The organism is Mycobacterium sp. (assembly GCF_039583785.1).
In the GTDB taxonomy this organism is placed as follows: domain Bacteria; phylum Actinomycetota; class Actinomycetes; order Mycobacteriales; family Mycobacteriaceae; genus Mycobacterium.
Window position 1 is genome coordinate 1 of sequence record NZ_JAVKSG010000027.1, and the last position, 45,932, is coordinate 45,932.

Below are 45,932 nucleotides of genomic sequence, written 5' to 3' on the forward strand. Positions count from 1 at the left end.
CCTAGAATACTCCGCAGTAGTACGCCATTACATGTCTCGAGGGGAAACACACAGGTGGCAGGTCGCTTCAACAGGTTTCAGCATGGCGGCCGCCGGTGGCTTGCCGTGCTGATGGTGCTGCTCGCCGGGCTCGGCGTGGCGGCCTGCAGCGGCAACGGTGCGCATTCGGAACCCAAAGCCATCATGGACAAGGCCACGCCGTTCAGCGACCTGATGGTCCCCAAACTCACCGCATCGGTCACCGACGGCACGGTCGGCGTCGCGGTCGACAGCCCGGTGACGGTGACCGCGGACGACGGCGTGCTCGCGTCGGTCGAGATGGTCAACGAAAACGGTGCGACGGTCGACGGTCAGCTCAGCCCCGACGGCGTGCACTGGTCGACCACCGAGCGGTTGGGGTACAACCGGCTCTACACGCTGACTGCCAAGGCACGCGGGCTGGGCGGCGTGGCCACTCGCCAGCTGTCATTTCACACGCATTCGCCGCACAACCTGACAATGCCGTACAGCACGCCGCGCGACGGCGAGGTGGTGGGTGTCGGCGAGCCGGTGGCGATCCAGTTCGACGAGAGCATCGCAGACCGCACAGCCGCCGAGAAGGCCATCGAGGTGACCGCCGATCCGCCCGTCGAGGGTGCGTTCTACTGGCTGAACAACCGCGAAGTGCGTTGGCGCCCGGAGCATTTCTGGAAACCAGGGACCAACGTCAACATCGCCGTCAACACCTACGGCGTCGACCTCGGTGACGGGGTGTTCGGCCAGGATAACGTGCGCTCGCACTTCACCATCGGTGACGAGGTCATTGCGACGGCCGACGACAACACGAAAATGCTCACGGTCCGGGTCAACGGTGAGGTTGTCAAAACCATGCCGACGTCGATGGGTAAGGACAGCACGCCCACGGCCAGCGGGACCTACATTCTCGGTGTGCGATTCGCGCACATGATCATGGACTCGTCGACCTACGGCGTTCCGGTCAACTCGCCCAATGGATATCGCACCGAGGTGGATTTCGCCACCCAGATGTCCTACAGCGGTGTCTTCGTGCACTCGGCCCCGTGGTCGGTGGGCGCACAGGGACATACCGACACCAGCCACGGCTGCCTCAACGTGAGCCCGAGCAATGCGCAATGGTTCTTCGAACACACCAAGCGCGGCGACGTCGTCCAGGTGCTCAACACCATCGGGCCGCCGCTGTCGGGCACCGAAGGTCTCGGCGACTGGAACATTCCGTGGGATCAGTGGCACGCCGGCAACGCCAAGGCGTGACACCGATTCGCAACATCACATTTGTTGTTCAGCAACCGAAGTGGTCGCGATCATGGCGGAAGTGACCGACCTCGTCACCCTTGGATCGTGTGCGACGGGCCGTGGGTCTGGCCGCAAGGGTGTAAGGGTTCGGCGAAAATGAAAAAAAGGTCAGAGGGCAAAAATGCCCTCTGACCTGCCGGGTGAGTGACGGGACTCGAACCCGCGACATTCAGGATCACAACCTGACGCTCTACCAGCTGAACTACACCCACCATTGCTGCCGGCCGCCGAGGCGACGCACAGCGCCGTCGATACTAACTGCTCGAGCCCTCCGCGGGCGAATCCATTTCCTGCGACGCGGGCGAGTCGACCTCCAACTCGTCCGCGACAGCGGCGATCTGGCTGGTCGTGGGCCCAGGCGGCGGCACGAACGCGGTGCCCCGGTAGTACTTCAACTCGCGGATGGATTCGTGAATGTCGGCCAGCGCGCGATGCGCCAGGCCCTTGGCCGGCTGGCCGTAGTAGATCCTCGGATACCACCGGCGGCAGAGCTCTTTGATCGAGCTCACATCGATCATCCGGTAGTGCAGAAACGAGTCCAGAGCCGGCATGTCGCGGGCGATGAAGCCGCGGTCGGTGCCGATCGAGTTGCCGGCCAGCGGCGCCGTTCTCGCCTGTTTGACGTGTTGACGGACGTAGGCGAGCGCTGCGGCCTCGGCGGTCGCCAGGTCCACGGTGGACGCGCGCACCTCATCGATGAGCCCAGAGCGGGTGTGCATCGCGGTGACCACATCGATCATCGAGTTCAACGCCGCGTCCTCGGCGTGGATGACCATGTCGAGGCCGTCGCCGAGAATATTCAGGTCACCGTCGGTGACCAGGACGGCGATCTCGATCAACTTGTCCGAGCCCAGGTCAAGACCGGTCATCTCGCAGTCGATCCACACCAATTCGTCCCGCACAGCATTCACAGTAGGCAAAGTTAGCTGGTGGCCCTGCAGCCACCCCGTCTGAGCGCGACAGCCAGTAAGGTCGTGCGTGATCTTCGACCACGGCACCAGGGCAGAGGCAAGGGTCTTATGAGCACGGAATCGACAGCGACCCCCGCACAGCAGATCGCGGCCGGCTACGCCGTCGGAGGGCAGGCACTGCAGCTGGGCACCGTCGTCGTCGACGGCAAGGCGGACCCGACCGCGCAGATCCGCATCCCGCTGGCCACCGTCAACCGGCACGGCCTGGTGGCCGGCGCGACCGGTACCGGTAAGACCAAGACGCTGCAGGTGATTGCCGAGCAGCTTTCGGCGGCGGGCGTTCCGGTGCTGATGGCCGACGTGAAAGGCGACCTGTCCGGTTTGTCACGCCCCGGCGAGGGCAGCGACAAGCTCGCCGAGCGTTGCAAGGAGACCGGCGACGACTGGCAACCAACCGCCTACCCGGTGGACTATCTGTCGTTGGGGACCAAGGGCACCGGCGTTCCGGTGCGGGCCACGATCGCCAGCTTCGGGCCGATTCTGCTATCAAAGGTATTGGGGCTCAACGCTACTCAGGAATCGACCCTGGGGTTGATCTTCCACTACGCCGAGCAGAACAACTACGAGCTGCTGGACCTGAAAGACCTGCGTGCGGTGATCGCCAAGCTCACCGGCGACGAGGGCAAGGCCGATTTGAAGTCGCTGGGCGGGGTTTCCGCGCAGACGGCCGGGGTCATTCTGCGCGCTTTGGTCAACTTGGAAGCCGAAGGCGCCGATACGTTCTTCGGGGAGCCGGAACTGAAGCCCAAGGACCTGCTTCGGTTCGACGACAAGGGCCGCGGCGTGATCTCGTTGCTGGAGCTCGGCGCTCAAGCGGCACGACCGGTGCTGTTCTCCACCTTCCTGATGTGGGTGCTGTCCGATCTTTTCCGGACCCTGCCCGAGATCGGTGACGTCGACAAACCCAAGCTGGTGTTCGTCTTCGACGAGGCCCACCTGCTGTTCAGCGAAGCGTCCAAGGCGTTCCTGGCGCAGGTCGAGCAGACGGTCAAGCTGATCCGTTCTCGCGGCGTCGGGGTGTTCTTCTGCACGCAGCTTCCCACCGACGTGCCAAACGAGGTGCTCTCCCAGTTGGGCGCGCGCATCCAGCACGCTCTGCGTGCGTTCACTCCCGACGACCAGAAGGCGCTGACGAAGACCGTCCGCACCTACCCGAAAACCGATGTCTACGACCTTGCTTCGGTGTTGACGGCACTGGGCATCGGGGAGGCGGTGGTCACCGTGCTCTCCGAACGCGGTGCCCCGACCCCCGTCGCATGGACCAGGTTGCGCTCGCCGCGGTCGTTGATGGCCGCCATCGGTGATGAGGCAATCAGCGCCGCCGCCAAGGGCAGCCCACTGCAGGCGGCCTACGGCGACACCAGAGACCGCGAATCCGCCTACGAGAAGATCGAAGCCGAAAAGGCCAAGGCTCAAGCCGAACAACCCGTGCCGGCACCCGGGAGATCCAAGAAGGCGCCGGCGGCCGCCAAAAAACCTGGCTGGTTCAGCCGATTCGTGAACAGCCGCGGCTTCCAGACCTTCCTCAGGGCGGTGGGCACCGAGCTGATCCGCAACATGATCCGCGGCGGCAGCAAACGCCGTCGGTAGCTCAGCCGCCGCCCATCTTCTTGTAGAAGCGCCCGACGATCGGCGCGACGATCGCGCGTGGTGAATATTGGCTTGCTGTCGACATCGCCTTGGACGTCACGCCGGGTACGATGCGCATCTTGTTGCGAGCCAACGCATCCAGCGATTTCTTCGCGGTGTACTCGGTCGAGATCCATAAGAAATTCGGCACCAGCTTCTCGACGATCGACGCGTCGGCCGGGCCCGGCAGTTCGGTGCGCACCGGGCCGGGGGCCAAAACGGTCACGTGCACACCGGTGGCGCGCAGTTCGCCGCGCAGTGACTCGCCGAAGGTGTTGGCGAACGCCTTGGTCGCCGCGTAAGTCGCGTTGTAGGGGATCGGCGAATTGCCCGCGGCCGAACCGGAAATCAAAATACCGCCGGCTTTGCGCGAGATCATGCCCGGCAGCACCGCCAGCACCATGTCGTGCACCGCGACCGCATTCAGCTGTACCTGGGCCCGCTCGACGTCGGGGTCGAGCGTGGCGACCGGCCCGAAGGTGGCGGTGCCGGCGTTCGCGCACAGGATCGAGATGTCGCGGGTGGCCAACTCGTCGACCAGTTTCGCGCGATCGGCGGTGTCGGCGAGATCGGCGGGGCGCACTTCGACAGTGACGCCATACTTTTCACTCAGGCTGCCGGCCAACGCGTCGAGCAGATCTTCGCGCCGCGCCGTAATGATCAGACTGTGGCCGCGAGCGGCCAACTCGGTGGCCAGCGCTGCGCCAATGTTCTGTGAAGCTCCGGTTACGACTGCGCGAGCGTCGGGACTGGGGGCGGGTACCGGCATGCGCCAATGGTAGACAGGCCCACGATGTCTGAATCCAGCAGTCAGGTTTCGCGGGGCGCCAAGCGGTCGCAAGCGGTGGTGTGGGCGCTGTGGGACACCGGTTCCGCGGGCGTCAGCGCAGTTGTGGTGACGTTCGTGTTCTCGGTGTATCTGACCGGCGCCGTCGGCAAAGGCCTGCAAGGTGGGGTCACGCCGGCGAGCTGGCTGGGCCGCGCACTGGCGATCGCCGGGCTGAGCATCGCTGTGCTGGCACCGGTGATCGGTGTCTGGGTCGAGAACCCGCGGCGGCGGAGCCTCACCCTGACGGCGTTGACCGGCCTGGTGGTCGCGTTGGTCAGCGCGATGAGCCTGATCCGCGAGCGACCGGACTACCTGTGGGCAGGGTTGACACTGCTCGCGCTGGGTGCGGCGTGCGGCGACCTGGCCAGCGTCCCGTACAACGCGATGCTGCGCCAGCTCACGACGCCGCAGAACTCCGGGCGGATTTCCGGCTTCGGCCTGGCCGCCGCGTTCGTCGGCAGCGTCGGTCTGCTGCTGCTGGTCTACTTCGGTTGCATCGACGGCAAAGGCTCGCACCGCGGATTCCTGCACCTGCCGGTCGGCGACGGGATGAACGTCCGCATCGCAATGCTGGTGGCCGCCGGATGGTTCGTGACGTTCGCGACGCCGCTGTTGCTGACCGCGCACAAGTTGCCGTCGTCGAACGAAGCCGGCCGCACGCACAGCGCGCTGGGTGGCTATCGCAAGCTCTGGCGGGAGCTGGTCGGCGAGTGGCACCGCGACCGCAACCTGGTCTATTACCTGTTGGCCGCGGCGGTTTTTCGAGACGGCCTGGCCGGTGTGTTCACCTTCGGCGGGGTGCTCGGCGTCAACGCCTACGGGATCGCGCCGGACGATGTGCTGATCTTCGGGGTGGCCGCCAGCGTGGTGGCTGCGCTGGGTGCCGTCTTCGGCGGATTCCTGGACGACTGGATCGGCTCCAAGCCGGTGATCATCGGATCACTGGCCTGCATTATCGCCGCCGGATTGACCATGATGGCGCTGTCGGGTCCGCGGGCGTTCTGGGCCACCGGGCTGCTGCTGTGCCTGTTCATCGGGCCGGCGCAGGCGTCGGCGCGGACGCTGCTGCTGAGGATGTCCAGCGACGGCAAAGAGGGCGTGGCCTTCGGCCTCTACACGATGACTGGGCGGGCCGTGTCGTTCGTGGGGCCGTGGCTGTTCTCGGTGTTCGTCGATCTGTTCGGCGCGGTGCGCGCCGGAATGGGTGGGCTGTGCCTGGTCATGGTCGTCGGGCTGCTGGGTCTGGTGATGGTGCGGACCCCCCGCCGGATCGCGGTGGCCGACTGAGCGTCAGCCGTTGCCGTTGCAGATCGTCAGCCCGGCGCCGCTGTGCGAATTGATCTCCACCCCGTCCACGGTGAGCGTGCACGTGACGTCGTGGCCGATGTTGACGATCGTGACGCTGGGTGTCCTGCTGCCGGACTCGGGCAGGCTGACTTCTTTGGTCCACGGCAACGCGACGTTGAACTCGGTCTGCATCATCGCGTCGTTGTCCACGTAGGTGATGCTGATCGCACGGCCGTCGCCGGTGACGCTGTAGACCACGGTCTGCATTGCGCCCGGCTCGGTGGGCTGACCGGGTGCGGTGGGGGCCGGTGCGGGTGCCTGGGCTGAATGCGAGGGTGAGTTCGGCACCGCCGGGGCGGGCCGCTGCGAGCTCGGCGTCGACGGCAGCGCCGGCACCGCGGTTTGCTTTCTGGCTGTGCCGTTGGCGACCACCAAGGCGATGACCAACGCGGTCACCAACAGCACAGCCGCGATCGCGACGACCCACAGCCAGCGCGGTGCCCCGGGTTTGGAGGGCTCGGGCTCCTGCGCTTGGTTCGGTGGCGGCTGACCCTGCAGCCAATACTGCGGCAGCGTGCCGGTGGGATTTGCCGCGGCGGGATCATCCGACCCGCCGGGATAGTACGACGGCGGATAAGACGGCTGGCCGCTGTGGGCCGGGTCGGTGTAAGTCCGGTACGGCTGGCTCAGTCGTTGGGTTTGCTCGGTCCGCTCTTGGGTTGACCGGTTGTATCCGGGACGACGTCGATCGCTCATGCCCACCTCATTTTTGCAGGGTACCTGCCGCACACCTACCGGTGCCGAAACGTCGAATCGCCAGTGAAAATGCTGGTCAAATCGGCGCGGCGGCCACGCTCAACGCGGCGACCGTCATCGCCCGCATCACCGCCCGCGACCGTGCGGCCCGGCTGTCGGCCGGTTTGAGGCTGTGCGGGGTGGAGTTCAGCAAACCGAACGCGGCGTGCGCCATCAGCCGAGCGTCGGTTTCGGCGAGTCGGGGCTCGAGTTCGCGCAGCACACCCACCCACACCTCGACGTATTGACGCTGCGCGCGTCGCACCTGGCGTTCCGCGGCGGCCGGCAGATAGCCGAGGTCGCGGTCCTGGATTCGGATCAGGTCTGGCTCGGCCAGCGCGAAGTCGAGGTGGAAGTCGATCAGGCCGTCCAGCGCCGCGGCCGCGTCGGCCTCGCGCGACTGGACTTCTCGTGCGCCGCCGAGCAGCCGGGTGCTGATTCCGACGAGCAACTCGACCAGCAGCGACTCTTTGTTGGGAAAGTGCCGGTAGATCGCGGGTCCGCTGACTCCGGCTGCGGCGCCGATGTCTTCGAGCCGCACCGCGAGAAAGCCGCGCTCGGCGAACAGCCGCTCGGCGGCGGCCAGCAGTTGCAGGCGACGGTCCGATTTACGGCGACTGCGTGGGTTTGGCGCCGGGGTGGGATCACCATGGTCGGCCGGAGCGGTCGCTGCCATCCCGCCTCCCTGGACAGTTTGGTTAATCACCACTAACATATCATGAGTTAGTGACCATTAACCGAAATTGGCGTGTAACCGATGACCTCACCGGCGGAGAACCGCGCCGCGCACACCACGCTTGTCGAGCAGCTGCGCGGCAAGCTTGCGACGGCTGCGCTGGGTGGTTCGCAACGGTCCCGCGCCCGTCATGTCGATCGCGGCAAGCTGTTACCACGCGACCGCGTCGACGGGTTGCTTGATCCCGGTAGCCCACTGCTCGAAATCGCGCCGCTGGCCGCCGACGGCATGTACGACGACGAGTGCCCCGGCGCCGGCATCATCACCGGAATCGGCCGGATCTCCGGCCGCGCATGCATGATCGTGGCCAACGATGCGACGGTCAAAGGTGGTACCTACTACCCGATTACGGTCAAAAAGCACCTGCGCGCCCAAGAGATCGCGGCGCAGAACCGGCTGCCCTGCATCTATCTGGTCGACTCCGGCGGCGCGTTCCTGCCGCGGCAGGACGAGGTGTTCCCAGACCGCGAGCACTTCGGCCGAATCTTCTACAACCAGGCCAATCTTAGCGCGCAGGGTATCCCGCAGATTGCCGCGGTATTGGGCTCGTGCACAGCGGGTGGGGCGTACGTCCCGGCGATGAGCGACGAAGCGGTGATCGTCCGCAACCAGGGCACCATCTTTCTGGGTGGGCCGCCGCTGGTGAAGGCGGCCACCGGCGAAGTCGTGTCGGCCGAGGATCTCGGTGGCGGAGAACTGCATTCGAGGACCTCGGGCGTCACCGACCATCTCGCCCAGGACGACCGCGACGCGTTGCGGATCGTCCGTCGCATCGTGTCGACACTGGGGCCGCGCGAACGGCCGATCTGGGACGTGCTGCCCGCGGTGGATCCGATCGCTGATCAGTCCGAGTTGTACGACGTGGTCCCCGTCGACCCCCGGATTCCCTACGACGTGCACAACGTCATCAATCGGCTCGTCGACGGCGGCGAATTCCTAGAGTTCAAGGCCGAATACGGAACCACGCTGGTCACCGGATTTGCCCACATCCACGGCCACCCGGTCGGCATCGTGGCCAACAACGGGGTGCTGTTCTCCGAATCCGCGGTCAAGGGAGCACATTTCATCGAGCTGTGCGACAAGCGGATGGTTCCGCTGCTGTTCTTGCAGAATATCTCCGGATTCATGGTCGGCCGCGAATACGAAGCGGGCGGTATTGCCAAACACGGCGCGAAGATGGTGACCGCGGTGGCCTGCGCACGGGTGCCCAAGCTCACCGTGGTGATCGGTGGGTCCTACGGCGCGGGCAACTATTCGATGTGCGGGCGGGCGTATTCGCCGCGCTTTCTGTGGATGTGGCCGAACGCGCGGATCTCCGTCATGGGCGGTGAGCAGGCGGCCTCGGTGCTGGCGACGGTGCGCGGGGAGATGACCGCCGAGGAGGAAGAAGCGTTGAAGGCCCCGATCCGCGCCCAATACGAACACCAGGGCAACCCGTACTACTCGACGGCCCGGCTCTGGGATGACGGTGTGATCGATCCCGCTGACACCAGAACGGTTGTCGGGCTTGCGCTTTCCGTGACATCGACGACACCGGTCGACCCGGTCTCCTACGGTGTCTTCCGGATGTGAGCGCGATGGGATTCCACACAGTTCTGGTTGCCAACCGCGGCGAGATCGCCGTCCGGGTGATCCGCACGCTCAAGGCGATGGGCATCCGGTCGGTCGCCGTGTACAGCGACGCCGACACCAACGCCCGGCACGTCGCCGAGGCGGATGTGGCGATCGCAATCGGCTCGGCAGCGGCGCGAGACAGCTATCTCAACATCGCCGCGATCGTCGACGCGGCGGTGCGCGCGGGCGCTGCGGCTGTGCACCCCGGGTATGGCTTCCTCTCGGAGAACGCCGATTTCGCAGCCGCGCTGGAGAAGGTCGGAATCGCGTTCATCGGGCCGCCGGTGGGTGCCATCCAGACCATGGGCGACAAGATCGCGGCCAAGTCCAGGGTGTCGGCGTTCGGGGTGCCGGTGGTTCCCGGTATTGCGCGGCCGGGACTCGGTGACGACGATTTGATCGCCGCTGCCGACGAGATCGGCTATCCGGTTCTGGTCAAACCGTCCGCCGGTGGCGGTGGTAAGGGCATGCGGATGGTCGAGCGGCCGGCCGACCTGCCGGCCGCGTTGGTCAGCGCTCGCCGCGAGTCGGCCGCCGCATTCGGCGACGACACACTGTTCCTGGAGCGATTTATGCTGCGCCCCAGGCACATCGAAGTTCAGGTGCTGGCCGACGCGCACGGCAACGTGGTGCACTTCGGCGAGCGGGAGTGCAGCCTGCAACGCCGGCACCAAAAGGTCATCGAGGAGGCGCCGTCACCGCTGCTCGATGCGCAGACCCGCGCCCGGATCGGCGCCGCGGCGTGTGACACCGCCCGCAGCGTGGATTACACCGGCGCGGGCACGGTGGAATTCATCGTCTCCGCCGATCGACCGGACGAGTTCTTCTTCATGGAGATGAACACCCGGCTGCAGGTCGAGCACCCGGTCACCGAGTTGGTGACCGGCTGGGATCTGGTCGAGTGGCAGGTCCGGATCGCGGCAGGGGAGCGGCTCACCGCCGACCAGGCCGATATTGCGTTGCAGGGACACGCGATTGAAGCACGGGTCTACGCTGAGGATCCGGCACATGGCTTCCTGCCCACCGGCGGCGACGTGCTGGCGGTGACGGAACCCGCTGCGGCCGGTGTGCGTGTCGACTCGGGCCTGTCCGCCGGCATGGTGATCGGCAGTGACTACGACCCGATGCTGGCGAAAATCATTGCCTACGGCCCGGATCGGGCCGCGGCGCTGCGAACGCTGGACCGGGCGTTGGCCGACACCGCGGTGCTCGGCGTCGTCACCAACATCGAGTTCGCCCGCTTCCTGCTGGCTGACCCCGACGTTGTCGCCGGTCGGCTCGACACCGGGTTGCTGGATCGCCGTGCCGGCGACTTTGTGGCAGCCGAGCCCTCCGATGCACAGTTCGTCGCCGCGGCGGCCTTTCGATGGTTGCGACGCTTTCCCGCGCCGGGCGCCGATCTGTGGGCCGTGCCGTCCGGCTGGCGCGTCGGGCGTCGGGCATCGGTGAGCATCCGGCTGCGATCCGGCGAGCGCACCGACCACGTTCACATCGGCGGCAGCCCGGACGCCGCCGAAGTACGCATCGAGGATGGCGAATCTGGGTTGTTGCAATCGGATTTGACGGGTGACCAGCTGACGGTGACGCTCGACGGGCTGCGCGTCACCTACACGGTCGCCGCGCAGGACAGCAAGATCTGGCTGGCCGGTGGCGGGGGTGTCGCGGTGCTCGAGGAGGTACGCGAAGCACCGGTGCGCGAAGACGAGGAGCGCAGCGGCGACGCCGAGTTGACCAGCCCGATGCCCGGCGCGGTGGTCGCGGTCGGCGTCGACGACGGCGCGGAGGTCGAGGCGGGCACGGTAGTGGTGACCGTCGAGGCGATGAAGATGGAGCATGCGTTGACGGCGCCCGTCGACGGGGTGGTCGAACTTCTCGTCGCGGCCGGCGATCAAGTCAAGGTGGGCCAGCCGCTGGCCCGCATCGTGACGAAAATGGAGAAAGATGCCTGAGTTCCTGTCGACCGGGACGCTGCCGGACGAATACCAACAGCTGGCCAAGACGGTCCGCGACTTCGCCCAGGGCGTGGTGGCGCCGGTGGCTGCGCGGCACGACGCCGAGCACTCCTTCCCCTACGAAGTGGTGGCCGGCATGGCCGAGATGGGCCTGTTCGGTTTGCCGTTCCCCGAAGAGTGGGGCGGCATGGGCGGCGACTACTTCGCCCTGTGCCTGGCCTTGGAGGAACTGGGCAAGGTCGATCAGAGTGTGGCGATTACGCTCGAGGCCGGCGTCTCGCTGGGCGCCATGCCCGTCTATCGGTTCGGTACCGACGCCCAGAAGCGGGAATGGCTGCCGCAGTTGGCAAGTGGCCGCGCCCTGGGCGCGTTCGGTCTGACCGAGCCCGGCGGCGGTACCGATGCCGGCGCGACCAAGACCACTGCGCATCTCGACGACGGCCAGTGGGTGATCAACGGGTCCAAGCAGTTCATCACCAACTCCGGCACCGACATCACCAAGCTGGTGACCGTCACCGCGGTGACCGGCGCGCGGGACGGCAAGAAGGAAATCTCGTCGATCCTGGTTCCGACGCCCACCGCGGGCTTCACCGCCGAGCCGGCCTACAACAAAGTGGGCTGGAACGCCTCCGACACCCACCCGTTGAGCTTCGACGACGTGCGGGTGCCCGAGGAGAACCTGCTCGGGGAACGCGGCCGCGGCTACGCCAACTTCCTGCGCATTCTCGACGAGGGGCGCATCGCGATCGCCGCGCTGGCATGCGGCGCCGCGCAGGGCTGCGTCGACGAGAGCGTCAAGTACGCGAAGGAACGGGAGGCGTTCGGCCAAGCGATCGGCCGATACCAGTCCATCGCGTTCACCATCGCCCGGATGGAAGCGCGCGCGCACACCGCGCGCACGGCGTACTACGACGCCGCGGCGCTGATGCTGGCCGGTAAGCCGTTCAAGAAGCAGGCGGCGATCGCCAAACTGGTCGCCAGCGAGGCCGCGATGGACAACGCCCGGGACGCCACCCAGATTCACGGTGGCTACGGGTTTATGAATGAATTCACGGTGGCTCGGCATTACCGGGACAGCAAGATTCTCGAGATCGGCGAGGGGACCTCTGAAGTGCAGCTGATGTTGATCGCCCGCGAGGTTGGCCTGTGAGTGAAGGCGACGAATTTCGCGAGGTCGTTCAGCGGGGCCTGTGGTTCGAGGAATTCGAAACCGGCGTGCGCTATCTGCACCGCCCGGGCCGGACCATCACCGAGGCCGACAACGTGTTGTTCACGACGTTGACGATGAATACCCAAGCGCTACATCTTGATGCCGCGTTCTCTGACGCGCTGCCGCCGTTCAATCAGCGGCTGGTGAACTCGATGCTCACCCTGTCGACGCTGGTCGGGTTATCCGTTGCCCAACTGACCCAGGGCACCATCGTCGGCAATCTCGGCTTCTCCGAAATCGCCTTTCCCAAGCCGCTTTTCCACGGTGACACGCTGTACGCCGAGTCGGTCATCGTCGAGAAGCGGGCATCCAAGAGCCGGCCGGGTGAGGGCATCGTGACGTTCGCGCACACCGGCCGCAACCAGCACGGCGACGTGGTCGCCACCGCCAACCGCAAGACCCTGGTACGCATGCAAGCCGCGGAGGCGGCGAAAGGGCAGCTCTGATGGGCTTGAGCAACCCCGGCCCGGCGTGGCTGTTCTGCCCGGCCGACCGCCACGAGCGTTACCACAAAGCCGCGGCCGCAGCCGATGTCGTGATCCTCGATCTCGAGGACGGCTGCGCGGCCGCCGACCGGCCCGCCGCGCGCAGATCGCTCATTGAGGTCCCGCTCGACCCGACCCGCACCGTGGTACGCGTCAACCAATTCGGCACCGAAGACCAGGAACTCGACCTGCAGGCTCTCGAGAACACGCCGTATGACACCGTGATGTTGCCGAAATGCGAAGCGGTCGAGCATGTCAGCGCGCTGGTGCCGCTGAACGTCATCGTGCTGGTCGAATCCCCGCTGGGCGCGCTGGCCGTCACCGAGACCGTTCAGGTCGACAACGCGATCGCGGTGATGTGGGGCGCCGAAGACCTGTTCGCGGTCCTGGGCGGCACCGCCAACCGCTACCCGGACGGGACATACCGCGAGGTGGCCCGCCATGTCCGCGCGCAGTCGCTGCTGGCGGCCAAGGCGCACGGACGTCTCGCGTTGGATTCGGTCTACCTCGACATCAAGAACCTCGACGGGCTACGCGGTGAGGTCGACGACGCGGTCGCGGTCGGATTCGACGCGAAGGTTGCTATCCACCCCAGCCAGGTGCCCGTCATCCGGGCCGGCTACGCCCCGTCGGCCGACCAGGTCGAGTGGGCCCGACACGTTCTCGCGGCCGCCGTCGATGAACGCGGCGTCTTCGCATTTGAGGGCATAATGGTGGATGCGCCCGTGTTGCGGCGAGCCGAGCGGATCGTGCACCTGGCAGGTGAAGCCGGCTCGTAGCAGCCTCGGTATCGGGGTTTGCTCTGACGTGCCGCACGCCAGCGCATAGGAGGCGGCATGGCCGAGGTTTCGCACCCGCCAATGACTGTCGACATGCAGCCGGTGCAACTCATCGGCCCGGATGGCACGCCGACGGCGGAATCGCGTTACAGCCGCGAACTTCCCGCCGAGACACTGTGCTGGCTCTACGAGATGATGCTGGTCACGCGCGACGTGGACGCCGAATTCGTCAACCTGCAGCGCCAGGGTGAGCTCGCGCTGTTCGCGTCGTGCTGCGGACAAGAAGCGGCTCAGGTCGGTGCCGCCGGGTGCCTGCGCAAGACCGACTGGCTGTTCCCGCAATACCGCGAACTGGGGGTCTACCTCGTCCGCGGTATCGCGCCCGCCCAAGTCGGCGCGGCCTGGCGCGGAACATGGCACGGCGGACTGGATTTCACCGCAAAGCACTGCGCGCCGATCTCGGTGCCGATCGGCACCCAGACGCTGCACGCCGTCGGCGCCGCGATGGCCGCCCAGCGGCTCTGCGAGGACTCGATCACGGTGGCGTTTCTCGGCGACGGCGCCACCAGCGAGGGCGACGTCCACGAGGCGCTGAACTTCGCGGCCGTCTTCAAGACGCCATGCGTGTTCTACGTGCAGAACAACCAGTGGGCGATATCGGTGCCGCTGCACAGTCAGACGGTCGCACCGTCTATCGCGCACAAGGCAATCGGATACGGCATGCCCGGCATCCGAGTGGACGGCAACGACGTGCTGGCGTGCTACGCGGTAATGGCCGAGGCCGCGGTGCGCGCCAGGGCCGGTGCCGGGCCCACGCTGATCGAGGCGATCACGTATCGGCTCGGTCCGCACACCACCTCCGACGACCCGACCCGCTACCGCAGCCAAGACGAGCTGGACCACTGGCAGGCACTGGATCCGATTCCGCGCTACCGGGCCTACCTGAAACGCCGAGGACTGTGGACGCAGCGGCTGGAGGACCGGATCGCCGCACGCTCTCAACGGCTGCGCGCCGAGTTGCGCGACGCGGTGTTCGCCGCGCCCGACATCGACATCGACGAGGTGTTCACCGCGGTGTACGCGGAGATGACTCCGGGTCTCGAGGTCCAGCGTCAGCAGTTGCGCGACGAAATATGCAGGGAGGCATGATGACTCAGATCGCCGAACCGCCCACCTTCGAAGACGAAGCGCCGGGACCCACGTCGATGGTCACCGCCTCGCCGCTGACCATGGTCCAGGCGCTCAACCGGGCCTTGCACGATGCGATGGCCGCCGACGACCGCGTGCTGGTCTTCGGCGAAGACGTCGCCACGTTGGGCGGCGTCTTCCGGGTCACCGAAGGCCTGCAGGCGACGTTCGGATCGCAACGCTGCTTCGACACCCCATTGGCCGAGTCCGCGGTGATCGGCATCGCGGTCGGACTGGCGCTACGCGGATTCGTGCCCGTGCCGGAGATCCAGTTCGACGGGTTCTGCTATCCCGCTTTCGATCAGGTGGTCAGTCACTTGGCGAAGTATCGGACCCGCACCCGTGGCCAGGTCAACATGGGAGTCACGGTGCGGATCCCGTCCTTCGGCGGCATCGGGGCCGTCGAGCATCACTCGGAATCGACCGAGTCGTACTGGGCGCACACCGCAGGGCTGAAAGTCGTTGTGCCGTCCACACCGTCGGATGCCTACTGGCTGCTGCGGCACTCGATCGCGTGCCCCGATCCGGTGATGTTCCTCGAACCCAAGCGGCGGTACTGGGGCCGCGAAGCCGTCGACACCACCCGGGCCGCGCCGGGCATCGGGGAAGCCGTCGTGCGCCGCGCCGGCACCGACGTCACCGTGCTCACGTACGGCGGCCTGGTCGGAACGGCGCTGTCCGCCGCTGACATGGCTGCGCAGCAACATGGTTGGAGCCTGGAAGTGGTCGACCTGCGCTCGCTGGTACCTCTGGACTTCGAGACCGTGGCCGGGTCGATCCGCCGGACCGGCCGCTGCGTGGTGCTGCACGAGGGTCCGCGAAGCCTGGGCTATGGAGCCGGCCTGGCGGCCCGCATCCAAGAAGAGATGTTCTACGAACTCGAGGCGCCGGTGTTGCGCGCCTGCGGTTTCGACACCCCGTATCCGCCGGCGCGACTGGAAAAGCTGTGGCTGCCCGGACCGGACCGGCTGCTGGACTGCGTCGAACGCTCCTTGGGACAACCATGACCGATGACCGCATCAAGGTATTCGTCGTCCCCGATCTCGGCGAGGGCCTGGCAGAGGTCACCCTGACGTCCTGGCAGGTCGGCGTCGGCGACGACGTCGAACTCAACCAACCGTTGTGCTCGGTGGAGACCGCGAAGGCCGAAGTCGAGATCCCCAGCCCATATGCGGGCCGCATCGTCGAATTACGCGGGGCCGAAGGCGACGTGCTGCCGGTTGGGTCGCTGCTGGCCCGCATCGACGCCGAACCATCGGCAACCAACGGCCGGTCGCCGACGCGCACGCCGGTATTGGTCGGCTATGGCGCCGACGACGAGCTGGACAGCAGCCGCCGACGCCCCAAAGCCAAGCCCAGCGTCCGGAAGCTGGCCGCCGATCTCCTGGTGGACCTCCGCGACGTGCCCCCGGGCGCGGACGGGCTGGTCAGCCGCGACGCGGTGCTGGCCGCCGCGGGAGTCGGCGCCGAACGACCCGGGGTCGGCTACGACGTGCTTCCGGTCCGCGGCCTCCACGCGGATATGGCTGAGCGCATGGCATTGTCGCGCCGCGATATTCCCGATGCGCACGCCAGCGTGCAGGTCGATGGGACGGCCCTGCAGCGGCTTGGCGACGAGCTCTTCTCACCGTTCGTGCTCATCCTGCGGCTACTCGTCATCGCGTTGACGCACAGCAAGATTCTGAACTCCACCTGGGTAGCCGGCTCCGACGGCGCGCAGGTGCACTCGCACCACGCCATCCACCTGGGTTTCGCGGTCGCGACCCCGCGCGGGCTGCTGGTCCCGGTGATCGACAACGCGCAGCATAAGACCACCCGCCAGCTTGCCGAATGCGTGGCCCGGCTGATCCACGACGCCCGAGCCGGCACGCTCAAACCGGCTGAGCTGACCGGCTCGACGTTCACCGTGTCGAACTTCGGCGCCCTCGGGCTCGACGACGGCGTGCCGGTGATCAACTATCCCGAAGCCGCGATCCTCGGCATCGGATCGCTAAAGCCGCGGCCGGTGGCGGTAGAGGATGCCGTCGTCATCCGCCCGCAGATGACCTTGACGTGTGCCTTCGATCATCGAATTGCCGACGGCGCCAAGGTGGCCCAGTTCCTCTGCGAGCTCCGGGGATTGATCGAGTCTCCGGAGACGGCGCTGCTCGATCTGTAGCGGCTACCTGCGTTGGGCGGCGGCCAGTCGTGCCGCGAACTCCGGTGACTGAATCGAGTGGGCCTGGGGGCCGAGTTCGGTGTCCTTGGCCTGCTCGTGCAATTCGACGTCGAGCGAGCCCGGGCTGGCGGTCGCGCCCATGGTGGCTTTGGTCGCAAGCACCACCTCGCGCGGCGCGGCGGCCGGGCCGGCAGCCAACTCCAACGCGGCGGCAACCGGATCGTCGGCGACGCTGAGCGCAAGGCCGTGTTGTACAGCGGATTCGGCGTCAAAGCGGATCCCGAACAGCAACGCCGCGCGGGCCACCTGCGGGCCGACCCCGCGGTGCAGCATCCACGTCGCGCCGCCGCCCGGGTGAATCCCCAACTTCTGAAAACGGGCGTCGAACAACGCGTTTGGCCCCGCGATGCGCACATCGGCAGCCAGCGCCAGGTTCAGGCCCGCGCCCACAGCCGGGCCGTTGACCGCGGCGACCGTCGGTAGCGTGCACCTGCCCACGGCCATGAACCCGTCGTACAGCCGCCGCAATCCCTCTTCGGCCGCGCTGCCCAGCGCGCTCAGATCCGCTCCGGCGCAGAATGCCTTACCGGCGCCGGTCAGCACGACGGCGTGTACTTCGGAGTCGGCTTCCGCGCGCTCCACCGCTGCGCGCAACTGCGTCGACATGTCGCTGGTGACGGCGTTACGGCGATCCGGGTCGTTGACAGTGATCAGCGCGACGTGGTTGTCGGCGCGGTACAGAACCAGGGACATCGGGCACCTCCAGAGACTCGCGTTCCGGCTGAGAACATGCGCCACATGCATCCCATCGGCCACAGTGGCACCTGCAACGTGTGCCCCCGGCAGGATTCGAACCTGCGACCACAAGATTAGAAGTCATGTGCTCTATCCAGCTGAGCTACGGGGGCTGACGACTCCAAGCCCAGGTCAGTGTAGCCAACTCGCAAAGTGGGTACAGGCGTTGCGCGACGCAGTGCGAAATGTTGTTGGTAATGCCTCTGATTGGGTTACTGTGAGGCCCGCCACACACGTCCGCTACCGACGCCCATTGCGCGCAAGGCGAGCGGCGTGTGCTCAACGACGAGGGGTGGCAACGGCATGACCATGGCCTTTGATGTCAGAGTGCGATACCAGCGTGCGTGCGCCGAAATGCTGCGCCACGGATTGCAACTGGCGTCCGGGCCGATGGGCGCATACCGCACCGGTTCGCTGCTGCTCCGTGGCTCGCCAACGGTCGCAAGCTTCCTCGCCGGGTGGATCACTGCCGAATTTCCCCCGCACGTCGTCACCGGGCACGCGCTGTCCGGGGTGGCACCGCTGTCGAAGGTCGCCACGAGTTGGGCGGCTCAGCGCGCCGACCGGATCCTCACTGACGCGCTGCATGACGCGTTCGGGGACGAGTACCGCGATGTGGTGAGTCATCCGATCAGCGACCGGCCGGAGCGTCGCGGCGGGCTGCTGCACTCCGCCGGTGGCCACCGCCGTTACGCGGCCCAGACCTCGGACATCGTGTACGGCCCGGACGCCCGCGACAACATGCTCGACATCTGGCGTCATCGAGACATCAAGCCCGGTGACCGGGCGCCGGTGCTGCTGCAGATCCCGGGCGGCGCATGGACAGTCAACGGCAGGCGGCCCCAGGGCTACCCGTTGATGGGCCGGATGGCCGAACTCGGCTGGGTCTGCGTCTCCATCGACTATTGCAAGAGCCCTCGCAACGCCTGGCCGGCGCACATCGTCGACGTCAAGCGTGCGTTGGCCTGGGTTCGCGAAAACATCGCCGACTACGGTGGTGATCCCGATTTCATCGCGGTCACGGGCGGCTCGGCGGGCGGTCACCTGGCCTCGCTGGTCGCGCTCACCGCCAACGACCCGCGACTCCAGCCAGGTTTCGAGGACGCCGACACGACTATCCAAGCCGCAGCGCCCTATTACGGCGTCTACGACTTGACCGATCCCACGAAAATGCACGAGATGATGATGCAATTCCTCGAGCTGTTCGTGATAAAGCAGCGGTACGCGGACAATCCTGAACTTTTCGAACTCGCCTCCCCGATTTCGCATGTCCACCGCGATGCGCCACCATTTTTCGTGCTGCACGGCGAGAGCGACTCGGTGATCCCGAGTGTGCAGGCACGGGCGTTCTGCGGGGCGCTTCGCGAGGCCGGCGCCCCGACCGTCGGTTATGCCGAATTACCCAATGCGCACCACGCTTTCGACTTGTTCGCCACCGTCCGGTCGCGATTGGTCGCGGATACGGTCGCTGACTTTCTGGGTGTCGTCCGCGGCCGCCATCTGCGGTCGCGATCGAGGGCAGCGCGTAAGCGCGCCGTGCCGGCCGTCTAGGTCAGCACACCGCGCAAACATTTGACGGCTCGAATTCGGCGGAGCGCCAGGCTGATTCGCAGGGCGCCCAAGCCGTGTTCGATCTCGCACCCTGATCCGGACAATCGGCTACCACCGCCGCGTCAACCGGACTACCTTGGAGTTGCCCGCAGCGTCCCGGCCAGGGGTGCGCAGCCGATTCGAAACGGGAGGTCTGGGTGGCGATAGCGGCATTGACGCGGGGGGCTGTCAATGGCTGAGCAGGTCGACGCGGCCGGGTTGCCCACGGCGCTGGGGCCGGTCGATTACCTGCTGCATCGCGGCGAGGCCAATCCTCGGACGCGCTCGGGAATCACAGCCCTGGAAATCCTGGACCGTACACCCGATTGGGAGCGGTTTCGCGCCCGCTTCGAGAACGCATCCCGGCGAGTGCTGCGGCTGCGGCAAAAGGTAGTCGTCCCGACGTTGCCGACGGCCGCGCCGCGGTGGGTGGTCGATCCGGACTTCAACCTGGATTTCCACGTCCGCAGGATCCGGGTCGCCGAACCCGGATCACTGCGAGAGGTCTTCGACCTTGCCGAGGTGATGGTGCAGTCGCCGCTGGACATCGCCCGACCGCTGTGGACGGCCACGCTGATCGAGGGTCTTCCCGACGGCAAGGCGGCGACGTTGCTGCACCTGTCCCACGCCGTCACCGACGGTGTGGGCAGTGTCGAGATGTTCGCCCACATCTATGACCTTGAGCGCGATCCGCCGGCGCAGCCGACCCCGGACCAGCCCATCCCGCAGGACCTATCGGCCAACGACTTGATGCGCGAAGGGCTGAACAACCTGGCCGTCAACGTGGTGAAGGGGGCCGGTGGCGCGCTGTGGGGTGCGGCGTCGGTGGTCGGACGGACGGTCTCGCGCCCGGGCGCCACGCTGTCGGGGGTGCTGGGCTACGCGCGATCCGGTGCCCGGGTGGTCAGCCGGGCGGCTGAACCGTCTCCGCTGCTTCGTCGCCGCAGCCTGGCCACCCGCAGCGAGGCCATCGACATCCCGCTGTCCGATCTGCATCGGGCCGCGAAAGCCGGTGGCGGCTCGATCAACGACGCCTACCTGGCCGGCCTGTGCGGCGCCCTGGGGCGCTACCACGAGGCCCTCGGGGTGCCGATCGCGACGTTGCCGATGGCGGTGCCGGTCAGCCTGCGGGCCGAATCCGACGCGGCCGGCGGTAACCGGTTCACCGGTGTCAACCTGGCGGCCCCGATCGCCACCCTGGACCCGGTCACTCGCATGCAGAAGATCCGCTTGCAGATGACCCAGCGACGCGACGAGCCCGCGATGGACATCATCGGTTCGATCGCGCCGGTGCTCAGCGTGTTGCCGGGCCCGCTGCTGGAGTCGATGACGAGCTCGGTCGTCGCCTCCGACGTGCAGGCCAGCAACGTACCGGTCTATCCGGGTGACACCTTCCTTGTCGGAGCGAAAGTGTTGCGGCAGTACGGCTTTGGCCCATTGCCCGGGGTGGCGATGATGGTCGTGCTGATCTCCCGCGGCGGCTACTGCACCATCACCGCGCGTTACGACCGCGCCGCCATCCGCGACGAGACGTTGTTCGCCCAGTGTCTGCTGGACGGGTTCAACGAAATCCTGGCGCTGGCAGGTGATCCCGCTTTGCAGGCGGTACCGGCCTCGTTCGATGCGTCCGACACGTCGAAGCGATCGGTGGCGGATTCATGACGAGCGACCAGCTGAAGAAAGCGGCGCGCGATCTCCGGTTGCCCGGGTCGGTCGCCGAAATCATGGCCAGCCCGCCCGGACCGAAGATCGGCGCGTTCTTCGACCTGGACGGAACCCTGGTGGCCGGCTTCACCGCCGTCATCCTCACCCAGGAACGCTTGCGGCGCCGCGACATGGGAGTCGGCGAGCTCATCAGCATGGTCACCGCCGGACTGAATCATCAACTCGGACGCATCGAGTTCGAAGAACTCATCGGCAAGGCTTCCGGGGCGCTGCGCGGTCGCATACTGAGCGATCTGGAGGAGATCGGCGAGCGACTGTTCGCGCAGCGCATCGAGTCCCGGATCTACCCGGAGATGCGGGAATTGGTGCGTGCACACCTGGCCCGAGGGCATACCGTGGTGCTCAGTTCGTCGGCGCTGACCATCCAGGTGGCACCGGTGGCGCGCTTCCTCGGCATCCTGAACACGCTCACCAACAAGTTCGAGACCGACGACGACGGGGTGCTCACCGGCGGTGTCGTCGCGCCGATTCTGTGGGGGCCGGGTAAGGCCGCCGCGGTGCAGAAGTTCGCCGGCGAGAACGGGATTGACCTCAAAGACAGCTACTTCTACGCCGACGGCGACGAGGACGTCGCGTTGATGTATCTGGTCGGAAATCCGCGCCCGACCAACCCCGAAGGCAAGATGGCCGCGGTCGCCAAGCGGCGCGGCTGGCCGATTCTGCGGTTCACCAGCCGCAGCGGCGGAGGCATCACCGCGCAACTGCGCGCGCTGGCCGGGGTCGGCTCGGTGCTGCCGGTCGCGGCCGGCGCTCTGGGGATCGGATTGTTGACCCGCAGCAGGCGCCGCGGGGTTAACTTCTTCACGGCGACGTGGTCGCAGATGTTGTTGACCGCCAGCGGTGTTGAGCTCAACATCCTCGGCGAGGAGAACCTGACCGCTGAGCGTCCTGCGGTGTTCATCTTCAACCACCGCAACCAGGCCGACCCTGTCATCGTCGGAGCGTTGATCCGCGACAATTGGGTCGCCGTGGGCAAGAAAGAACTCAAGGGCGACCCGATCATGGGCACGCTCGGCAAGGTGCTCGACTCTGTCTTCATCGACCGGGACAACCCGGCCGCGGCGGTCGAGTCGCTGCATCAGGTCGAAGAACGCGCGCGGCAAGGGTTGTCGATCATGATCGCCCCGGAGGGCACCAGACTGGACACCACCAGCGTCGGCCCGTTCAAGAAGGGGCCGTTCCGGATGGCGATGGCGGTGGGGATACCGATCGTGCCGATCGTGATCCGCAATGCCGAGATGATCGCCGCCCGCAACTCGACCACGATGAACCCCGGAACGGTGGATGTGGCTGTGTTCCCGCCGATTTCGGTCGCCGACTGGACGGTGGAAACGTTGGCGGACCGGATCGCCGAGGTGCGGCAACTGTATGTGGACGCGTTGGCCGATTGGCCGGAAGACGAACTACCCGACCACGACGTGTACCGAAAGAAGCCGTCGCCGCGAAAGGCCGCGCCCGCGAAAAAGGCCGTGCCTGCGAAGAAAGCGGCAGCGAACAAGACCGCCGCCAAAGCGGCTCCGGACACAACGACCGAGGCCCAACCGAGTACGCCGCGGCCAAAGGGTCGACCATGACCACCGCGTCCGCCGACACAGGTTCACTCGGCACCAGCAACGACATGTTGGTGTTGGCGGCGTCGTCGTCACCGATTGAATCAGAGCTGCTTGCCGCGTGGCTGGCTCAGCAACGTGCCCGCCACCCGGAGACCAAACTCGAAGTGCTAGCGCTGCCCGGGCAGAATCCGACGCCGGGCGCCCTCGCACAACTCGTCGAGCAACTCGAGTTGGACGAAGACCGGTCGATCGTGCCGGTGCGCGTCTTCTGGATGCCGCCGGCCGATGCGACAGCACTGAACCGGGTCACGGCTCTGCTCCCTGGCCGAAATCCCTACCAGCCCAGCGAACGTCAGCAGCGCCACATCCTGCGGTCCGATCGCTCGCGCGCGCAGGTGGTGGTCGGTGAGTCTGCCAAGGTATCCGAACTTCGCCAGCAGTGGCGTGATATCACCGTCGGCGACAACCCTCGTGAATTCGCGCACTTCGTCACGCGTCGCGCTCTGCTGGCGATGGAACGCGCCGAATATCGAATCCTCGGGCCACAATACAAATCGCCGCGATTGGTACGCCCGGAGATCATGGCGTCCGCGCGATTCCGCGCCGGGCTGGAGAAGATCCCAGGCGCCGACCTCGAGAAGGCCGGAAAGATGCTCGACGAACTCGCCACCGGATGGAGCCGAGTATCCGTCGACCTCGTTGGTGTGCTGGGCAGGCTGTTCAGCCGCGGATTCGACCGCGAGATCGACTACGACGAGTACCAGGTGGCGGCGCTGCGCTCCGCGCTGGAAGCGCACCCGGCGGTGCTGCTGTTCTCGCACCGCTCCTACATTGACGGCGCAGTCATGCCGGTGGCGATGCAGCAGAATCGGCTGCCGCCGGTGCACGTATTCGCGGGTGTGAACCTGGCGTTTGGGGTGATGGGACCGCTGTTTCGTCGCGCCGGAACCATTTTCATCCGGCGCAATATCGGCAACGATCCGCTGTACAAATACGTACTCAAGGAGTACGTCGGCTATGTGGTGGAGAAGCGGTTCAACCTGAGCTGGTCCATCGAGGGCACCCGCTCCCGCACCGGGAAGATGTTGCCGCCCAAGCTCGGGCTGATGAGCTACGTCGCCGATGCCTATTTGGACGGTCGCAGCGATGACATTCTGCTGCAAGGGGTTTCGATCAGCTTCGACCAGCTGCACGAGACCGCTGAGTACGCCGCGTACGCCCGCGGCGGCGAGAAGCGCCCCGAGGGTCTGAGCTGGATGTACAACTTCATCAAGGCCCAGGGTGAGCGTAACTACGGCAAAATCTACGTCCGCTTCCCCGAGGCGGTCTCGATGCGAGACTATCTCGGCTCGCGCCGCGGCGATATCACCAACGACGAAGCCGTCAAACGGCTTGCACTGCAGAAGATGTCGTTCGAAGTCGCGAGGCGGATCCTGCAATCCACCCCGGTGAATGCGACCGGTCTGGTATCGGCGCTGCTGCTGACCACGCACGGTGTGGCTCTGACGGTCGGTCAACTACATCACACCTTGCAGGATTCGCTGGACTACCTGGAACGCAAGAACACGCCGATGTCCACCAGTGCCCTGCGGCTGCGCACTCCGGAAGGTGTTCGTGCAGCGGTGGATTCACTGTCGAACGGCCACCCTGTCACACGGGTCGACAGTGGTCGAGAACCGGTGTGGCGGATCGCTCCCGAGAACGAGCACACCGCCGCGTTCTACCGCAACTCGGTGATCCACGCCTTCCTGGAGACCGTGATCGTCGAGCTGGCGCTGGCGTATGCCGCTCGAGTCGACGGCGACCGGCTGGAGGCGTTCTGGACGCAGGCGATGCGGCTGCGCGCCCTCCTCAAATTCGACTTTTACTTTGCCGATTCTGCGGCCTTTCGTCAGAACATCGCCAACGAGATGTCGTGGAACGAGGGCTGGGAAGCCCAGGTAACCGCCGGCCCCGCGGAGATCGACGCGATGCTCTACGCCAAGCGACCGCTGATGTCGGACGCGATGCTGCGGGTGTTCTTCGAGGCCTACGAGATCGTCGCCGACGTGCTCCGCGATGCGCCGGCCGACATCGGTGCCAAAGAGCTCACCCAGCTGGCGCTCGGTGTCGGCAAGCAGTACGTCGCGCAGGGTCGGGTACGCAGCAGCGAGCCGGTGTCGACGCTGCTGTTCGACACCGCGCGTCAGGTGGTCGCCGACCAGGATCTAGTCAAGCCGGGGCCGGACCTGGCCGAGCGTCGCGTCGCGTTTCGTCGCGAATTGCAGGCCATCCTGCAGGACTTCGACCATGTCGCGCAGATCGCCCGCCAACAGTTCGTTGCCCGCGAGGTCGAGGCCCGCGGTGCGGGGCGGTCGTAGCTAAGGGGCCCGTACCCTTTGGGTATGACGGGTCCTCCGGCCGCACGGCACCGGGCGGCGGTATGGCCGCTGCTCATCGGGGTGGCGACGCTGGCCGGGTGCACGGCCGCGGGGATCGGGCTGCTGTCGCTGGCGGCTGCGTTGACCGCGACCGGACTGCCCAATCCAGGACCGGTGACCACGATCGGGCTGCCCTTCGTCCGGGCCGCCGGCGAGATCGCCGCGGTAATCGCCGTCGGGTCCTTCCTGACCGCCGCATTTCTAGTCCCGCCGCAGGACAATGGCGTTCTCGATGTCGACGGTTATCGCGCGTTGCGGGTGGGGACGGTGGCGGCCGGGGCGTGGACGGTGTGCGCCGCGCTGCTGGTGCCGCTGACCGTTTCCGACGTATCCGGGCAGCCGTTCACCGCTCACCTGAACCCCGCGAGCCTGTGGTCGCTGGCCGGCATCATCAACATCTCCTCGGCGTGGCGATGGACCGCGCTGCTGGCTGCCGCGCTGACGGTGGCCAGCCTTCCGGTGCTTCGGTGGTCGTGGACGCCGTTGCTGCTGGGCGGCTCGCTGGTGACGTTGGTACCGCTGGGGTTGACCGGACACTCGTCGGCCGGCGGCTCCCACGACTTGGCCACCAATAGCCTGCTGATTCATCTGTTCGCGGGAAGCCTCTGGGCCGGTGGACTGCTGGCGCTACTGATGCACGTGGCCCGCGGCGGGCAGCGCGCCGATCTCGCCGTGCGGCGATTCTCGACGATCGCCTTGTGGTGCTTCGGCGCTATGGCACTCAGCGGCGTTGTCAATGCGCTGGTCCGGATCCGCCCGTCGGACCTACTGTCCAGCGAATACGGGCGACTGGTCGTCGTCAAATTCGTGGCGCTATGCCTGCTCGGCGTCGCTGGCTGGCGCCAACGACGCAACGGAGTTGTTGCACTGCAAGATGATCCGACCTCGCGAACCCGCTTCGTCCGGCTGGCAGCCATCGAGGCGGTGCTTTTCGGCCTGACGTTCGGCGTCGCGGTCGGCCTGAGCCGCACCCGGCCACCGCCGCTGTCGCTGCGCATCCCGTCGACCACCGTGGTCAAAATCGGCTACGACTTCGACGGCCCGCTCACTCCGCTGCGGATGCTGTTCGACTGGCGGTTCGACCTCCTCTTCGGCTCCGCGGCGATCGTGTTCGCCGCGCTGTATCTGGCCGGAGTGCGGCGGCTGCGTCGCCGCGGCGATGCATGGCCGAAAGGTCGGACCGTCTCCTGGCTGCTGGGCTGTGCGACGCTGCTGTTCGTCAGCTCGTCGGGAATGGGCCGGTACATGCCGGCGATGTTCAGCGTGCACATGGCTGCGCACATGACGATGTCGATGCTGGTCCCGATCCTGCTGGTGTTGGGCGGCCCGGTCGGACTGGCGTTGCGGGCGCTTCCGGCCGCCGGCCGCGGGCAACCGCCGGGCATGCGCGAATGGCTGCTGGCCGCTTTGCACAGCAGGATCTCGAGGTTCCTCACCAACCCGATAGTTGCGACGGTCCTGTTCGTCGCCGGGTTCTACGGGCTGTACCTGGGTGGCCTGTTCGACGTCGCGGTCGGCAGCCACGTCGGGCACGTGGTGATGAACGTGCACTTCCTGCTCAGCGGCTACCTGTTCTATTGGGTGGTTATCGGTGTCGACCCGACGCCGCGGCCGATCCCGCCCCTGGCCAAGGTCGCAGTGGTTTTCGCGTCGCTGCCATTGCACGCATTTTTCGCCATCGTGCTGATGGGCACGGACAAGGTGCTCGGCGAGAATTTCTATCGGTCGCTGCACCTGAGCTGGCATACCGACCTGATGGGCGATCAGCGGCTCGGCGGTGGAATGGCCTGGGCTGCAGGCGAAATACCGTTGGTCGTGGTGATGATCGCGTTGCTGGTCCAGTGGACACGCAGCGACGAGCGAACCGCCCGGCGACTGGATCGCGCGGCAGACCGCGACGACGACGCCGAGTTGGCGGCCTACAACGCGATGCTCGCCGAGTTGGCGCGGCAAGACCTCCAGCCCTACGAGGGTGCCGTGAAGCAGAAACCGGGGCTGTGATTTCGAGCGAATCACGACCCTAGGTTCTGGTTCGCGGATGCTCCCTGCTGTCCACACCTGGCACTTTCTGCACAGCGCCGCCACGCCGGCCGGGAAGACCGGCTGTCATGTCGGGGCCTGCGCGGTAAATGGGGTGCAGCACAGGCGGCGCTGCGCCGCCACCGAGGAAAGGGAACAAGCAATGTTCGAAACACCGCTGACCGTGGTCGGCAACATCGTCAACGACCCGATACGTCGCGCAGTCGGCGACCAGGAGGTGATGAAATTCCGGGTGGCCAGCAATTCGCGACGCCGGGGTGCCGACGGCACATGGGAGGTCGGTAACTCGCTGTTCGTCACCGTCAACTGCTGGGGTCGGCTGGTCTCCGGCGTGGGGGCTTCGCTGCGGAAGGGCTCGCCGGTCATCGTGGTGGGACATGTTCACACCAGCGAGTACGAAGACCGCGACGGTATTCGGCGCTCGACGCTGGAGATGCGTGCCGGCTCCGTCGGCCCCGACCTATCTCGCTGCATCGCCCGCGTCGAGAAGGTGGTCTCATCCGGACCGGACGCCGCGGCCGGCGCAACGCTGGAGCCCGGAGCAGCGGTCGAGCTGCCCGGCGCCGAGGATGTCAACCGGGCTCACAGCGCAGACACCGCGGCTGCCTAGGATGGGGCGCGAGCAATACCTCGCAAACCAGGAAGGCAACACCGCGGCATGGCTGAGTTCATCTACACGATGAAAAAGGTCCGCAAGGCGCACGGCGACAAAGTCATCCTCGATGACGTCACCTTGAGCTTCTATCCGGGCGCCAAGATCGGTGTCGTCGGCCCCAACGGGGCGGGTAAGTCGAGCGTCTTGCGGATCATGGCCGGGTTGGACAAGGCCAACAACGGCGAGGCCTTCCTGGCCACCGACGCGACCGTCGGCATCCTGTTGCAGGAGCCGCCGTTGAACGAAGAGAAGACCGTTCGCGGCAACGTCGAAGAAGGGCTCGGCGACATCAAAGTCAAGCTCGACCGCTTCAACGAGGTCGCCGAGCTGATGGCCACCGACTACTCCGACGAGCTGATGGAGGAGATGGGTCGGCTGCAGGAGGAGCTCGACCACGCCGACGCGTGGGATCTCGACTCGCAGCTCGAGCAGGCGATGGATGCTTTGCGTTGCCCGCCGCCCGACGAACCGGTGACGCACCTATCCGGCGGTGAGCGCCGCCGGGTGGCGCTGTGCAAGCTGCTGCTGTCCAAGCCGGACCTGCTGCTGCTCGACGAGCCCACCAACCACCTCGACGCCGAGAGTGTGCAGTGGCTCGAGCAGCACCTGGCCGCCTACGAGGGCGCGGTGCTGGCCGTCACCCACGACCGCTACTTCCTCGACAACGTCGCCCAGTGGATTTTGGAACTAGACCGCGGCCGCGCCTATCCCTACGAGGGCAACTACTCCACGTATTTGGAGAAGAAAGCCGAGCGGATCGGGGTGCAGGGCCGCAAGGACGCCAAGCTGCAAAAGCGGCTCACCGAAGAACTGGCCTGGGTTCGCTCCGGCGCCAAGGCCCGCCAAGCCAAGAACAAGGCCCGGCTGGGGCGCTACGAGGAGATGGCGGCCGAAGCCGAGAAGACGCGCAAACTCGACTTCGAAGAGATTCAGATCCCGACCGGCCCGCGACTGGGCAACTTGGTCGTCGAGGTCGAACACCTCGACAAGGGCTTCGAGGGACGCACGCTGATCAAGGACCTGTCGTTCACGCTGCCCCGCAACGGCATCGTCGGTGTCATCGGCCCCAACGGTGTCGGCAAGACCACACTGTTCAAGACGATCGTCGGGCTCGAGCAGCCGGACAGCGGCGTCGTCAAGGTCGGTGAGACCGTCAAGCTGAGCTACGTGGACCAGTCGCGCGGCGGGATCGACCCGAAGAAGACGGTCTGGCAGACCGTCTCCGACGGACTGGACTACATCCATGTCGGGCAGAACGAGATCCCGTCGCGGGCATACGTGTCGGCGTTCGGCTTCAAGGGCCCCGACCAGCAGAAGCCGGCCGGGGTGCTGTCCGGCGGTGAGCGCAACCGGCTCAACCTGGCGCTCACCCTCAAAGAGGGTGGCAACCTGATCCTGCTCGACGAGCCGACCAACGACCTCGACGTCGAGACGCTGGGCTCGCTGGAGAACGCGCTGGAGAAGTTCCCCGGCTGCGCAGTGGTGATCTCCCACGACCGCTGGTTCCTCGACCGGACCTGCACCCACATCCTGGCGTGGGAAGGCAATGGCGACAACGAGGCCGAGTGGTTCTGGTTCGAAGGCAACTTCGGTGCCTACGAGGAGAACAAGATCGACCGCCTCGGAGCGGAGGCGGCGCGTCCGCACCGGGTGACTCACCGGAGGCTCACGCGCGACTAGTGTCGCGAGCATGCCAGCGTCGGAATACCTACGTCAGGAGCGGTCGCCATGACGATTGATGCGTATGCCTGGACGACGTTCACTGACAGCGGCGAGATTCCCACCTGGATCTCGAACGCCTACTCCGACAGCTACCAAGGCCCGCACCAAGACGATGCCCACGCCGAACCGGAACCGGCTTCGGCGCCCGTGCTGACACCGGCGCTACTCGGCGCCCAGTACCGGCTCGGTCTACATCGACGGGCGGGGGAGAGCCGGGTCGCGGTCTACTCACCCGATGACCCGGGTGGTTTCGGTCCGGCACTGCACGTGGTGACCGACGACGGCGCGATGCTGATGGATTCGGTCACGGTGCTGCTGCACCGGCTCGGGGTGGCCTACGCGGCGATCATGAACCCGGTCTTCCAGGTCAGCCGCGACGGCGCCGGCGACCTGCTCGCCGTTGCCCCGAAAGACTCCGGCGACGGGGTCGACGAGACCTGGATCCACGTCCAGCTGGCACCATCGGTGGACCGCGACGCCCTGCACGAGGCCGAGCGCCTGCTGCCGCGGGTTCTCGCCGACCTCCGCCGGGTCGCGGCGGATGCGACAGCGATGATCTCGGCGCTGAATGACCTGGCCGACGACGTGGAAAGCGACGCGAACGGTCACTACCCGGGCGCCGACAACGCCGACGTCGCGACGTTGTTGCGTTGGCTTTCCGCAGGCAATTTCACATTGCTGGGGTATCAACGCTGCCCGGTGCGCGACGGCCGGGTCTCGGGTGACGCAGCGACGGCCAGCCTCGGAGTATTGCGGCGGCGCAAGGCTTCTCGCCCGCGGCTGACTCTGGACAACGAACTGCTCGCGCTCGCACAGACTGACGTGGCCAGCTACCTGCGCTTCGGTGCCTACCCGTACGTCTTCGCCGTCCGTGAGAACGCCGACGGCGACATCTTCGAGCATCGCCTCATCGGGCTGTTCACGGTCGCGGCGCTGAACGCCGACGTCCTGGAGATCCCGATCATCTCCGGCCGGGTCCACGAGGTACTCACCATGGCTGACCTGGACCCCGGCCACCCTGGCCAGCTGCTGCTCGACGTCATCCAAACCGTCCCGCGCACGGAGCTTTTCGCGCGCAGCGCCGAGCAGCTGCTGGCGATGGCCAAGTCGGTGGTCGACCTCGGATCGGGCCGTCGTGCGCTGCTGTTCCTGCGGGCCGACCGTCTCGAATACTTCGTGTCATGTCTGGTTTACCTGCCGCGTGACCGCTACACGACGGCGGTGCGCCTGCAGATCGAGGACATCCTGGTCCGGGAATTCGGCGGGACCAGTCTCGAATTCACCGCGCGTGTCACCGAATCCCCCTGGGCGTTGCTGCATTTCATGGTGCGCCTGCACGACGCCGCCGACAAGGTCGACACCTCCGACGCCAACCGGGTCCGGCTGCAAACGCTGCTGAGCGAAGCCGCGCGCACCTGGGCCGACCGGATGCTCACCGAGGCGGCCGCATCTGCGGTCGAGCCCGCCGCGGCCGATCACTATGCGAACTCGTTTTCCGCGGCCTACCAACAGTTCGTCACCCCAGCCGACGCGATCAACGACATCGCAATCTTCGACGAGCTGACCGACGACTCGGTCAAGCTGGTGCTGTCCGACCATGACTATGACGGAACGGCGCGGCTGACATGGTATTTGGGTGGGCGAACCGCATCTTTGAGTGAGCTGCTGCCGATGCTGCAGTCGATGGGTGTCGAGGTGCTCGAGGAGCGACCGTTCTCCGTCACGCGTCCCGACGGGCTGCCGATCTGGATCTACCAGTTCAAGATCACTCCGCAACCTACCGTTCCGCTGGCGCAGCCCGGCCCTGAGCGGGAGGCGACCTCCCAGCGCTTCGCCGACGCGGTGACCGCGATCTGGGAAGGCCGCGCCGAGATCGACCGGTTCAACGAGCTGGTGATGCGCGCCGATTTGACCTGGCAGCAGGTTGTGCTGCTGCGCAGCTACGCGAAATATCTGCGGCAGGCCGGTTTTACGTACAGCCAGTCCCACATCGAATCGGTGATCAACGAAAACCCCTCCACGGCGCGGGCGTTGGTGGCGTTGTTCGAGGCACTCTTCGACCCGGATTCGCCGAGCTCGTCGAGGAGTCGCGACGCGCAGGCAGCGGCCGCGGCGGTCGCCGCCGACATCGACGCGCTGGTCAGCATGGACACCGATCGCGTGCTGCGCGCATTCGCCGAGCTGATCCAGGCGACGCTTCGCACCAATTACTTTGTCAAACAACAAGATTCGGCCCGTAGCCAGAATGTGCTAGCGCTGAAATTGGATGCCCAACTCATCGAAGAGCTTCCGCTGCCGCGTCCCAAGTTCGAAATCTTCGTCTACTCACCCCGGGTCGAAGGTGTGCACCTGCGATTCGGCTACGTCGCGCGCGGTGGCCTGCGCTGGTCGGACCGGCGGGAGGACTTCCGCACCGAAATCCTGGGCCTGGTCAAGGCTCAGGCCGTCAAGAACGCGGTGATCGTGCCGGTCGGCGCCAAAGGTGGGTTCGTCGTCAAGCAGCCGCCGCTGCCGACCGGTGCTGCCGCCGCCGATCGCGAGGCGAACCGCAACGAAGGTATCGCCTGCTACCAGCTGTTCATCTCGGGCCTGCTCGACGTCACCGACAATGTCGACCACAACACCCGAGAAGTAAGGGCCCCAGCCGAAGTCGTGCGGCGCGACGGCGACGACGCCTACCTGGTGGTGGCCGCCGACAAAGGAACCGCCACGTTCTCCGACATCGCCAACGCGGTTGCCGAGTCCTACGGCTTCTGGCTGGGTGACGCCTTCGCATCCGGCGGATCGGTCGGCTACGACCATAAAGCCATGGGCATCACCGCCAAGGGCGCCTGGGAAGCGGTCAAGCGGCATTTCCGCGAGATGGGCGTCGACACCCAAACCGAAGACTTCACCGTCGTCGGCGTGGGCGACATGAGCGGTGACGTGTTCGGCAACGGCATGTTGCTGTCCAAGCACATTCGGTTGCTGGCCGCATTCGACCACCGCCATGTCTTCTTGGATCCCGATCCCGATCCCGCCGCCTCGTGGCGGGAAAGACAGCGGATGTTCGACCTGCCCCGCTCCAGCTGGGAGGACTATGACACGTCGCTGATCAGCGCGGGCGGCGGGGTGTACAGCCGCGAACACAAGTCGATCCCGATCAGCGCTCAGGTCCGCGCGGCGCTGGGCATCGACGGCGACGTCACCGAGATGACGCCACCCAACCTGGTCCGCGCGATCCTGCTGGCGCCGGTGGATCTGTTGTTCAACGGCGGTATCGGCACCTATGTCAAAGCCGAAGCCGAATCGGACGCCGACGTCGGTGACAAGGCCAACGATGCGCTGCGGGTCAACGCGAACCAGTTGCGCGCGAAAGTTGTTGGCGAGGGCGGTAATCTGGGTGTCACGGCGCTCGGTCGGGTCGAGTTCGATCTATGCGGCGGACGGATCAACACCGATGCGATGGACAACTCCGCCGGAGTGGACTGCTCAGACCATGAGGTCAACATCAAGATCCTGGTCGACGCGGAGGTGACCGCCGGCAAGATCGATCCGGCTGCACGTGCGCAACTTCTCGAGTCGATGACCGAGGAGGTCGCCGCACTTGTGCTCGCCGACAACGCCGACCAGAACGATCTGATCGGCACCAGCCGTGCCAACGCACCGATCCTGCTGCCGGTACATGCCGACCAAATCAAGTATCTGGTGGCCGAGCGTGGGCTCAACCGCGAGCTCGAAGCCCTGCCGTCGGAGAAGGAAATCGCGCGCCGCCGCGAGGTCGGCATCGGGCTCACCTCCCCGGAACTCGCCACCTTGATGGCGCAGGTCAAGCTCACCCTCAAAGACCAGCTGCTGGAAACCGACCTGCCGGATCAGGAGGTCTTCGCGAGCAAGCTGCCGCGCTACTTCCCCTCACAGCTGCGGGAGCGGTGTGGGCCGGCGATCCGCTCGCACCAATTGCGACGCGAGATCGTGACCACCATGCTGGTCAACGACCTGGTGGACACCGCCGGCATCAGCTACGACTACCGCATCACCCAGGACACCGGCGTGCGCCCGGTGGATGCGGTGCGCACCTATGCGGCGACCGACGCCATCTTCGGGGTGGAACAGCTGTGGCACAGCATCCGCTCCGAAGGACTGCCGATCGCGCTGTCCGACCGGATGACACTCGACACCCGTCGTTTGATCGACCGCGCCGGACGCTGGCTGCTCAACTACCGTCCGCAGCCGCTGGCGGTGGGCGCTGAGATCAACCGGTTCGCCAGGAAAGTCGCGGCACTGACGCCGCGGATGTCGGAGTGGCTTCGCGGCGACGACAAGGCGATCGTCGCGAAGGAAGCCGCCGAATTCGCCCGCCAAGGCGCGTCGCAGGGCCTGGCCTACATGGTAGCCGTCGGCCTGTACCGCTACAGCCTGCTGGACGTCATCGACGTCGCCGACATCGAAGATCGCGATCCCACTGAGGTCGCCGACACCTACTTCGCGCTGATGGATCGCCTGGGTACCGACGGCCTACTTACTGCGGTATCCGAACTGCCGCGCGCCGACCGCTGGCATTCATTGGCGCGCTTGGCGATTCGCGACGACATCTACGCTTCGTTACGCTCGTTGTGTTCCGACGTGCTTGCCGTCGGCGAGCCCGACGAGACCGGCGAGGAGAAGATCGCCGAATGGGAGCACATCAGTGCGTCGCGCGTCGAGCGGGCGCGACGGACACTGATGGAGATTTACGGGAGCGGTCAACGGGATTTGGCCACACTGTCGGTGGCGGCGCGTCAGATTCGATCGATGACACGCACCAGGGGGCGAGGAGCGGCAGGGTGAGCTCCGCCGGTGACGATGCAGAGCGTAGCGATGAGGAGGAGCGGCGATTGAACCCGGTGGGTTTCGTCGCGCCGGTTCCGGTGCGGTGGTCGGACATCGACATGTACCAGCATGTCAATCACGCGACCATGGTCACGATCATGGAGGAGGCGCGGATCCCGTTCCTCAAACCGGCTTTCGAGTCCGACATCCTCGACATCGGCCTGCTGATCGCCGACGTGCGCGTCACCTACAAAGGCCAACTGCGGCTGATGGATTCGCCGCTGCAGGTGGCCATGTGGACGAAGCGGCTGCGGGCGGTCGATTTCACCCTCGGCTACGAGGTGCGGTCGGTCAACGCCGGACCGGAGTCGAAGCCTGCGGTGATCGGCGAGTCGCAACTGGCCGCGTTCAACATCGACGAACAGCGACTGGTTCGCCTGGCGCCACACCATCGGGAATACCTGCAGCGGTGGCTGAGGTAGCCGACCGGGGAGTCTGGCTCGGTCCGGACTCCGTCGCCGCCAACCGCGCCGACCTGGCCGCGTTCGTCGAGCGGGCGGCACGGCTTGACGCCGCCGCCGTCGTCCGGCTGCGTGCACGGTCGGTGGGGGAGTTCACCGCTTGGGCCGCAACGGGTTTGGACGTGCTGGCCAGCAGAGTAGTGGCCGGTGTCGTGCGGCCCGACGACTTGTCGGTCGGCGCCGACGAACTGGGGCGAGGGCTGGCAGCCGTCGACAGTGCCGGTTACGTCAACCCAGGCTTTCCGATGGATTCCGCCTGGCGTGGTGCCTTGCCGCCGGACTCCGGGTTCACCCATCTCGACGACGTGCCGGCCCGCCTGATGCTGGACCTGGCGCAACGCGGGTCGCAGCTGGCCAAGGAGCACGGCCGCGCTCAGGGGCCGCCGGTGTCACTGCTGGACCAGGAGGTGATCCGGGTCAGCGCGGGCGGCGAGAGTGTCGGCGTCCCGATGCGATGCGTATTTGCTTTGACAGCAATGGGTTTCCTGCCGCAAGAGGCCGACGCTGTCGATTCCGACGAGATGGTGCGGGTGCGCGTCCTGCGGACCTGGCTCCGCATCGACGCGCGGTTCGGCTCGGTGTACCGCCGCCGCGGCGACCCGGCGGTGGTGCTGCGCTGACTACGTCGAGTAGCGCGACCACAACGGCAGCACGTCGTGGAGGTGGTCCATGAACTTCTGCAGGCCCACCCGGTATTCGACATAGCCGTAGCGATCGACCGCGCGCGCCGGAAACGCGATGCCGACGCCGAACAGTCCGGGGGCCAGAATGCCGTTGTCGGGGTTGTAATCAAGGTGACCGTATTGTCTGGTCTCGGGCAACGTCCGGCGTTGCAGGCCGACGGTGTACACCGCAAGATCGCACTCGGCGAGCTTGTCGTCGAAGTCGGGCCCGTCGACCAGGCAGCGTTCCAGGCGGTCCGGCAGCACGCCGTCGATGTTCTCCCGGGCCCAGTCCGCGGCACGGCCCTTGAGGCCGGTGTCGTCGAACAGGATCCAATCATCAAGGTAGACCGCGTATTGCACAGGGCTGCGGTAGAAGTTGACGATCTTCGCCACCGGGTGACGGAGCAGGTGCGGAAGCGCGATCATCGACGAGTGCGATGAACCGAACACCGCCACCGTGGCGTCCTTCAGCGGTTGCCCGGTGAGCTTTCCCGGATCGAGGGCTACTTCGAGCGGAATCTCCTGCAGCTGAGTGTAGTTCAGCTTTTTCGGTGTCGCCCCCACCGCCAGGATCACATTGGACGACGCGATATCCTGCTGCGCTGTTTCGATCCGCCACTGCCGGTTCTCTAGGGTTAGGCCGGTGGCCATGGTTTCGAAGATCTCCACTCGCTCGCGCAGGTGATCGGTGATCCAGCTCAAGGGGTCGGCGACCAGCGCGAGGGCGCAGGTTTCCTCGGGGTCCGTTTCGGTCAGCGGCATCGCGGGTGCTTCGGAGAATCGGAATGCCTTGGCGCCATTCAGGTATTCCAGGAATGTGCCAACCTTGGTGTTACTGGACACCGACCGCCACTTGGTGCCGAGATCGCCGGCCGCGAACGACGGATCGATCCAGGCGATGTCTTCGTCGGCAACGCCGCGATCGAGTAGCTTCCCGACAGCAGCGATGCCCGCAGGCCCGGCACCGATAACCGTCCACGCGTACGTCATGCGTGATACACCAGCCACGCCGCCGCGTTCGCCGGCAGCTCGCCGTCGACCAATGGCGCGCTGGTCAGAATCGGCTCGCCGTCCGGCAACGGGATCGGCCGCTCGCCGGCGTTGAGCATGCAGCACAAGCCGTCGTCGCCGCGGGTGAATGCCAGCGCGTCGTTCGGCGCTTCGAGCCATTCGATGCTGTCACCGGTGAATTCGTCACGGCTACGCCGTAATTCGAGGGCACGCTGAAAGAACGACAAGGTCGAGTCGGCATCGAGGAGCTGCTTCTCCACGGTGAGCGACTCCCACTCCGGGGGAATCGGCAGCCAGGTGTCAGACGAGTCGGAGAAACCGAAAGGGGGAGCGTCGCCGCGCCACGGAATCGGAATGCGGCATCCGTCGCGGCCGCGCACGGTGTGCCCGGAGCGTTCCCACGTCGGATCGCGCAGCGCCTCGTCGGGCAACTCGACATTCGGCAGGCCCAATTCCTGCCCGTTGTAGAGGAATACCGCGCCCGGCAGGGCGAGCGTCAGGAGCGCCATCGCGCGGGCCCGGTCCAATCCGCGCTCGCCGCCGCCGTAGCGGGTGGGTGCGCGAACGACGTCATGGTTCTCCAATGTCCATGTCGGCGTGGCTTTTTCCATCGCGGCGGCGACCAGGGTGTTTTCGATCGCATCGTGGATCTCGCTGACGTCGAATTCGGCGCGCACCACCCGGAAGTTGAAGCCCAGGTGCAACTCGTCGGCGCGGACGTACTCGGCCCAGCTGGCGTTGTCGAACACCCACACCTCGCCGATCGTCACCGCCTCGGGGTAGTCGTTCATCACCCGGCGGATATTGCGGTGAATTGCATGCACGCCGGCGTGGTTGAACCGTGGGTCGCCGTCGCTGAGCATCCGCGGCCGCATCTCGACGTCGGTATCGGGCAGACCGGGCGGCTTGGCCATCCCGTGTGCGACATCGATGCGGAAGCCGTCGACGCCGCGCTCCAGCCAGAACCGGAGCGTCTTCTCGAGATCGTCGAAAACTTCGGGGTTCTCCCAATTGAGATCTGGCTGCTCGACATCGAAGAGATGCAGATACCACTGGCCGGGCGTGCCGTCCGGCTCGGTGACTCGCGTCCAGGACGGGCCACCGAACACCGACTGCCAGTTGTTCGGCGGCTGCGCCCCCCCGGGTCCGCGTCCGTCGCGGAAGATGTAGCGGTCGCGCGCGGAGCTGCCCGGTTCGGCGGCCAGCGCCTCGCGAAACCACGGGTGCTCGGAGCTGGTGTGGTTGGGCACCAGGTCCATGGTGATCTTGATACCGCGCTGATGTGCCGCTTCGATCAGTCGCTCCAGTGCGGCCAAGCTACCGAACAGCGGATCGATGTCGCGCGGGTCCGACACGTCGTAGCCGTGATCGGCCATCGGAGACACCATGATCGGGCTGAACCAGATCGAGTTGACGCCGAGCCGGTCCAGGTAGTCCAACTGTGCTGCCACACCGTCGATGTCGCCGACGCCGTCGCCGTTGCTGTCGGCGAATGAGCGTGGATACACCTGGTAGAACAATGCATCCGCCCACCACGGCCGCTGTCGAGCTGTGCTCATCAAAACGCCGAATTCACCATCGAGTGTGCCGCCATTTCCAGGTAGTCGAGCAACGCCTGGCGATGCTCGTCGTCGAGAGTTGTCGAATCGATGGACGCGACTGCGGTGTGCATGCACCGCAGCCAGGCGTCGCGTTCGAACGGACCGATCTGGAACGGCGCGTGCCGCATCCGCAGCCGGGGGTGGCCGCGCTGATCGGAGTACGTCCGCGGGCCACCCCAGTACTGCTCGAGAAACATTCGCAGTCGTTCCTCGGCGCCGGCCAGGTCGTCCTCGGGGTACAGCGGCCGCAAGATCTCGTCCTCGGCGACCAGGTCGTAGAACCGCGCCACGATCGCATGGAACGTCTCCGCACCGCCGACGGCGTCGTAGAAGGTCTCTTGTGGTTGTTCCATCGCCTCCATTGTGAGCCATGCCCCGCGTGGGCCATTGGCACCGGGTGTTCACCGGATTGACCAGCGGACACCGGTCAATTTGGCGTGCGTTGGCCGGCGAATCGTGGTGGACTGGGCAGCGGAGGACGAATGGCGCAGCGCACAAAACGCCGCAGCCACCACAGTTCGGGTGCGGCGGCAGGTCTCAACGGGCCCGCGACCGGCTCAACCCTGCACAGCGTCCGTACCGTCGACCTTCATCAGCCGGTGCTCGACGCCGGGTCTGTCTGGAACCGTCGACGGGTGCTGCTGCTGAACTCCACCTACGAGCCGTTGACGGCGTTACCGGTACGGCGGGCGATCATCATGCTGATCTGCGGTAAGGCCGACGTCGTGCACGACGATCCGACCGGTCCGGTGATCCATTCCTCGTCCAGGTCGATCGCGGTGCCGTCGGTGATCCGACTGCGCACTTTCGTCCGGGTGCCCTATCGGGCCCGGGTCCCGATGACCCGCGCGGCGCTGATGCACCGCGACCGGTTCTGCTGCGCTTACTGCGGAGCCAAGGCCGACACCGTCGACCATGTGGTGCCGCGCAGTCGCGGCGGCGAGCACTCCTGGGAGAACTGCGTCGCGTGCTGCTCGACCTGCAACCACCGCAAGGGCGACAAGTTGCTGACCGAGCTGGGCTGGTCGCTGCGGATGCCGCCGACGCCGCCCAAGGGTCAGCACTGGCGGCTGCTGTCGACGGTCAAGGAAGTCGATCCGTCCTGGGCGCGGTATCTCGGCGAGGGCGCGGCCTAGCGCCAGACGCAGCGCTGTGTAGCCGTCGGTTCGGCGGTGGGATACGGTTTTCGTCGTGAGCATGATGGAAATCCATCTCTACTTTGTGGGAATCCCGTTGTTGCTGGTAGCCCTGCTGGCGGTGCCGATCTGGTCACGCAAGGGGCCACACCCGGAGACTTACCAGCTGTCGAAGCCTTGGACTCATGCGCCCATCCTGTGGGCTGCCACCGACGAGGCTGTCGGTGATGGCGGTCACGGACACAGCGCATCCGAGTTCAGCGTGGGAGGTGGAGCAAGTGGCAAGTGGTGAACTAGCGACCGTCGCACCGCTAGAGCTGCCGCACGGCTCGGTGATCACGGCCAGTGGCCGCATCTCGGGTGTCACCGAGCCCGGCGAACTTTCGGTGCACTACCCGTTTCCTATCGCAGACCTGGTTCACCTGGACGACGCGCTGACTTACGGGTCGCGCGCCGCCGGTGCACGCTTCGCGGTCTACATCGGCGACTTGGGCAGCGACACCGGGGCGCGGGCGCGCGACATCCTGGCGAAGGTGCCGACCCCCGACGACGCGGTGCTGATCGCGGTTTCGCCGGACCAGCACGCGATCGAGATCGTCTACGGCTCGGCGGTCCGCGGCCGAGGAGCCGAGTCGGCCGCGCCGCTCGGTGTCGCCGCGGCGGCGTCGTCGTTTCGAGACGGCAACCTGATCGACGGTCTGATCAGCGCGGTCAACGTCACCAGCGCGGGTATCTCGCCGTCCTAGCGGCCAGGTCAGGCGTCGCCGCCGCCGTCGAATCGGCGGGCCCGCAGTGACCGTTCGATGCCGGCGCGGCCCTCGAGCACCAGCCGACGCAGCGCCGGCGGCAACGCGGAATCGCCGAGAAACGCGTCCGCCGCGGCGATGCCGTCGTCGCTGATGTCCCACGACGGATACAAGCCGACCACCACCGTCTGAGCGACCTCGCTGGACCGACGCTCCCAGATGCCGGGGATCGCGGCGAAATACCGCGCGCCGAACGGTTTCAGCAGCTCGCCCTGGCCAGGCTGAACGAAACCGGCGATGATCGAGCGTCCGACGATGTTGGCCAGCGTGTCGTCCTCGGTGACCTGGGTCCACGCCGATTCCTTCACGGCCGCCTGCGGTCGTGCGGCCGAGGCTTGCGCGCCGAGTCGCTTGCCCGCAGATGTCGGGTCGCGCAGGACCTCCGCATCGATGACGGGCGTCTGCGGGCCGTCGGCGTCGATCGCGCCCGCGGCGGCCAGCGCGGTGACGATCCGCCACCGCAGATCGGTGTCGACCGTCAGCCCGGCCAGACCCGAGTCTGCGGGGTCGCGTTCGAGCAGGTCGGTCAGCACCGACACGTGCTGAGGTGACAGCACCGACGTGCACAGCGCGTTGACGAATGCCAGCTGGTGGTCCGAGCCCGCCGCCGCGCCGCGGGCCAACTCCAGCAGCCGGTCGGCGAATGCCGGCCAGCCCTCGGCGCGGGCCCACCCGGGCTCGGCGTAGGAGCCCAGCGCGGTCTGCGCCTGCAGCAGCAGCCGCTGGGCGACACCGACCTCGGTTTCGGCCTGAATGCCACCCGACACCAGCGCCACGAAATCGCGGGCACGCAACTCGGCGTCACGAGTCATCTCCCAGGCCGCCGACCACACCAATGTTCGCGGCAATGGTTCGCCGATGTCGGAGATGCGGCCCAGAGCGGTGTCCAGTGACCCGGGGTCCAGCCGCAGCGAGCAGTAAGTCAGGTCGTCATCGTTGACCAGGACCAAACGACCCGCTGAAACCCCAACCAGTGCAGTAACGTCCGTGCTCACACCGTCGATGTCGAGTTCTTCGCGGTGCGACCGCGTCAGCTTTCCGCTGCCGTCGTCGTCGTAGATGCCGATCGCCAACCGGTGCACCCGCGTCTCGCCCGCGCCGGGTGCGGCTCCACTCTGGGCGACTGCGAACCGGGTGAACCGGCCCTCGGCGTCGACGTCGAAATCGGCGCGAAGCGTGTTGAGCCCGGCCGTTTTGAGCCACTGTCGGCCCCAGTCGGACAGATCGCGGCCCGAGGCCTTCTCCAGCGCGGTGAGCAGGTCGTCGAAGGTGGCGTTGTCGAACGCATGCGCGCGGAAGTAATCCCGCAGGCCGGTCAGGAAGTGCTCGAGCCCGACGTAGGCCACCAGTTGCTTGAGCACACTGGCGCCTTTGGCGTAGGTGATGCCGTCGAAGTTGACCTCGACGGCGGCCAGATCGGGAATGTCGGCGGCCACCGGATGCGTCGACGGCAGCTGGTCTTGCCGGTAGGCCCACGACTTCTCGGCGTTGGCGAACGTCGTCCACGCCTGCGTGTATTCGGTTGCCTCAGCCTGGCACAGCACCGAGGCGAAGGTGGCGAAGGACTCGTTGAGCCACAGATCATCCCACCACCGCATGGTGACCAGATCGCCGAACCACATGTGCGCCATCTCGTGCAGCACCGTCTCGGCACGCCGCTCATACGACGCCCGGGTCACCTTGCTGCGAAAGACGTAGTCCTCCAGGAACGTCACCGCCCCGGCGTTCTCCATCGCGCCGGCGTTGAATTCCGGGACGAACAGCTGGTCGTATTTGCCGAACGCGTACGGCACGCCAAAGTTCTTGTGGTAGAAGCCAAAACCCTGCTTGGTTTGAGTGAACAGCCGCTCGGGATCCATGAACTCCGCCAGCGTGGCGCGGCAGAACAGGCCGAGCGCGATCTCGCCGTGCTCGTCGCGGTAGACGTCGTCCCAGCGCGCGTACGGCCCGGCGATCAACGCGACCAGATAGGTGCTCATCTTCGGGGTGGTGGCGAAGGTGTGCACGCCGCCCGCGATACTCGCCGTCGCGCCGTTGGACACCACCTGCCAGTGCTGCGGCGCGGTCACCGAGATGTCGAAGGTGGCCTTGAGGTCGGGCTGGTCGAAGCACGCGAACATCCGCTTGGCGTCGGCGGTTTCGAACTGCGAGTAGAGGTAGACCTCGCTGTCGACGGGATCGACGAACCGGTGCAGACCCTCACCGGTGTTCGAGTAGCGGCAGTCGGCGTCGACCACGAGCATGTTGTGCTCGGCCAGATCGCTGAGCGGGATACCGACCGACTCGTCATAACCGGACACGTCGATGTCGCGGCTGTTGAGCGTCGCGCTGCGGACCGTCGCGGCGGCGATGTCGATGACGGTGTCCGCGCCGGGGCGGGCGTCGAACGTGACGGTCGTGGTGGAGCGGAAGGTGCGTTCGCCCGGCTTGCCCTCCCCGTCGGTGAGGTCCAGGGCGATTCGGTAGTTGTCGACGGTGACCAGCGCGGCGCGTTCGACGGCCTGGTCACGGGTGAGGTTGGGGAGGGCCACGTATCCAACTTAGGGCTTTGAGTCCCGGCGGCGGGAATTGGACCGTCGCAGCTAGGGTTGTGCCGGACGGCTAGCCGACCGTCGACGAGAGGATCTGAGCATGTCCGAGAAGTCAGTTGCCGATTTCTGGTTCGACCCGCTGTGCCCGTGGGCATGGATCACTTCCCGCTGGATCCTGGAAGTGGAAAAGGTCCGCGACATCCAGGTGAACTTCCAGGTCATGAGCCTGGCGGTGCTCAACGAGAACCGCGAGAACCTGACCGCCGAATACAAAGAGAAGCTCTCGAAGGCGTTCGGCCCGGTGCGGGTGGCGATCGCCGCCGAGCAGGCTCGCGGGTCAAAGATCCTGGCGCCGCTGTACACGGCGATGGGAACTCGGATTCACGACGAGGGCAACAAGGACCTCGACGACGTCATCAAGGCGTCGCTCGAGGAGTTGGGCCTGCCCGCCGAGCTGGCCGATGCCGCAACCAGCACCGAGTACGACGAGGAGCTGCGCAAGAGCCACCACGCCGGAATGGACGCGGTCGGCGATGACGTCGGCACGCCCACCATCCACATCAACGGGACGGCGTTCTTCGGCCCGGTGTTGTCGCGGATCCCGCGCGGCGAAGAGGCCGGCAAGCTGTGGGACGCCTCGGTGACTTTTGCGGCCTACCCGCACTTCTGGGAGCTCAAGCGGACGCGTACGGAGGCCCCCGAGTTCGACTAGAGGTGTTCGGCGGGGCAGGATCACGATCATGCGCGTCTACCTTGGCTCCGACCACGCCGGCTACGAACTCAAACAGCAGATCATCGAGCACCTGAAAAAGACCGGCCACGAGCCGATCAACTGCGGCGCTTACACCTACGACGCGCAGGACGACTACCCGGCGTTCTGTATCAATGCCGCCGTGAAGACGGTGGCCGACCCGGAAAGCCTGGGCATCGTGATCGGGGGGTCGGGCAACGGTGAGCAGATCGCGGCCAACAAGGTGCCAGGCGCTCGCTGCGCGCTGGCGTGGAGCGTGCAGACCGCGTCGCTGGCACGCGAGCACAACAACGCGCAACTGATCAGCATCGGCGCGCGGATGCACACCGCGCCGGAGGCGCTGACGTTCGTCGACGCTTTTCTCAGCACGCCGTGGTCGGCGGCGCAACGCCACCAACGGCGTATCGACATTCTCGACGAGTACGAGCGCACCCACCAGGCGCCACCGGTGCCCGGCGCCGACGGGGCGTAGTGCCCGAGGGGCACACGCTGCACCGGTTGGCCCGGTTGCATCAGCGTCGCTTCGCCGGCGCACCGGTGGCGGTGTCGAGCCCGCAGGGTCGGTTCGCCACCTCGGCAGCCGCTGTCGATGGTCAGGTTCTGCGACAGGCGACGGCCTGGGGCAAGCATCTGTTCCATCACTACGTGGGTGGTGAGACGGTCCACGTGCACCTCGGCTTATACGGAAAATTCACCGAGTGGGCGCGTCCGGACGGCGACGCCGTGCCCGAGGCGGTCGGGGCGGTGCGGATGCGAATGGTCGGCGCCGAATACGGCACCGACTTGCGCGGGCCCACGGTCTGCGAGGTCATCGACGAGTCTCAGGTCGCCGACGTGGTCGCCCGGTTGGGGCCCGATCCGCTTCGTCGCGACTCCGACCCGTCGCCGCCGTGGCAACGAATCAGCAAGTCGCGCAGGCCAATCGGCGCGTTGCTGATGGACCAGGCCATTATCGCCGGTGTCGGCAACGTCTACCGCAACGAGTTGCTGTTCCGTCATGGCATCGACCCGTACCGGCCCGGCCAGAAGGTTGGTGAAGCAGAATTCGCCGCGGCCTGGACCGACCTGGTGGACCTGATGAAGGTCGGGGTGCGACGCGGCAAGATCATCACGCTCCGCCCCGAACATGACCGCGGCGCGCCGTCCTACGGCCCTGGCCGGCCGCGTTCCTACGTCTATCGCCGCGCCGGTGACCCCTGTCGGGTGTGCGGAACCTCCATCCGCACGGCCGAGTTGGAAGGCCGCAACCTTTTCTGGTGCCCGACCTGTCAAACCTGAAGGCAGCGCGGATCAGGGCTGCTCGACGCCCAGGACCCGATAGATCTCGTTGCTCATGACCACGCTGCGCGGATCGGCGTTGGCCTTGGTCGGGTCGAAATGATTCATCACGTAGGCGTAACCGATCCGGTTCTCCAGGTCGACGAAACCGAATGAGCCGCCAAGGCCGCCATGGCCGAAGATCCACGGGTTAGGTCCGTTGACGCAGCGCTGGTTGAGCATGTAGCCCAGCCCCCAGCCGTGATCCGCGACGCGTGGGCCGAGCACCAGATCCGTCTCCAGCCCACCCTGACAGACCCGGATCAGATCCATGTGCTTGCGGCTGAGCAACGTCTCCTGCGCCAACGCGTTGTAGAACGTCGCCAGCCCGAGAGCCGACACCTGCCCGTTGGTGCCCGGGAATTCGAGCTCACGCCACAGGTCCAGATCGTTCGAACTCACCTCGTCGTCCGGCGCGAATCCCATCGACACGGCCAAGCCGGCCTTCGGGTGTTCGCTCAGCGAGGTGGGGTAGCCGGGCGCGTGCACGTCGGCGAGCATTTGGCGGATGTGCGGTTTGGCGACCCGATCGGCGCAGCGGTGTTGTTCGGCGCGAGGCGTGCCGATGTGGATCTCGGCGCCCAGCGGTTCGGCGATCTCGGTGCGCAGGTACTGACCCACCGTGCCGCCGGTGACTCGGCGGAAGATCTCGCCGAGGATGAACCCGAAGGTCGTCATGTGATAGCCCTGCGCGGTCCCCGGCTCCCACCACGGTTCGGCCGCGGCCAGTCGTTCGCAGACGAAATCCCAGTCGGTGACCTTCGTCCAATCCATCCGCTGACGCGGCCCGATCACCCCGGACCGGTGGCTCATCACCATGCCGAGCGTGATGTCCTGCTTGCCGGCCTGGGCGAACTCGGGCCAGTACCGGGCCACCGGCGCGTTCAGGTCGAGCTCACCGCGCTCCACGAGTTGATGAACGCAGGTGCTGGTCAGGCCCTTGGTGCCGGAGAGCACGGTGGACAGCGTGTCCACCTGCCACGGGCGCGTGCCGTCGGCATCGGCTGATCCGGCCCACAGATTGACGACCAGCTCGTCGTCGACCCAGGCGGCGACCGCCGCGCCAATTTCCTTGCCCTGCAGGAAGTTTTGCTCGAATGCCGCGCGGACGCGATCGAAGCGCGTCTCGCACGAACCGTGAATGGTGACGTCGGCGGTGGCACCTGGATGCTGAATGGTCAGCCTCCTCAGCTTGCCGGGTCGGGCCTCGTCGCCCGCTGGCCGACGTAGGCGCCTAAAGCGTCCTCAGCCTAGTCCGCCGCGATTTCCGGCACCTGCATGGAGCGGGCGACGGGAATCGAACCCGCGTAGCTAGTTTGGAAGACTAGGGCTCTACCATTGAGCTACGCCCGCGTGTG

The 45,932-nt window shown here is 66.4% G+C and carries 37 protein-coding genes and 3 tRNA genes; 27 read left to right on the plus strand and 13 right to left on the minus strand.

Annotated elements, in window-relative coordinates:
- The first annotated feature begins 111 nt into the window (after positions 1–111).
- Positions 112–1,269, plus strand: coding sequence for an Ig-like domain-containing protein (locus ABDV69_RS10675; protein ID WP_343574058.1), 1,158 nt, complete (start codon positions 112–114; stop codon positions 1,267–1,269).
- A 181-nt stretch (positions 1,270–1,450) separates the two neighbouring features.
- Here ABDV69_RS10675 and ABDV69_RS10680 read toward each other — a convergent pair.
- Both ABDV69_RS10680 and orn read right to left on the minus strand, forming a co-directional pair.
- Positions 1,451–1,523, minus strand: a tRNA-His gene (locus ABDV69_RS10680).
- A gap of 42 nt (positions 1,524–1,565) precedes the next feature.
- Positions 1,566–2,213: an oligoribonuclease gene (gene orn, locus ABDV69_RS10685; protein WP_343574060.1), complete on the minus strand. Its 648-nt coding sequence runs from the start codon at positions 2,211–2,213 to the stop codon at positions 1,566–1,568.
- A gap of 117 nt (positions 2,214–2,330) precedes the next feature.
- On the opposite strand from orn, the gene ABDV69_RS10690 reads away from it, so the two are divergent.
- A complete protein-coding gene (locus ABDV69_RS10690) occupies positions 2,331–3,872 on the plus strand; it encodes a helicase HerA-like domain-containing protein (RefSeq protein ID WP_343574003.1) in 1,542 nt (513 codons plus the stop codon).
- 1 nt (position 3,873) lies between these two features.
- Here ABDV69_RS10690 and cmrA read toward each other — a convergent pair whose 3' ends face one another.
- Complete coding sequence (cmrA, locus tag ABDV69_RS10695; RefSeq protein ID WP_343574005.1) at positions 3,874–4,680, minus strand: mycolate reductase; 807 nt, start codon at positions 4,678–4,680, stop codon at positions 3,874–3,876.
- Positions 4,681–4,704: 24 nt separating this feature from the next.
- On the opposite strand from cmrA, the gene ABDV69_RS10700 reads away from it, so the two are divergent.
- On the plus strand, positions 4,705–6,027 hold the full coding sequence (locus ABDV69_RS10700; protein ID WP_343574008.1) for an MFS transporter: 1,323 nt from the start codon (positions 4,705–4,707) through the stop codon (positions 6,025–6,027).
- Positions 6,028–6,030: 3 nt separating this feature from the next.
- Here the strand turns inward: ABDV69_RS10700 and ABDV69_RS10705 are convergent, their stop codons facing one another.
- Complete coding sequence (locus tag ABDV69_RS10705) at positions 6,031–6,783, minus strand: MmpS family transport accessory protein (RefSeq protein WP_343574011.1); 753 nt, start codon at positions 6,781–6,783, stop codon at positions 6,031–6,033.
- A 76-nt stretch (positions 6,784–6,859) separates the two neighbouring features.
- Positions 6,860–7,498: a TetR/AcrR family transcriptional regulator gene (locus ABDV69_RS10710; RefSeq protein WP_343574014.1), complete on the minus strand. Its 639-nt coding sequence runs from the start codon at positions 7,496–7,498 to the stop codon at positions 6,860–6,862.
- Positions 7,499–7,579: 81 nt separating this feature from the next.
- Here ABDV69_RS10710 and ABDV69_RS10715 point away from each other — a divergent pair, with 81 nt between their 5' ends.
- The 8 genes from ABDV69_RS10715 to ABDV69_RS10750 are packed head-to-tail and all read left to right on the plus strand — an operon-like array spanning position 7,580 to position 16,944.
- The gene (locus tag ABDV69_RS10715) at positions 7,580–9,130 is read left to right on the plus strand and encodes a carboxyl transferase domain-containing protein (RefSeq protein WP_343574015.1); all 1,551 of its coding nucleotides are present in this window, start codon (positions 7,580–7,582) and stop codon (positions 9,128–9,130) included.
- Positions 9,131–9,135: 5 nt separating this feature from the next.
- Positions 9,136–11,121 carry a biotin carboxylase N-terminal domain-containing protein gene (locus ABDV69_RS10720; RefSeq protein WP_343574016.1) on the plus strand — a complete coding sequence of 662 codons (1,986 nt, stop codon included), beginning with the start codon at positions 9,136–9,138 and terminating at the stop codon, positions 11,119–11,121.
- Positions 11,114–12,274 carry an acyl-CoA dehydrogenase family protein gene (locus ABDV69_RS10725; protein WP_343574018.1) on the plus strand — a complete coding sequence of 387 codons (1,161 nt, stop codon included), beginning with the start codon at positions 11,114–11,116 and terminating at the stop codon, positions 12,272–12,274. The genes ABDV69_RS10720 and ABDV69_RS10725 overlap by 8 nt, the downstream gene beginning before the upstream one ends.
- On the plus strand, positions 12,271–12,780 hold the full coding sequence (locus tag ABDV69_RS10730) for a MaoC family dehydratase (RefSeq protein ID WP_343574019.1): 510 nt from the start codon (positions 12,271–12,273) through the stop codon (positions 12,778–12,780). The genes ABDV69_RS10725 and ABDV69_RS10730 overlap by 4 nt, the downstream gene beginning before the upstream one ends.
- The gene (locus ABDV69_RS10735) at positions 12,780–13,598 is read left to right on the plus strand and encodes a CoA ester lyase (RefSeq protein ID WP_343574021.1); all 819 of its coding nucleotides are present in this window, start codon (positions 12,780–12,782) and stop codon (positions 13,596–13,598) included. Before ABDV69_RS10730 ends, ABDV69_RS10735 begins: the two co-directional genes overlap by 1 nt.
- Positions 13,599–13,655: 57 nt before the next feature.
- Entirely contained in the window at positions 13,656–14,747 is a 1,092-nt protein-coding gene (gene pdhA, locus ABDV69_RS10740) for a pyruvate dehydrogenase (acetyl-transferring) E1 component subunit alpha (RefSeq protein ID WP_343574023.1), read from the plus strand.
- 56 nt (positions 14,748–14,803) lie between these two features.
- A complete protein-coding gene (gene bkdB, locus ABDV69_RS10745; protein WP_343574062.1) occupies positions 14,804–15,793 on the plus strand; it encodes a 3-methyl-2-oxobutanoate dehydrogenase subunit beta in 990 nt (329 codons plus the stop codon).
- Positions 15,790–16,944: a dihydrolipoamide acetyltransferase family protein gene (locus tag ABDV69_RS10750; protein ID WP_343574025.1), complete on the plus strand. Its 1,155-nt coding sequence runs from the start codon at positions 15,790–15,792 to the stop codon at positions 16,942–16,944. Before bkdB ends, ABDV69_RS10750 begins: the two co-directional genes overlap by 4 nt.
- A gap of 3 nt (positions 16,945–16,947) precedes the next feature.
- Here ABDV69_RS10750 and ABDV69_RS10755 read toward each other — a convergent pair whose 3' ends face one another.
- Both ABDV69_RS10755 and ABDV69_RS10760 read right to left on the minus strand, forming a co-directional pair.
- A complete protein-coding gene (locus ABDV69_RS10755; RefSeq protein WP_343574026.1) occupies positions 16,948–17,697 on the minus strand; it encodes an enoyl-CoA hydratase in 750 nt (249 codons plus the stop codon).
- An 81-nt stretch (positions 17,698–17,778) separates the two neighbouring features.
- Positions 17,779–17,852: transfer RNA gene (locus ABDV69_RS10760), tRNA-Arg, on the minus strand.
- A gap of 190 nt (positions 17,853–18,042) precedes the next feature.
- Between ABDV69_RS10760 and ABDV69_RS10765 the strand changes: the two genes are divergently transcribed.
- From ABDV69_RS10765 to ABDV69_RS10810, 10 genes are all read left to right on the plus strand, one after another.
- Positions 18,043–19,290, plus strand: coding sequence for an alpha/beta hydrolase (locus tag ABDV69_RS10765; protein WP_343574027.1), 1,248 nt, complete (start codon positions 18,043–18,045; stop codon positions 19,288–19,290).
- A gap of 231 nt (positions 19,291–19,521) precedes the next feature.
- Complete coding sequence (locus tag ABDV69_RS10770; RefSeq protein ID WP_343574029.1) at positions 19,522–20,991, plus strand: wax ester/triacylglycerol synthase family O-acyltransferase; 1,470 nt, start codon at positions 19,522–19,524, stop codon at positions 20,989–20,991.
- The gene (locus ABDV69_RS10775; protein ID WP_343574030.1) at positions 20,988–22,628 is read left to right on the plus strand and encodes an HAD-IB family hydrolase/lysophospholipid acyltransferase family protein; all 1,641 of its coding nucleotides are present in this window, start codon (positions 20,988–20,990) and stop codon (positions 22,626–22,628) included. Before ABDV69_RS10770 ends, ABDV69_RS10775 begins: the two co-directional genes overlap by 4 nt.
- Entirely contained in the window at positions 22,625–24,967 is a 2,343-nt protein-coding gene (locus tag ABDV69_RS10780; RefSeq protein WP_343574031.1) for a glycerol-3-phosphate 1-O-acyltransferase, read from the plus strand. Before ABDV69_RS10775 ends, ABDV69_RS10780 begins: the two co-directional genes overlap by 4 nt.
- Before the next feature lie 24 nt (positions 24,968–24,991).
- A complete protein-coding gene (locus tag ABDV69_RS10785) occupies positions 24,992–27,028 on the plus strand; it encodes a cytochrome c oxidase assembly protein (RefSeq protein ID WP_343574032.1) in 2,037 nt (678 codons plus the stop codon).
- Positions 27,029–27,209: 181 nt separating this feature from the next.
- Complete coding sequence (gene ssb / locus ABDV69_RS10790) at positions 27,210–27,677, plus strand: single-stranded DNA-binding protein (RefSeq protein WP_343574035.1); 468 nt, start codon at positions 27,210–27,212, stop codon at positions 27,675–27,677.
- Positions 27,678–27,725: 48 nt separating this feature from the next.
- Positions 27,726–29,402 (plus strand): energy-dependent translational throttle protein EttA, encoded by a 1,677-nt coding sequence (gene ettA, locus ABDV69_RS10795; RefSeq protein WP_343574037.1) that lies wholly within the window; start codon positions 27,726–27,728, stop codon positions 29,400–29,402.
- A 48-nt stretch (positions 29,403–29,450) separates the two neighbouring features.
- Complete coding sequence (locus ABDV69_RS10800) at positions 29,451–34,253, plus strand: NAD-glutamate dehydrogenase (protein ID WP_343574039.1); 4,803 nt, start codon at positions 29,451–29,453, stop codon at positions 34,251–34,253.
- 56 nt (positions 34,254–34,309) lie between these two features.
- Positions 34,310–34,717, plus strand: a complete 408-nt coding sequence (locus ABDV69_RS10805) for a thioesterase family protein (protein WP_343574064.1) — start codon at positions 34,310–34,312, stop codon at positions 34,715–34,717.
- A complete protein-coding gene (locus ABDV69_RS10810) occupies positions 34,705–35,376 on the plus strand; it encodes a hypothetical protein (RefSeq protein WP_343574042.1) in 672 nt (223 codons plus the stop codon). Before ABDV69_RS10805 ends, ABDV69_RS10810 begins: the two co-directional genes overlap by 13 nt.
- Here ABDV69_RS10810 and ABDV69_RS10815 read toward each other — a convergent pair whose 3' ends face one another.
- The 3 genes from ABDV69_RS10815 to ABDV69_RS10825 are packed head-to-tail and all read right to left on the minus strand — an operon-like array spanning position 35,377 to position 38,395.
- Positions 35,377–36,411 carry a pyridine nucleotide-disulfide oxidoreductase gene (locus ABDV69_RS10815; RefSeq protein ID WP_343574044.1) on the minus strand — a complete coding sequence of 345 codons (1,035 nt, stop codon included), beginning with the start codon at positions 36,409–36,411 and terminating at the stop codon, positions 35,377–35,379. It abuts the gene before it with no gap.
- Positions 36,408–37,991: a glycoside hydrolase family 13 protein gene (locus tag ABDV69_RS10820; RefSeq protein WP_343574045.1), complete on the minus strand. Its 1,584-nt coding sequence runs from the start codon at positions 37,989–37,991 to the stop codon at positions 36,408–36,410. The genes ABDV69_RS10815 and ABDV69_RS10820 overlap by 4 nt, the downstream gene beginning before the upstream one ends.
- Positions 37,991–38,395 carry a globin gene (locus tag ABDV69_RS10825; protein WP_343574047.1) on the minus strand — a complete coding sequence of 135 codons (405 nt, stop codon included), beginning with the start codon at positions 38,393–38,395 and terminating at the stop codon, positions 37,991–37,993. The genes ABDV69_RS10820 and ABDV69_RS10825 overlap by 1 nt, the downstream gene beginning before the upstream one ends.
- A 120-nt stretch (positions 38,396–38,515) precedes the next feature.
- Between ABDV69_RS10825 and ABDV69_RS10830 the strand changes: the two genes are divergently transcribed.
- From ABDV69_RS10830 to ABDV69_RS10840, 3 genes are all read left to right on the plus strand, one after another.
- Positions 38,516–39,169 carry an HNH endonuclease gene (locus ABDV69_RS10830; protein WP_343574049.1) on the plus strand — a complete coding sequence of 218 codons (654 nt, stop codon included), beginning with the start codon at positions 38,516–38,518 and terminating at the stop codon, positions 39,167–39,169.
- Positions 39,170–39,233: 64 nt separating this feature from the next.
- A complete protein-coding gene (locus ABDV69_RS10835; RefSeq protein WP_343574066.1) occupies positions 39,234–39,461 on the plus strand; it encodes a hypothetical protein in 228 nt (75 codons plus the stop codon).
- Positions 39,448–39,915: a DUF5130 domain-containing protein gene (locus ABDV69_RS10840; RefSeq protein WP_343574050.1), complete on the plus strand. Its 468-nt coding sequence runs from the start codon at positions 39,448–39,450 to the stop codon at positions 39,913–39,915. Before ABDV69_RS10835 ends, ABDV69_RS10840 begins: the two co-directional genes overlap by 14 nt.
- A gap of 8 nt (positions 39,916–39,923) precedes the next feature.
- Here the strand turns inward: ABDV69_RS10840 and pepN are convergent, their stop codons facing one another.
- Positions 39,924–42,506, minus strand: a complete 2,583-nt coding sequence (gene pepN, locus ABDV69_RS10845) for an aminopeptidase N (protein WP_343574052.1) — start codon at positions 42,504–42,506, stop codon at positions 39,924–39,926.
- Between the two features lie 100 nt (positions 42,507–42,606).
- On the opposite strand from pepN, the gene ABDV69_RS10850 reads away from it, so the two are divergent.
- From ABDV69_RS10850 to ABDV69_RS10860, 3 genes are read left to right on the plus strand one after another with little or no spacing between them, the layout of a single operon-like run.
- Complete coding sequence (locus ABDV69_RS10850; protein ID WP_343574053.1) at positions 42,607–43,218, plus strand: DsbA family protein; 612 nt, start codon at positions 42,607–42,609, stop codon at positions 43,216–43,218.
- A 28-nt stretch (positions 43,219–43,246) separates the two neighbouring features.
- Positions 43,247–43,729: a ribose-5-phosphate isomerase gene (locus ABDV69_RS10855; RefSeq protein ID WP_343574055.1), complete on the plus strand. Its 483-nt coding sequence runs from the start codon at positions 43,247–43,249 to the stop codon at positions 43,727–43,729.
- A complete protein-coding gene (locus ABDV69_RS10860) occupies positions 43,729–44,535 on the plus strand; it encodes a DNA-formamidopyrimidine glycosylase family protein (protein WP_343574057.1) in 807 nt (268 codons plus the stop codon). Before ABDV69_RS10855 ends, ABDV69_RS10860 begins: the two co-directional genes overlap by 1 nt.
- A gap of 12 nt (positions 44,536–44,547) precedes the next feature.
- Here the strand turns inward: ABDV69_RS10860 and ABDV69_RS10865 are convergent, their stop codons facing one another.
- Positions 44,548–45,717 carry a serine hydrolase domain-containing protein gene (locus tag ABDV69_RS10865; RefSeq protein WP_343574067.1) on the minus strand — a complete coding sequence of 390 codons (1,170 nt, stop codon included), beginning with the start codon at positions 45,715–45,717 and terminating at the stop codon, positions 44,548–44,550.
- A gap of 136 nt (positions 45,718–45,853) precedes the next feature.
- Positions 45,854–45,927 (minus strand) — tRNA-Gly (locus ABDV69_RS10870).
- Positions 45,928–45,932 lie beyond the last annotated feature (5 nt).

Excerpts from the sequence above, each read along its gene's own strand:
- ABDV69_RS10675 (WP_343574058.1), top strand. The coding sequence starts at position 112 with ATGGTGCTGCTCGCCGGGCTCGGCGTGGCGGCCTGCAGCGGCAACGGT.
- ABDV69_RS10690 (WP_343574003.1), top strand. The coding sequence starts at position 2,331 with ATGAGCACGGAATCGACAGCGACCCCCGCACAGCAGATCGCGGCCGGC.
- cmrA (WP_343574005.1), bottom strand. The coding sequence starts at position 4,680 with ATGCCGGTACCCGCCCCCAGTCCCGACGCTCGCGCAGTCGTAACCGGA.
- ABDV69_RS10700 (WP_343574008.1), top strand. The coding sequence starts at position 4,705 with ATGTCTGAATCCAGCAGTCAGGTTTCGCGGGGCGCCAAGCGGTCGCAA.
- ABDV69_RS10705 (WP_343574011.1), bottom strand. The coding sequence starts at position 6,783 with ATGAGCGATCGACGTCGTCCCGGATACAACCGGTCAACCCAAGAGCGG.
- ABDV69_RS10710 (WP_343574014.1), bottom strand. The coding sequence starts at position 7,498 with ATGGCAGCGACCGCTCCGGCCGACCATGGTGATCCCACCCCGGCGCCA.
- ABDV69_RS10715 (WP_343574015.1), top strand. The coding sequence starts at position 7,580 with ATGACCTCACCGGCGGAGAACCGCGCCGCGCACACCACGCTTGTCGAG.
- ABDV69_RS10720 (WP_343574016.1), top strand. The coding sequence starts at position 9,136 with ATGGGATTCCACACAGTTCTGGTTGCCAACCGCGGCGAGATCGCCGTC.
- ABDV69_RS10725 (WP_343574018.1), top strand. The coding sequence starts at position 11,114 with ATGCCTGAGTTCCTGTCGACCGGGACGCTGCCGGACGAATACCAACAG.
- ABDV69_RS10735 (WP_343574021.1), top strand. The coding sequence starts at position 12,780 with ATGGGCTTGAGCAACCCCGGCCCGGCGTGGCTGTTCTGCCCGGCCGAC.
- pdhA (WP_343574023.1), top strand. The coding sequence starts at position 13,656 with ATGGCCGAGGTTTCGCACCCGCCAATGACTGTCGACATGCAGCCGGTG.
- bkdB (WP_343574062.1), top strand. The coding sequence starts at position 14,804 with ATGGTCACCGCCTCGCCGCTGACCATGGTCCAGGCGCTCAACCGGGCC.
- ABDV69_RS10750 (WP_343574025.1), top strand. The coding sequence starts at position 15,790 with ATGACCGATGACCGCATCAAGGTATTCGTCGTCCCCGATCTCGGCGAG.
- ABDV69_RS10755 (WP_343574026.1), bottom strand. The coding sequence starts at position 17,697 with ATGTCCCTGGTTCTGTACCGCGCCGACAACCACGTCGCGCTGATCACT.
- ABDV69_RS10765 (WP_343574027.1), top strand. The coding sequence starts at position 18,043 with ATGACCATGGCCTTTGATGTCAGAGTGCGATACCAGCGTGCGTGCGCC.
- ABDV69_RS10770 (WP_343574029.1), top strand. The coding sequence starts at position 19,522 with ATGGCTGAGCAGGTCGACGCGGCCGGGTTGCCCACGGCGCTGGGGCCG.
- ABDV69_RS10775 (WP_343574030.1), top strand. The coding sequence starts at position 20,988 with ATGACGAGCGACCAGCTGAAGAAAGCGGCGCGCGATCTCCGGTTGCCC.
- ABDV69_RS10780 (WP_343574031.1), top strand. The coding sequence starts at position 22,625 with ATGACCACCGCGTCCGCCGACACAGGTTCACTCGGCACCAGCAACGAC.
- ABDV69_RS10785 (WP_343574032.1), top strand. The coding sequence starts at position 24,992 with ATGACGGGTCCTCCGGCCGCACGGCACCGGGCGGCGGTATGGCCGCTG.
- ssb (WP_343574035.1), top strand. The coding sequence starts at position 27,210 with ATGTTCGAAACACCGCTGACCGTGGTCGGCAACATCGTCAACGACCCG.
- ettA (WP_343574037.1), top strand. The coding sequence starts at position 27,726 with ATGGCTGAGTTCATCTACACGATGAAAAAGGTCCGCAAGGCGCACGGC.
- ABDV69_RS10800 (WP_343574039.1), top strand. The coding sequence starts at position 29,451 with ATGACGATTGATGCGTATGCCTGGACGACGTTCACTGACAGCGGCGAG.
- ABDV69_RS10815 (WP_343574044.1), bottom strand. The coding sequence starts at position 36,411 with ATGACGTACGCGTGGACGGTTATCGGTGCCGGGCCTGCGGGCATCGCT.
- ABDV69_RS10820 (WP_343574045.1), bottom strand. The coding sequence starts at position 37,991 with ATGAGCACAGCTCGACAGCGGCCGTGGTGGGCGGATGCATTGTTCTAC.
- ABDV69_RS10825 (WP_343574047.1), bottom strand. The coding sequence starts at position 38,395 with ATGGAGGCGATGGAACAACCACAAGAGACCTTCTACGACGCCGTCGGC.
- ABDV69_RS10830 (WP_343574049.1), top strand. The coding sequence starts at position 38,516 with ATGGCGCAGCGCACAAAACGCCGCAGCCACCACAGTTCGGGTGCGGCG.
- ABDV69_RS10835 (WP_343574066.1), top strand. The coding sequence starts at position 39,234 with ATGGAAATCCATCTCTACTTTGTGGGAATCCCGTTGTTGCTGGTAGCC.
- ABDV69_RS10850 (WP_343574053.1), top strand. The coding sequence starts at position 42,607 with ATGTCCGAGAAGTCAGTTGCCGATTTCTGGTTCGACCCGCTGTGCCCG.
- ABDV69_RS10855 (WP_343574055.1), top strand. The coding sequence starts at position 43,247 with ATGCGCGTCTACCTTGGCTCCGACCACGCCGGCTACGAACTCAAACAG.